Below are 57671 nucleotides of genomic sequence, written 5' to 3'. Positions count from 1 at the left end.
GCCATCCACCCGCGCGGCGGCCTGGTCGAGCACATCCTCGGCACTGATCACGGCCGTGGCACGGGCGCCGCGGGTACGGGGGTTGGCCGCCTCGAAGATGCCGACCATGAAGCCGCTGACCTGTTCGGCCACCTCGGCGGCCTGCTCTGCCCGCTTGCGCTGTTGCTCCAGCTGCCAGACGAAGCCGGCCACCAGTGCCAGGACCGCCAGCAAGGCCAGCAGCCAGGTCCAGTTGCGCTGCAGCCAGCGGTGGGCGCGATACAGCAGGCCGTTGCCGCGCGCCTGCAGCGGGCGCCGCTGCTGGTAGTTGCGCAGGTCCTGGGCCAGCGCGGCCACCGAGGGGTAACGCTGGCTGGGCTCCAGCGCGCAGGCACGCGCGACGATGGCATCCAGATCACCGCGCAAGCGGCCGCGCCAGGCACAGTCCTTGCCGGCCAGCTGGCTGGGCAGGCACATCGTCGTGTTCCAGCTGCCCAGCTCGCGCCCGGCCGGGGCGCAGGCCAGCAGTTCGGCCAGCAACACCCCCAGCGAGAACACGTCACTGCGCGTATCCGGCAGGCTCTGCCCATGCAGCAGCTCCGGCGCGGCATAGGCCGGGGTGCAACAAGCGGGCTTTTCGCCGGCAAGGCTGCTGTCCAGCAGCCGGGCGATGCCGAAATCCACCAGTACCGGCTGGCCATCGTCACGGATCAGGATATTGGCCGGCTTCAGGTCACAGTGCAGCACCAGGCGCGCGTGCGCCTCCTGCACGGCGCGGCAGATCAGCTCCAGCAACTGCAACCGCTGGGTCAGGCTCAAGGCCTGCTGCTGGCACCACCGGTCCAGCGGTTGACCCTGGATGTACTCCATCACCAGGTAGGGCTGCCCTGCCGGGGTCGTGCCGCCGTCGTACAGCCGGGCAATATGCGGATGCTGCAGCGAGGCCAGGATGCGCCGCTCGGCTGCCAGCTGCGCCGCGGCGCGCTCATCGCACAGGCCGGGCAGCAGTTTGATCGCCACCTGCTGGGCGTACAGGCCATCGGCACGCTCGGCCAGGTGGACCACCCCCATGCCACCGCGCGCCAGGCACTGCTGCAGCTGCCAGGGCCCGATCCGGTCGCCCGCGCCCAGCTCGGCCTGGTCGACCTGGCGGATCAGCCGGCCGATCCGTTCGCGCACCGTGCCCAGCTCGACGGTCTGCGCCCGCAACAGCCGCAACGTCTCGGCCACCACCCCGGCATCAGTGCTCAGCTGGTGGAGCCGGGGCTCCCATTGTTCGGCCGGCAGGTCACACACCTGATCAAACAAGTGCCGGACCTGTTGCCAGTTGTCCTGTTCCACCCGCATCCCCCATTGCCGTGACGATTGCGCCCTGGCGGCCGATCCGGACAGCCCCCTGCCGGATCGAGCGCGGTGCTGGCTCAGCTGTCGATCATCGCCAGCCAGTCGGCCTCGGCCTGTTCCAGCCGCTGGGCCATGTGCTCGCGCTGCTGGCTCAGGCTGGCCAGCTTGCCGGCGTCGGCAAACACGGCCGGGTCGGCCATGGCCGCATCCAGCTCGGCCAGCTGCGCCTCCAGTTCACCGACCTTCTTTTCGGCTGCGGCCAGCTTGACCGGGTTGGCCGGCTTCTTGCCGCCGGCCCGCAGCACCACCGGCGCCGGGGCCGGTGCTGCCGCAGGCGCCTTGTGCCGGTTGGCCTCGGCCTCGGCCAGTGCCTCCCGTTCGGCCTTGGCACGCGCGCCCTGGGCCGAAGCCCGGGTGCGCAACCAGGCGGCATATTCGTCCAGGTCGCCGGCAAACGGCTCGACCACCCCGTCGGCCACGCGCCAGAAGGTGTCGCAGACCAGGCCGATCAGGTGGCGGTCATGGGACACCATCACGATGGCCCCTTCGAACACGCTCAGCGCCTCGGCCAGCGCCTCGCGCATTTCCAGGTCCAGGTGGTTGGTCGGTTCGTCCAGCAGCAGCACGTTGGGCTTCTGCCAGGCAATCAGGGCCAGCGCCAGGCGCGCGCGCTCGCCACCGGAGAAACCGTCCACCGATTCAAAGGCGCGGTCGCCGGCAAAGTTCCACTTGCCCAGGAAGTCACGGAAATTCTGGTTGACCCCATCCGGGTCGATGTCGCGGAAGTGGTCCATCGGCGTGGCACCTTCGCGCAGCGATTCCACCGTGTGCTGGGCAAAGTAGCCAATGCGCAGGTCCGGATGCGCACTGCGCTCGCCACACAGCGGCGCCAGCTCGCCGACGATGGTCTTGACCAGGGTGGTCTTGCCGGCGCCGTTGGGGCCGAGCAGGCCCACGCGCTGGCCGGCTTCCAGGCCGAAATCGACATCGGACAGGATCCTTGCATCGGGGCCATAACCGGCATCGACATGATTCAGGCGGATCAACGAAAACGGCAGCTTGGCCGGTTCGGAAAACTCGATGCGGAACTCACGCTCGGCGCGCACCGCCTCGGTACCGGTCATCTTGGCCAGGCGCTTGATCCGGCTCTGGGCCTGGGTGGCCTTGGAGGCCTGCGCCTTGAAACGGTCGATGAAGCTCTGCAGGTGGGCGCGCTCGGCCTGTTCCTTCTCGTGGGCAATCTGCTGCTGGCGCAGGTGCTCGGCGCGCTGGCGCTCGAAATCGGTGTAGCCACCCGGATACAGCCGGGCGGTACCGCCGTGCAGGTGCAGGGTGTGGGTGGCCACGTTGTCCAGAAACTCGCGGTCATGGCTGATCAACAGCAAGGTGCCGGGATATTTGAGCAGCCACTGTTCCAGCCAGTAGACCGCATCCAGGTCCAGGTGGTTGGTCGGCTCGTCCAGCAGCAGCAGGTCGGAGGGCATCATCAGTGCCCGGGCCAGGTTCAGGCGCGCGCGCCAGCCGCCGGAGAATTCAGCCACCGCACGGTGATGGGTGTCGGCCGCAAACCCCAGGCCGTGCAACAACTTGCCGGCACGCGCTTCGGCGTCATAGGCGCCGAGCTCGGCCATTTTCTGGTGCGCATTGGCCACCGCCTCCCAGTCTTCGGCGGCGCTGGCCGCAGCCTCTTCGGCCAGCACCGCGGCCACCACGTCATCACCGCCGAGCACGAAATCAATCGCGCGTTCGGCCAGTGCCGGGGTTTCCTGCGCCACGTCGGCAATCCGGATCTTGCCCGGCAGCGAGACATCGCCCTTGTCCGCCTCCAGCTCGCCACGCACAGCGGCAAACAGACTGGATTTACCAGCGCCATTACGCCCGACCACACCCACCCGGTAACCGGCATGCAGGGTCAGGTCGACATTGGACAGCAGCAGCCGCTCGCCGCGGCGGAGGGCGAAATTACGCAGGGAAATCATGGGAGGGAAAGTTTTCCGAAAGAATGAAACGGAATGAGCAGATAAGCGCCCTTCCTGCGACGCGATTCTACCGTCAACCCATACTGAGCGCGGCTGCCGCTGTGCATCCCCGGCCGGTGGTTGCGGTGGTGACCGGTTTTGACAGCGACTGAATGTTTCCTTAATAGCTGAAAGGTACGCAGCCAGCGCTGCGCCTGCCCAGCGGCCCGCTCCCCCACAGGACGCGCCGCCCCACATGGAGTCGTCTTGGCATGAATCGCAGTATCAATCCGCTTTCCGCCGCTGTTGTCATCGCCCTGGGCCTGCCCGGCCTGGCCTTCCAGGCCCAGGCCCAACAGGGCGAAAGCCCGGCCTCGCGCACCCTGGACACGGTGATCGTCACCGGTACCCGCGTGGCCGACCGCACCGTCGCCGAATCGCAATCGGCCATCGACATCATCACCCCGGAAGCACTGCAGTCCACCGGCACCACCGAGCTGGCCACCGCGCTGTCGCGCGCCCTGCCCTCGCTGAATTTCCCGCGCCCGGCGCTGACCGACGGCACCAGCGGCATCCGACCGGCGCAGCTGCGCGGCCTGTCGCCGGACCAGGTGCTGGTGCTGGTCAACGGCAAGCGCCGCCACACCTCGGCAATGATCAACGTCAACGGCAGCATCGGCCGGGGTTCGGCGGCGGTGGATATCAACGCCATCCCGATCGCCGCGATCGAACGGGTGGAAGTGCTGCGTGACGGCGCCTCGGCGCAGTACGGTTCGGACGCCATCGCCGGCGTGGTCAACATCGTGCTCAAGGGCAGCGGTGAAGGCGGCAGCCTGGCCGCCGACTATGGCCAGTATTCGGCCGGCGACGGTGCCAAGGTCCAGCTCTCCGGCGACACCGGCGTCAGCTTCGCCGACGGGCGCGGCAAGCTGCACCTGGCCGGCCAGCTCAGCCAGCAGGACGAGAGCAACCGCGCCGGCCCCTACCGCGGCACCACGCCCGATACCGGCAACTTCCCGGCGATTGGTCAGACCACCTTCATCGTCGGCGACCCGCGCGTGGACGCCAGCGCCGCTTCGGCCAACCTGGGCTTCGCCTTCAACGACAACGTCAGTGGCTATGCGAATGCACTGCTGAGCAACCGCGACATCACCTCGTTCGCGTTCTACCGTTCGCGCAACCACAGCGGCCAGGGCGCGCTGCTGGCCCAGGTCTACCCGGACGGCTACGTGCCGCAGATCAACCAGTACTCCAAGGACCGCTCGCTGGTGGCCGGTGTCAAGGGCAATACCGGCAGCGGCTGGAGCTGGGACGTCAGCCTCAACCACGGCGAGAACACCCTGGATTTCCACACCCGCAACAGCATCAACTACAGCCTGGGCGTGAACAGCCCCAGCTCGTTCTACGACGGCACGCTGAAGTACCAGCAGGACATCTTCAACGCCGACCTCACCAAGTCGCTGGACTGGGGCCTGGCCTACCCGGCCACCTTGTCCTTCGGTGGTGAGTACCGTCGCGAGAAGTGGGAACAGACCGCCGGCCAGCTGGAGTCGTACACCGGCAGCGGCGCGCAGGGTTTCGGCGGCTTCACCCCGATCAACGCGGTCAACGCCGATCGCCACAACTACGCGGTCTACGCCGGCCTGGAAGCCGACCTGACCGACAAGTTCTCCGCCGGCCTGACCGGTCGCTACGAGGACTACTCGGACTTCGGCGACAAGTTCTCCGGCAAACTGTCAGCGCGCTACGCCTTCACTGACAAGGTGGCGCTGCGTGCCACCGCCTCCAGCGGCTTCCGCGCCCCGTCGCTGGCCCAGCAGAGCTACCAGGCGGTGACCAGCACCATCATCAACGGCGTGTTCGTCGAGCGCGGCACCTTCCCGACCACCAGCACTGCCGCACAGGCACTGGGTGCCAGCCCGCTCAAGGCCGAAAGCTCCACCTCCTACAGCGTCGGCCTGGTGCTGCAGCCGGTGGACCGCCTGTACCTGACCGTCGATGCCTACCAGATCGACATCGACGACCGCATCGTGCTGTCCACCAACATCACCACCAATGCCGCCGCCAATGGATTGCTGGCCGGTCTGGGACTGCCGCAGGTCACCGCGTTCTCCTACTTCACCAATGGCATGGACACCCGTACCCGCGGTGTGGATGCGGTCTCCAGCTACACCCTGCCGTTGGCTGCCAGCAGCCTGGAGCTGACCGCCGCCTACAGCTACAACGAGACCGAGGTGAAGAAGTTCCTCGCCTCGCCGGCGGTATTCGGCAGCCTGGGCATCACCCAGTCGCTGATCGGCCGCGACGAGATCGGCCGCATCCAGGACAGCTACCCGCGTGACAAGGCCATCCTCAGCGGCACCTGGCGCTCGGACCGCTGGGAGCTGGGCCTGTCGGCCACCCGCTATGGCAGCTTCACCGTGCGCAACTCGGCCACCGCCGCCCGCGACCAGAGCTACGACGCCAAATGGGTGCTCGACGCCTCGGCCAGCTTCAAGCCCAGCGAACGGTGGAAGCTGACCGTGGGCGCGGACAACCTGCTGGACACCTACCCCGAGCGCACCGCCGACCTGCAGAACTCGACCTGGGGCATGCTGCCGTACAGCAACTACTCCCCGTTCGGCTTCAATGGCGCCTACGTTTACGCCAGGGCTGCCTATCGCTGGTAACCGCCCCGGCTTTGCCCACCACGCCCCCAGTGGGGCGTGGTCTTTATCGGGGAAGGGCAAAGCCCCTGCACCCGGACCAGGCGAAAAAAGCAGGCGCACCGGCTTGAATTGCACCGGATGGCTGCCGCGGGCAGCCCGATTCACGGCTTTTTCCCCTGTTGTACAGCCTGCACAGGCTAGAATCGGGGATCCCCGCAGCACACCAGGAAGCCCATGCCGCACAACACCGACCTGATCAACATCGTCGCTGTAGGGCTGGGGCTGGCCTTTGTACTGGGTGCCATTGCCAACCGTCTGCGGCTGTCGCCGCTGGTCGGTTATCTGGTGGCGGGCATCTGTGTGGGTCCCTTCACCCCGGGCTTTGTCGCCGATCAGGAACTGGCCAACCAGCTGGCCGAAATCGGCGTGATGCTGTTGATGTTCGGTGTCGGCCTGCACTTCTCGCTGAAGGACCTGATGTCGGTCAAGACGATCGCCATCCCCGGTGCCATTGCCCAGATCAGCGCCGCTACCGTGCTCGGCTGGGGGGTTTCCCAGCTGATGGGCTGGTCACATCTGAACGGGCTGATTTTCGGTTTCTCGCTGGCCACCGCCTCCACCGTGGTGCTGCTGCGCGCGATGGAAGAGCGCCGCCTGCTGGAAACCACGCGCGGCAAGATTGCCGTGGGCTGGCTGATCGTCGAGGACCTGGCCTGCGTGCTGGCCCTGGTGATGATGCCGGTGATTGCCGAGGTGTTCGGGCCCGACGCCGCGGGCCAGAACCACAGCATCGGCAGCGTGCTGACCTCCATCGGCATCACCTTCCTCAAGCTTGGCGCCTTTGTCGCGCTGATGCTGATTGTCGGCCGCCGGGTGATTCCGTGGATCCTCGAACGCATTGCCGGTACCGGCTCGCGCGAACTGTTCACGCTGTCGGTGCTGGCCATTGCGCTGGGCGTGGCCTTCGGTGCGGCGGCGCTGTTCGGCGTGTCCTTCGCGCTGGGCGCCTTCTTTGCCGGGATGATGCTCAACGAGTCCGAACTCAGCCACAAGGCGGCCAATGATTCGCTGCCGCTGCGCGATGCCTTTGCGGTGCTGTTCTTCGTCTCGGTGGGCATGCTGTTCAACCCGGCCATCCTGGTCGAGCATCCGTGGCAGGTACTGGCCACCGCCGCGATCATCATGTTCGGCAAATCGGCCGCTGCGTTTTTCATCGTGCGTGCGTTTGGCCATTCCAAGGCCACCGCGCTGACCATTTCCGCCTCGCTGGCACAGATCGGCGAGTTCGCCTTCATCATCGCCGGCCTCGGTGTCGCGCTGAAGATCCTGTCCGCCGAGGGCCAGGCACTGGTGCTGGCCGGCGCGCTGATCTCGATCCTGCTCAATCCGTTCGTGTTCGGCCTGCTCGACCGCTGGCAGGCCCGCCATCCCGAATCCAACCCGCTCAAGCAGCCGCTGGATACCCCGGCCGGCCCTTCGCGCGAGCTGGAAAACCACGCCATCGTGATCGGCTACGGCCGGGTCGGCAGCGAACTGGCCCAGGTATTGCGCGACCGCGGCGTGCCGGTGCTGGTGATCGATGACAACGAACACCACGTGGCCCGCGCCCACGGCAACGACATCCCGGCCATCCGCGGCAGTGCCGCCGCCGATGCGGTGCTGGCCGAAGCACGCCCGGAAAAGGCCGCCATTGCCATCCTGGCCATTCCGCAGCCACTGGAAGCGGGTGAATCCATTGCCAAGCTACGTGCGATGAACAGCAACCTGACCCTGCTGGCGCGCGCGCACAGCGATGCCGAGGTCAAGCACCTGCTGGCCCACGGCGCCGACGGCGCGATCATGGCCGAGCGCGAGCTGGCCTGGTCGCTGGCCGAGATGGTGATGGCCAGCCCGGCCCTGCGCCCGGCCCGGCCGTTGCCGCCGGCCAATCCCTTGCCGGAAATCAACAACAGCGTTGCTTGAGTGTCCCGCGCAGCAGCGCGGTCAATGCCTGCTGCCGCAGGCCGCCAGCTACCCGATGCCGGCCATCACTGGTGGCCCGCCGCTGGCAGCGCGCTGGCGCATTACCGGACCCGGTATCGGCCAGCCCGGGCTGGCCATCCTGATCGGGCGCCCCAGTGCAGACGTGCACTCCGCTGCACCGGTCCGGTTCTCAGCCGACCGCTGCCAGCGCCTGCTCCAGGTCGGCCAGCAGGTCATCGATATGTTCGATGCCGATGCACAGCCGCACCGTATCCACACTGACCCCGGCACTGGCCAGCTCCTCGGCTGAGAGCTGGCGATGGGTGGTCGAGGCCGGATGGGTGGCCAGTGACTTGGCATCGCCGATGTTCACCAGCCGGGTGAACAGCTGCAGCGCATCGAGGAACTGCGCCCCGGCCTCGCGCCCGCCGGGCAGGCCGAAGGTGAGCAGGCCCGAGGCACCGCCACCGCGCAGAATGCGCTGGGCCAGCGCATGGTCCGGGTGCTCCGGCAGGCCGGCATAGTTCACCCAGGCCACTTTCGGGTGCTGCTGCAGGTAACGGGCCACCGCCAGCGCGTTGGCATTGATCCGGTCCATGCGCAAGGCCAGGGTCTCGATCCCCTGCAGGATCAGGAAGGCATTGAACGGGGAGATCGCCGCACCGGTGTTGCGCAGCGGCACCACCCGCGCCCGGCCGATGAAAGCCGCCGGGCCCAGCGCCTCGGTATAGACCACGCCGTGGTAGCTCGGGTCGGGGGTATTCAGGCGCGGAAAGCGGGCCGCCTGCGCTGCCCACGGGAACCTGCCCGAGTCCACGATCGCCCCACCCAGGCTGGTGCCATGGCCGCCCAGGTACTTGGTCAGCGAGTGCACCACGATGTCGGCGCCATGCTCGAACGGACGCAGCAGGTAGGGCGTGGCCACGGTGTTGTCCACGATCAACGGCACCCCGGCCGCATGCGCCACTGCGGCGATCGCCGCGATGTCGGTGACATTGCCCCGCGGGTTGCCGATCGACTCGACAAACACCGCCTTGGTCTTGTCATCAATCAGCGCGGCAAAGTCGGCCGGATCGTCACTGCCGGCAAAACGCGTGCTGATCCCGAACTGCGGCAGGGTGTGTGCCAGCAGGTTGTAGGTACCGCCGTACAGCGCACTGGCCGCGACGATGTTGTCACCGGCCTCGGCAATGGTCTGGATCGCATAGGTGACTGCCGCCTGGCCCGAGGCCAGGGCCAGCGCGCCGATGCCCCCTTCCAGCGCCGCCACCCGCTGCTCGAGCACGTCGGTGGTCGGGTTCATGATCCGGGTATAGATGTTGCCCGGCACCTTCAGGTCGAACAGGTCCGCACCATGCTGGGTGTCATCGAAGGCATAGGCCACGGTCTGGTAGATCGGCACCGCCACCGCACGGGTGGTCGGGTCCGGGCGGTAGCCGCCATGCACGGCGATTGTTTCGGGCTGCCAGTTCGAATAACTCATCGCTCTATCCGGATGAAGGAATGGAGATCGAGGATACTGCAGCCCCTGGCAACTGCAGGCAACGGTTGCTGATGTGACCGATAGGCCACGCCCAGCCTGGCGTCTGTACCGCACTCACGCCGGTCCCGCGGTTTACCGGCCCTGCCCCGCAGGTCGCGCAATCCTGTCAGCAAGCGCAGGGGCGGCCCTCCCCGGCCCGGTCAGCCGGCTTGCTACCCTGCCCGGCCGACACACCGAGGAGCTGACAAGGATGCCCAAGCCCACCCGTCTGTTGCCCTGCCTGGCTCTGGCCCTGCTACTGAGCGTTGCCGGCTGCCGTCATACCGGCAGCACGCACGCAGCAGATACCCCAGCCAATGCCGTCAGCACAGCAACCACCGCGACCACCAAGGAAAGACTTGTCCGTCTGACCCCGCAGCAACAACACGACGAAGAGATAAAACGTTGGGACGCCTGGCCCATCCGCGAAGGCCACAGCCCCGAGCGTGCGTGGCAGGGCGTGTTGCACCTGCTACGCACGGTGCCACGCTTTGCCGACATCACCCCGGAAATCGCCGGGCCGGCGCTGGGGATGCCTGGGCAAAGCCTGCCCCCGCCCCTGCGCGGCTACAGCGCGCGCATCCACCCGGACTGGGCGCTGGGCTGGGCGCTGGATGAGCGCACATCCTTGCCGATGGTGGACGTATCCCTGGGGCACCGCCCACAAATGGGTGCGCCCTATGTTGACCCGGCCCCGGTCTGTGATGGCCCCACCGACTGGGCGGCCTTGCGCGGGGCGCTGGAGGAAATGGGTTATGAGGTATGGTCCAGCGTATCCGAGCTTGGCCATTACACCTATAACGACCGCTATGCACTGACCATCACTCTGCTGCCCAGCAGTCAACTGCGCAAGACGTGCATTAACAGCATCAAGATCATGCCGCTCTCGCCGATTTCCTCACGGGTGCGTCGATGAGCGTGCTCAGCCCCAAGGCGGATAGCCTGCTCACTGCCCTGGCCAGCCAGCCCGGCGTAACGCAGCAGCATATGGACGGCCTGCGCGATGCCATCACCAGCTCACCGGCCTTGGTTGACCTGTTCAATGACACCCTGGCCTGCACAGCGCCGGTGATGTGACCGGCTTGGACGCTTGTCTGTAACAGCACCGTCACCCTGCACACATCGACAAGGACCCTGATGCCCATGCGTACACACCGGATGCCCTGCCTGGCCATGGCCCTGCTGCTGACCCTTGCCGGCTGCCGTCATAGCGGCGGCACGCACGCAGCAGATACCCCGGCAAGCACCGCCAACGCGACAGCCACAGCAATCACAGCAACCGCCAAGGAAGGAGCTGCCCGTATGATCGTGCAGCAACAACACGACGAAGAGATAAAACGTTGGGACGCCTGGCCCATCCGCGAAGGCCACAGCCCCGAGCGTGCGTGGCAGGGCGTGTTACACCTCCTGCGCACGGTGCCGCGCTTTGCCGACATCACCCCGGAAATCGCCGGACCGGCGCTGGGGATGCCCGGGCAAAGCCTGCCCCCGCCCCTGCGCGGCTACAGCGCACGCATCCATCCGGACTGGGCACTGGGCTGGGTTCTGGATGAGCGCACAGTCGTGCCGATGCTGGAGGTATCAGTGGGCCACCGTCCGGTACCCGGTTCTACCTACATGGACCCGGCCCCGGTCTGCGATGGCCCGACCGACTGGGCCGTCTTGCGCCCCGAGCTGGAAGCGATGGGGTTCACTCTGTGGGCACAGTGGGGCGCTTTGGATTATTCCAGCGCAAATGATCACTATGCGCTGTCCATCGATCTGCTGCCCAGCACCCAGTTGAATGGACGGCTGTGTATCAAAGGCATCACCCTCCAGCCGATGCCACAGCAGGTGCGGCCATGAGCGTGCTCAGCCCAAAGGCCGAGAGTCTGCTCACTACCCTGGCCAGCCAACCCGGCGTAACACAGCAGCACATGGCCGGCCTGCGCGATGCCATCACCCGTTCACCTGCCTTGGTGGAATTGTTCAATGACACCATGGCATGCACAGCGCCAGCAATGTGATCGGCTTCCGGGCTTGCCTGTTGCTGCACTTTTACACTGCACACATCGACAAGGACCTTGATGCCCATGCGCACACACCGGATGGCCTGCCTGGCCATGGCCCTGCTGCTGACGCTTGCCGGCTGCAGCCATGGCGGCGCCACGCACGCAACAGATACCCCGGCCGGCACCGCCAACTCGACGACAGCAGCAACCGCCAAGGAAGGAACTGCCCGCATGACCACGCAACAACAACACGACGACTACATGAAACGCTGGGACGCCTGGCCCATCCGCGAAGGCCACAGCCCCGAGCGTGCCTGGCAGGGCGTGTTGCACCTGCTACGCACAGTGCCACGCTTTGCCGACATCACCCCGGAAATAGCCGGACAGGCGCTGGGGATGCCCAGTGATGGAATGCCCCCACCACGCCATGGTTACAGTGCACGCATCCACTCGGACTGGGCAATGGTCTGGTTTTTGAACGACACCTCCGTCGTGCCGGAGATACGTGTTTTTGTAGACCACCGCCCATTGGCGGATTCGGCGTATATGGACCCGGCCCCGGTCTGCGATGGCCCGACCGACTGGGCGGTCTTGCGCCCCGAGCTGGAAGCGATGGGTTTCACTCTATGGGCGCAGTCCAGTGCGCTGAGCTACTCCAGCGTAAATGAGCGCTATGCGCTGTCCATCGATCTGCTGCCCAGCACCCAGTTGCATGGGCGGCTGTGCATCAAAGGCATCACTCTCCGGCCGATGCCACAGCAGGTGCGACCATGAGCGTGCTCAGCCCCAAGGCCGAGAGCCTGCTCACTGCCCTGGCCAGCCAGCCGGGCGTAACGCAGCAGCATATGGACGGCCTGCGCGATGCCATCACCAGCTCACCGGCCTTGGTTGACCTGTTCAATGACACCCTGGCCAACAGCAGCGGCAGCAAGCCGGCATTGACCACGCTCGGCCTGCTGGCCCCTGGTAGCAATTTGGGCGCGCAATACGACCCCACAACAGGCAGCCTGAACTTGGACTTGAATTCGTTGTTCTTGGCCAGCTTAGATCGCCCGAATTCCGGTGTGTTGACGTTTCTTTTCGCCCACGAACTGGAACACGCGCGCAATGCAAGCCAGATGGCCGACGTCTGGATGGACTACCACCGCGATGCCAGGAAGGTGGCCGATGCCGGCGGTGAGCCGCCACGGGACTACAGCGCCCCGCTCGAGACATATCTGAACCAGACCCGTTGGGACGAAGCCAGTGCACAGGTACGTGGCTTGAACATTCTGGCCGATCGCCTGCAGGCAGAGGGCAAGGCTGTCAATGAAAGTGAACTGCTCACACTTGGCGGTCGCCGGATGGAAGATTTCTTTCTGTACGACTCCGTCTCCAATGCATACACCTGGAAGCCCGGTTACTCCCCCAACCCAGACAACACCCTGACCCTGGATGCCGGCAACCAGGCGGCCATTGACCAGCATTACTACAACAAGCCGCCGGAAATACTCCGGATGGGCGTAAGCGGGCACTCGGACTATCCGCACTTCTACGCAGCGACCGCCCTGCAGGTGATCGCCAATGCCGAACAGGCCGCCCACGGTGTCTGGGACAACCACACCGCCTTACCCATCAGCCTGGACATGGGCAAATTGGGGCTACGCCCGGAGTTGCTGAACTGCAATGGCATCAACCTGGGCGGCAGCGGCCGAACCCTGGCGATCCAGGACACCGGCGACCCGAACCTGCCCTTCTATGCCCTGCCCCACCACGTGCCTGCCCCGAATGTGCCACACGGGCTGCATGGACCCGCCGCACCGGGCAGTGTGACGTTGCCCCCGCCGATGGCGCCAATGGCCACGCCACCTGCATTGGCACCGGCCGGCGCTGGCCCGGCCACCAGCCAGCTGGGGCAATCGGCCACGCTGGCCGGGATGCCCCTGGCCGCCGCTCCTCCCAGCCATCACCAGCGTACCGACCCGCTGCTGGCGCAGATCCAGGGCAAGGTGGCGCAGCTGGATGCCGCCCAGGGCAAGCCCTGGGACCAGCACAGCGCCAACTTGAGTGCCAGCCTGTATGCCAGCGCGCGCGAACACGGCTTTGAACGGGTGGACCATGTGCTGCTCAGCCAGGCCACGGCCACCCAACCGGCCGGGGCCCATGTCTTCCTGGTGCAGGGCTCACCGGACGACCCGGCCCATCGGCGTGCCCAGCTGCCTACCGCCGAGGCAGTGGCCGCGCCAGAAAGCCAGTCGCTGCAGCGGGCGCAAGCGCTGGAGGCACCACAGCACGCCGATCATCCGCTGCAGGCTCAACAGCAGGAACACAGCCAGCAAGCGGCGATGCGGCATCACTGATCCCAGGTCGGCAGCCCGTCTGCTGCACCTCATCGCGGCGCAGGCTGCTGCCAAGCCAGGTTGTCGCGCCCGGAGCCGCTGGTGCGGATTCCGGCAGGCAGCAACGGTTGCGCCTGCTTTTGCAGGAGCGCATCTGAGCGCGATGGGTCTTTCCGATCAAGCCGACCGCATCGCAGCCGTGGCCGCTCCTGCCAAAGCAAGCCCCACGCCACTGCCCCGGCTGCCCGCAAGCCAGGCCAGATGGCGCCTCAAAAAGCAGGCCCCGGGGATACCGGGGCCTGCGGGTATGACGACACTGACGTGGACGTTTACGCCTTGCTGAAAACCAGCTCGCCGCCTTGGGCATCGACCACGATGGTGTCGCCGCTGGTGTACTGCCCGGAGAGGATCTTCTGCGCCAGCGGGTTTTCCAGCTGGGCCTGGATCGCACGCTTGAGCGGGCGTGCGCCATAGACCGGGTCGAAACCGGCGCTACCGAGCAGGTCGAAGGCTGCATCGGAGACCTGCAGGGCGAGCCCGCGCTCGGCCAGGCGCTTTTCCAGGCCATGCATCTGGATGCTGGCGATCGAGCGGATCTGCGCCTTGTCCAGCGGGTGGAACACCACCAGGTCATCCAGGCGGTTGATGAACTCGGGGCGGAAGTGGGCCTGGACCACGCCCATCACCGCGGCCTTCATCTGCAGGTAGGCCTCCGGCGTACCTTCACCGGCCAGCTCCTGGATCTGCGCACTGCCCAGGTTGGAAGTCATCACGATGACAGTGTTGCGGAAGTCCACCGTGCGCCCCTGGCCATCGGTCAGGCGGCCATCATCCAGTACCTGCAGCAGGATGTTGAACACATCCGGGTGCGCCTTCTCGACCTCGTCGAGCAGGATCAGCGAATACGGCCGGCGGCGCACGGCCTCGGTCAGGTAGCCGCCTTCCTCGTAACCGACATAGCCCGGAGGCGCACCGATCAGGCGGCTGACCGCGTGCTTTTCCATGAACTCGCTCATGTCGATTCGCACCATCGCATCGGAAGAGTCGAACAGGAAATCGGCCAGTGCCTTGCACAGCTCGGTCTTGCCCACGCCGGTGGGGCCCAGGAACAGGAACGAACCGCTCGGACGGTTGGGATCACTCAGGCCCGCACGCGAGCGGCGCACGGCATCGGAGACGACCTTGATCGCCTCCTGCTGCCCGACCACGCGCTTGTGCAGTTCGTCTTCCATGCGCAGCAGCTTGTCGCGCTCACCCTCGAGCATCTTGCTCACCGGGATGCCGGTCCAGCGGCTGACCACCTCGGCAATTTCCTCGGCGGTGACCTTTTCCTTGAGCAGCTTGAACTCGCCCTGCTCGGCCGCCTGGGCCGCGGCCAGCTGTTTTTCCAGCTGCGGGATGCGGCCATACTGGATCTCGCTCATCTTCGCGTAATCCTGGGCACGCTGGGCCGCTTCAAGCTCCAGCTTGGCCGCCTCGATCTGTTCCTTGACCTTGGTCGCCCCCTGCAGCGAGGCCTTTTCGGCCTTCCAGACTTCGTCCAGGTCATTGAACTCGCGCTCCTGCGCGGCGATGTCGGCCTCCATCTCGGCAAGGCGCTTGCGCGAGGCCTCGTCCTTTTCCTTCTTCAGCATCTCGCGCTGGATCTTCAGCTGGATCAGCCGGCGCTCGATGCGGTCCAGCTCCTCCGGCTTGGAGTCGATCTCCATGCGGATGCGGCTGGCGGCCTCGTCCATCAGGTCGATGGCCTTGTCCGGCAGCTGACGGTCGGTGATGTAGCGGTTGGACAGGGTCGCGGCGGCAATGATCGCCGGATCGGTGATCTCCACGCCGTGGTGCACCGCGTATTTCTCTTTGAGGCCACGCAGGATGGCGATGGTGTCCTCCACGCTCGGCTCGCCGACAAACACCTTCTGGAAGCGGCGCTCCAGCGCGGCGTCCTTCTCGATGTACTGGCGGTACTCATCCAGCGTGGTGGCGCCGATGCAGTGCAGCTCGCCGCGCGCCAGCGCCGGCTTGAGCATGTTGCCGGCATCCATCGCGCCTTCGGCCTTGCCGGCACCGACCATGGTGTGCAGCTCGTCGATGAACAGGATCACCTGGCCCTCGCTCTTGGCCAGGTCGTTGAGCACCGCCTTCAGGCGCTCCTCGAACTCGCCACGGAACTTGGCCCCGGCAATCAGCGCGCCCATGTCCAGCGACAGCAGGCGCTTGTTCTTCAGGCCCTCGGGCACCTCGCCGTTGATGATGCGCTGGGCCAGCCCCTCGACGATGGCGGTCTTGCCCACGCCGGGCTCACCGATCAGCACCGGGTTGTTCTTGGTCCGTCGCTGCAGCACCTGGATGGCGCGGCGGATTTCCTCGTCACGCCCGATCACCGGATCCAGCTTGCCGCTTTCGGCGCGCTCGGTCATGTCGATGGTGTACTTGGCCAGCGCCTGGCGCTGGTCTTCGGCATTTTCGCTGGTCACGTTCTCGCCTCCACGGATGGCTTCGATGGCCGCAGCCACCTTCTTCTTGTCGGCACCGGCCTGGCGCAGGGCCATGCCCAGGGTGCCGCCGTCCTCCACCGCCGCCTGCACGAACCACTCGCTGGCGATGAAGGCATCGCCAGCCTGCTGGGCCAGCTTGTCGGCCTGATTGAGCAGGCGCGACAGGTCATTGCCCACCGACACCTGGCCGGCCTGACCGGTCACCGTGGGCAGGTTGCCGATCAGCTCGGCCAGGCGCTCGCGCAGCAGCGGCACGTTGACCCCGGCCTGGGCCAGCAGCGGGCGGGTCGAGCCGCCGGCCCGCTCCAGCAACGCGTGCATCAGGTGCACCGGTTCGATGATGGTGTGGTCGCGTCCGACGGCCAGCGACTGCGCATCCTGCAGCGCCTGGGTAAAACGCGTGGTGAGCTTGTCCATCCGCATGGGAGCGTCCTCTCGACTGGATTGAAGGGTCGTACGACCGATGACAACGATGTGCGGACCGTGGCGGCCCAGTTCAAGCCCCGGCATTCACCGCGCAGTGGAACCGGAAGCGCATTAATTTCCTGTTGCACAAGATATGAGAATCATTATCATTGCCATCGAACCTGCTTCCGCAAGCCAGTTACGTTCACCAGTCCGCCCGGCCTCTCTCCCCGGGCGGCGGCCTGCACGCACAGCCAGCGCCTGCACCGCGCATGGCATCGCCCCGATGCCTACTGCCGCCCCACCTGCACAACGGTCCTTGCCTGCTGGCGCTGCATGCCACGCAGCGGCGTACCGCTGGGCGCTGTCATTGGAGAAACCACCGTGATCCGCTACCTGCCTGCTCCCCACCCGTTGACCCTGGCCCTGCTCGGCGCCCTGCTTGCTCCGCTGGGTGCAGCGGCCCAGTCCCCCACCAGTGACCTGGTCCTGCCCACCCTGCAGGTGGAAGACGACACCACCAGCAGCCCATATGCCGGCAAGCAGACCCTGGACGCCAGCTACATTGCCAACCAGCCAGCGGGCAATGGCGATATCGGCAGCCTGCTGAAGATCAACCCGGCCGTTCAGTACGACAACGGCCAGCTCTCCAGCTTCACCCCTGGCGAGATCAGCCCGGCCGAAGTCAGCATCAATGGTGCGGCGTTCTACCAGAACAACTTCAGCATCGATGGCATCGGCATGAACAATGGCATTGACCCGGCCGCAGACCCCTCGCCCTATCGCCTGTACAGCGGCCCTGGCAGCAGTCAGGCCTTCGCTCTGGACACCCGCCTGCTGGGTGAGCTGACCGTTCTGGACAGCAATATTTCTGCGGCCTGGGGTGGCTTCACCGGCGGCGTGATTGATGCCACAACCCGTAAACCCAGCCGTCAGGCACGTAGCGAAATCTCCACCCAGATGAGTCGCTCGTCGTGGACGCGTTACCACGTCAATGAAGCGCAGCGCGAAAGCCATGCCAATGCCTCGTCATGGGGCGATGGCCAGCCGGAATTTGAAAAGACCACCTGGCGGGCGACCACCGAAGGCTGGCTCAGCGATGATCTCGGCGTGCTGGCCAGCTACAGCCGCAAGCGCTCCACCATCCCGACCATGTTCTATTCCTCCCATCTGGTGGAACAGTTCGGCACGGAAAAGCGCGAGCAGACGCGCGCCATCGACAACCTGTTCGTCAAGGCGGTCTGGGAAGCCAATGAGCGCATCGAGCTGCAGGCCAGCCTGATGTATGCACCGCAGGAAGACAGCTACTACCGCTCCAACATCGTCGATTCGCAGATTGATATCAGCAACGGCGGCCTGCAGGCCAACCTGCAACTGGACTGGCGTACCGATTGGGGCCAGATCGACCAGCAGCTGGGCCTGACCGGCAATGAGCAGAGCCGTCATGGCCACAGCGATGACTACTACGCCTGGATCCGCTCCGACTCCAAGGACTGGGGTACCGGCAACAGCAGCCTGCAGGGAGAATATGGCCAGGTCGAGCAGGAGCAACGCAGTGCCCAGTACAAGCTGGATGTGCGCTGGGATCCGATCGCCACCGGAAGCGTGCTGCACCGCCTCAGTGCCGGCGCCCAGCTGGGCCGCGATCATTTTGACTATACCCGCCTGACCGAAAGCAGCATCTACGTCACGCCCAAGCGAACCAGCACCTGCACCAACGCTGCAGGCATCACTGACACCACCACCTGCGCCCTGGGCACCACCCACAGCACCCTGAATGCCAACAATGGCTGGGCCGGCCAGTTCTTCACCGCCCGCACCCGGTATGCCGCAGGCGCGTTTGATTTCACCACCCTGTCCGCTGCGCTGTATGTGGAAGACGACATGCGTATCGGCGATGTCTCGCTGCGCGGCGGCCTGCGCGTGGAGCGCGATGACTACATGTCCCAGACCACGCTGGCGCCGCGTCTTGCCGCTTCGTGGGATGTGGACGGTGATGGCAGCCGCCTGCTCCAGGCCGGCGTGAACCGCTACTACGGCCGCTCGGTGGCACGCTGGCGCCTGCAGGAAAACATCAACCGCCTGCGTTACAACGGCGAGCGCCGCACCACCCTCAATGACGCCTGGACCGTCGGCATCCAGGCACCAGCCGACAATGTCTTCAACCAGCTCGACATCGCCTATGACGACGAGCTGATGCTCGGCTTCAGCCAGCGCTTTGACGCGGCCACGCTCGGCCTGAAGTTCATCAACCGCCTGGGCCGCGACCAGGTCATCCAGGCGGCGGGCCGCGCCATCGGCGAGCCCTCCACCGATACCAGCGACCTGTCTGCCGGGTACACCACCTGGACCAACGATGGCCGTAGCCACAACCAGATCTGGAGCCTGACCGCCGATGGCCGCCAGCCGCTGCGCTGGGCCGGCACCACGACGGTCTGGCAGGCCGCGCTGGACTGGACCGACCAGAAGTACGCCTCGCCCAGCTACGAGGATGATGCCGCCGGCAACCTCTACTACGACAGTGACCATGTGCAGTACCTGGGCCAGCTGCTGCACCGCAGCCAGCTGCCGACCACCAACTACACCCGGCCGTGGACCGCGCGCCTGACCAGCACCACCGCCATCCCGCAGTGGAACCTGTCGCTGACCCATTTCCTGCGCTACCGCGCCGGCTACCGCGACATTGGCAAGACCGGTGAACAGGTGGAAGTCGATGGCGTGATCGCCGATGTCTACGACCGCCGCGACTTCAGCGCCACCTTCAACTGGGATGTGCGCATCAGCTGGGAGAAGGCACTGGCCGGTCAGCAGGCTGCCTTCGTGAACCTGGACATCTTCAACCTGCTCGACCGCGAAAACGTCACCAGCCTGGGGGCGCAGGCCATCCCGCAGTATGAAACCGGCCGCTCGTTCTGGGTCGAACTGGGTTACCGGTTTTAAGCCGTAACGGCGCCGCCCCGGCGGCGCCCTCTCATTGGTATCCGCATGCCAGCCTCCACTCCCGATTCCACCTCGTTCCACACCGCCCAGCGCCGCCGCCTGCGCCGCTACCTGGCTGCCTGCCTGGGCCTGATGGCAGTGGCCGGCATGGTGCTCTCCATTGCCCCGGGCCTGGCCGATGAGCAATCCGGCGCGGCGATGCGCGACTGCCGGCAGCAACTGATTGCCGGCAGCCAGGACATCACCTGCCTGCGCGCGCTGTACCGGCAACCACCGACACAGTGGCCAGCGGCACACTGGTCGACCGGGGTGGTCCAGCGCGAACTGGGCCCGCTGTTGCCGCCGACCGCGCCGGCTGACAACCCCGGCACGCCAGAGAAGGTGGCGCTGGGCCGGCGCCTGTTCGAGGACCCCAAGCTGTCAGCCTCCGGGCAGATCGCCTGCGCCAACTGTCATGACCGCCAGCTCGGCTGGGGTGATGGCAAGCAGGTCTCCTTTGGCCATGACCGCCAGCCCGGGCGGCGCAATGCCATGGATGTGTCGATGGCACCCTACAGCCAGCACCAGTTCTGGGACGGACGTGGCGGCAGCCTGGAAAACCAGGCGCAGTTTCCGATCCATGACCCGCTGGAAATGGCCAATACCATCGCCCGCATGGAGCGCTACCTGCGCCGCGATGCCGGCTACCGCGAGCAATTCGATGCGGCCTTTGGTGATGGCCGCATTGCCATGGACAAGGTGGCCAAGTCCATCGCCGCCTTCCAGCGCACCCTGTACCCGCGCAACCGTGGCTTTGACCGTTACCTGGCCGGCCGTGACACCGCCCTGAGCGACAACCAGCTGCTCGGCCTGCACCTGTTCCGGACCAAGGCGCGTTGCATCAACTGCCACAACGGCCCGGCCATGAGTGATGACCGCTTCCACAACCTGGGCATCCACTTCTTCGGCCGTGAGCGCGAAGACCTCGGCCGCTATGAGGTGACCGGCAACCCGGCCGACAGCGGCGCCTTCCGCACCCCGTCCCTGCGCAATGTGCCGCGCAATGGTCCCTACATGCACAACGGCCTGTTCCCGAGCCTGGAAGGCATCATCAACATGTACAACGCCGGCGCCTTCCGTCCGCGCCCGGTCGGGGACCAGGCCAATGACCCGACCTTCCCCACCACCGACCCGTTGCTGCAGCCACTGGGCCTGACCGCCGCCGAGCGTGATGCCCTGGTGGATTTCCTCTCCACCCTGTAAACCGCGCACAGCGTGGGGCAAGCCAACGCACCAGGCAGCGCGGCGAGCGCCGCTCGCACCGGAACACTCCTGCAGGCAGATGCCCGCGCTGCTCGTCGCGCGCAGGCGCGCTCCCACAAAAACGCACTACTTCATGCCTTTGTGCGAGCCAACGGTGTTGATCTGGCAGGCCTTGGCGTTGCTTTTGTGGGAGTCGACCTTGGTCGCGATGCCTTTGGCTTTTGCGCGGCCATGGCCACGCTGCCTGCACCTTTTTGTACGCCCCCGGTCGCGATGCTTCCATGCGACCGCCAAGCAACGCGGTGATGTTTTCGCGGCGGGCGCCGCTCCCACAGGCGCGCCCAATCCGCGCACGCCTCAGCTGCGCAGACGGAAGGCGACCGGCAGGTCCACCTGCAACGGGCTGGGCAGATGCGCCGGCGGTGCCGGCAGGCGGCGGGCGCGATGGAAAGTGGCCAGCGCCTCGGCATCCAGATCCGGGTTTCCGCACGAGTGTCGCAGACGCGTCGCCAGCACCTGGCCGTCGGCGGCGATGGTGGCATGCACCATCACCACGCCTTCCACGCGCTGCATGCGGGCGGACGCCGGATAGCTGCGGAAACGGGCCAGCTGGCGCATCACCGCCTGGCTCCAATCCGCCACGCCCTGGCTGTGCTGCAACGGTGCGCTGTCCTGTGCAGCCGTACCCGGCCCGTGCATCCCCTGGCCACGACCAACGCCGGCCAGGTGGGTGGCAGGCTGATTGTCCGGGGCAGCAACGGGGACGCTTGCCGCCATGCTGGCAGGTGCGACCATCGCCGGCTCGGTGACTGCCGCCGGGACAGCTGCCCGCGTAGGGGCCGGTTCCACTACCGCAGGTGCAGGATCAGCCGGTGGCACCGGCCTGGACGCTGCGGGCTGCGGCTTGGTAATGGCCAAGGAGGAGCTGGCTGCAGTACGCGCCCCCTGTTCCTGCAGCTGGCTGTGCGCACTGACAAAGCGCAGTTGAACCCGCTCGGTGGCCGTCTGGCTGTTGCCTGGGACCGGCTGACTGGCATCGACCTGCAACAACGCTGCGATCATCAGTCCGTGTGCCGCCAGACTGGTCAGCGCCAGCGGCAGGCGGCGCTTCCAGCCATGACCTGGCAGCGGCCCAGGACGCGGGTCGAAGCGCAGGTCTGCCCAAGCTGGGAGTACCTGCACGATCCCGTCCTTGCCATACTTGACTGCTGCGTCGCCCACGTGGATACCCATGAAACTCTAACGAGAATCATTATCACATAGGAAAGGCCAGCGCGCTTGCTGACACCCCGTTTGCCGAAGCCGCCTGTATCAGGTGCTGCCTGGCACTCAGCCGGGCAACAACCACCCTTGGTAGCGCACGACCGGGCCGATCCACGGCAGGCTGGCTTGGACATCGAAGGTGTACCGGCCCAGGGCATCGGCACTTTCCAGGCAATGCACGCCGGCAAACCATGCCGCCGGCAGCGGCAACAGCCCGAACACCCGCACCCCCAGGGTGTTCCAGACAATGCCGCCATTGCTGACAGACAACCCAAAATCAAACTGGACCAGTCCCAGCCGCTCGCGCAGGCGGCCGTGGTGCGGCCACATCCGCGAACGCATCGCCGCCGCGCCGAATCGGCGCGTCCAGATTTCCTGGTCGCTGCGGCGCTGGAACTGGACCGTGGTCGGCACGCCCTGCCCGGCCGGCGGCAGGCGCGCCGCCCAGGCACACAGGCGGGCCAACGGATGGCTGCCGCGGCTGACCACGCACTGGCCCTGCCAGCACGGTGGGCCACTGCTGGCATGCAGCGCGCGCACCGGCGCGGCGAGGTCGGCAAACGCCTCGCCGAGCAGGCCGGCAAACACCGTGTCCGCCGGGCTCACGCCGGGTCTTCCTCGCCACAGGCCAGGCCATTGGCAGCCGGCCACAGCGTGGCCAGCAGGCCCAGCAGCAGCGCCAGCAGCGCATAGGCAGCGGTCAGCTGCCAGCTGATCGCCGCACGCAGGCCGTCGATGGCCCAGGGCAGGTACACCCCGCCGCGCGGGTCGGTGGAATGGATCACCCCGAAGGCAGTAAGCACGGCAGCCAGCAGCAACACGCCCACCGCCACCGCGGTGCGCCGTTCGATCAGCGCGATCAGGCTGGCGGCCCACAGCATCGCGGTGATGATGAAGCCATTGCCCAGCACCTGCAGCGCGGCCACGTCCGACAGGCCATGGCTGTCCACCGCCGCGTACAGCACGGCGGCGGCCTCCGGCGCGACCCAGCCGCCGAACTTGATGTTGATCAGATAGGCAATGGCCGGCAGGAAGGCCAGCGCCACTGCGATAGCGTGCTCGCGCCGGGTCGACTGAAAGGCCTGCACGGTGATGTCCAGGCCGACGAACACAATGATCGGTGCCAGCACCGCCACAGGCAGCCACTGCACCAGCCCGGCGACCACGCCGAGCATGCCGCCGATGCCGACGAACAGCCCGGTCAGCAGGGTGTAGCCGGAGCGTGCGCCCAGCCGCTTGTAGGCCGGCTGGCCGATGTAGGGCGTGGTCTGCGCCACCCCGCCGCAGACCCCGGCCACCAAGGTGGAGATGGCTTCCACCAGCAGCACGTCACGGGTGCGGTAGTCATCGCCGGCCGCGCGTGCGCTCTCGGCCACATTGATGCCGCCGACTACCATCAGCAGGCCGAACGGCAGCAGCAGCGACAGGTAGGGCACGGTCAGTGGCAGCCCGTCGATGAAGCCCAGCGAGGGCAACGGCAGGGCCGGTGCCAGCGCAAAACCGGCCGGCAGCGCAAACCCGGTCAGCATCCCGGCCGCGCCCAGGCCGTAGTACAGCGCCACCCCGACCAACAGCGCAAACAGCACGCCGGGCAGGCGCAACGGCACCCGGCCGCGGGCCACCAGCACATACAGCAGCACGCCCAGGGTGACCAGGCCGACCAGCGGCTGGCGCAGGCTTTCGATCAACGGCAAAAAGCCCAGCAGCATCAACGCCGCGCCACCAATGGAGCCAAGCAGGGCCGCCCGCGGCACATGCCGGGTCACCGCATCGCCGGCAAAGGACAGCACGGTCTTGAGCAGGCCCATCACCACCAGCGAGGCCATGCCCAGCTGCCAGGTCGCCATTGCCGCGGCGGTTTCGGCCATGCCCGCGGCCTTGAAGCCGGCAAACGCCGGGCCGAGTACCAGCAGGGCCATGCCGATCGAGGTCGGCGCATCCAGGCCCAACGGCATCGCGGTGACATCGTCGCGCCCGCTGCGGGCGGCCAGACGGCGCGCCATCACCGTGTACAGCAGGTTGCCGACCAGCACGCCCAGCGCGGTGCCGGGGAACATCCGGGTGAACACCACCTCGGCCGGGAAACCGAAGATGCCGACCAGGGCCATCGCGATGAAACCAAGGATGGACAGGTTGTCCACCACCAGGCCAAAGAAGCCGTTCAGATCACCGGCAACAAACCAGCGCGTACGTTGTGGGGAGGCTGAAGCCGGCATGGTCAGGCAGGTATCCGGGTGGGAGGGGTAAGCGATGGTAGGGCGATTGCCGGCCAACACCAAGGAGCGAGGAGTGAGGGAAGAGGAGTGAGGAGAGAGAGAAGGAAGAGCGAGGCAGGCGGGGATGGGAGAGTTGCGCGGCGTGCAGCCGGACAAACCCGGGGAGCCCAGGCGGTCGGCTGACCGGGGAGCGGGAAAAGCGGGCAACCGGAAAATCGTGGCAAGCCCGCAGCGCAGGCCTCCCAGCCTGTCGCCCTACCCCGCGCCCTTACCACTCGCTCATACCCTGCGCCTGCCCTGCGGGTTTATTCCTGATCCACGCAAACGCGCCCACGGCCACCACGCTTGGCGCGATACAGGGCGGCGTCGGCGCGCTCGATCCATTGCTCGATCGGCTGGGCCGGATCAGACAGGGCCAGGCCAAAACTGGCGCTGACCGGAATCTGCTGCCCGGCATAGACCACCACCAGGCCGCGCAGTGCCGCGGACAGCCGCTCGACCGTGGCCACGCCTTCGGCCTGGTCGGCATCGACCAGCACCAGCAGCAGCTCTTCGCCACCGTAACGGGCGGCAATATCGATCGCGCGCAGCTGGCTGCGCAGCAGCTCGCCCACCGCACGCAGCACCGCGTCACCGCCGAGGTGGCCGTAGCGGTCGTTGGTCTGTTTGAAGTGGTCCAGGTCCATCAACACCACGCAATCGCGCCCGGGCATGCGCTGGCGCCAGTTGTGCAGTTCGGCCAGGCGTTCGAACCCGCGCCGGCGGTTGCTCAGTCCGGTCAACGCATCCTCGCCCACCAGCTGTGCCAGCCGCGCATTGGCAGCGCGCAGTTCGGCCGTACTCTCCTGCACCCGGCGCTGCAGCCAGCGTTGCCGCCGGTGCGCCACCCGCAACCGCCAGTGCACCCCGGCAGCGACCATGCCGATCAGCAACAGCGCCGTCAGCGCCCATACCCAGCGCTGCTGGTACCACGCCGGTGGCACTTCCAGCGCGATCTTGGCCAGCCACTGCAGGCCGGGGTATTCCACGCTGGTGGTACGCAGCACCAGGGTGTACTTGCCCACCGGCAGACGGCTGTACAGCACCAGCGGCACCTGGCTGTCGCCGGCCAGGTCGATCCAGCGGCTGTCCAGCCCTTCCAGCCGGTAGCTGTAACGGCGCTGCGTCGGTGCCAGGTAATCCAGTGCCGAAAACGCCAGCGCTACCCGTTCCACCGTGCGCGGCAGACGCAGCAACCCGCCATCGGCCGGCAACTGTGACGGCGCCACCGGCTCACCATCCAGATGCAGTGCAACCACCTGCGGCTGCAGATCCGGCGGTGGCGGTTGCCGGCGCTGCAGCAACGCCGGTGGCAGCATCAGCACGCCGCTGTTGGCGGCGATGAACACCGTACCGTCGGCGGTGCGGGCAACGCCGTTGCCATGCACCTGGGTCTGCGGATGCAGCCCGGCATGGGCACCGAACCAGCGCACCTGCCCGCTCCGGTCACGGTGCGCGATCCCTTGATCACGCACCGCCAGCCACGCGCCACCGTGGCCATCGCCGATCACCGCGCGCACATCCTTGCCCTGGGTGGGCAGCAGCAGCGGCAGGCGCGTGCTGCCGACCGGGGCTGCGGACATCCCTTCCAGCGTGCCGACCAGCACCTGCTGCGCGTCGGTAGCCAGGCTGGCGATGAAGCGGTTGCCAGGCAGGTCGCCCTGGGCACTGCCCACGGCCACGTGCTGCGCCTGCCAGCTTGCCAGGTCCAGCCGGTGCAGGCCTTCGGCCGTGCCCACCCAGAGCTGGCCCGGCTGCCAGGCCAGGTTGAGTACCCGGTTGCTGCGCAGGCCGGAGCGGACATCGGCCATCGTGCGCAGCACCTGCCCGTGCAGATCCAGTTCCAGCACGCCCTCGCGGCCGCCCAGCCAGATCCGCTGGCCCGCACCAGCCATCGCCATGTAGCGCTGCACCGGCACCGTCGGCAGCGCGCCACCACCGCGCAGGGCCAGGGTATCCGGGTCAATCACCGCCACGCCGTTGCTGGCCACCCAGACCTGGCCATCACCGCCACTGACGATGGCAACCACATCACTGGCATCCAGCGGTGGCGGCAGGCGCAGCATCTGCCGCTGGCCGGTGGCCGGGTCCAGCACCTGGATCACCCCGGCAAACATGCCCAGCCACAGCCGGCCACGGCCATCGACATGCAGCGCGCGCACCATGTTGGGCTGTTCGTAGGCCGGCTCACCTGGCCGGCTGGCATCCAGTTCAACGATGCCCTGCGGAGCCGGGTCCAGATGGAATACACCGCGGTCACTGGCCGCCCAGACCCGGCCATCCCGGGCAAGGATCAATTCAAATACATGGAAGTTGCGCCCACCCAGGAAGGCACTGAGGGTGACCGGCAGCCGCCGGGCCTGGCCCTGCGCCACCGCCAGCACCCCCTGGCCATCGGTGCCCAGCCACATCTGCCCGTCCACCGCCAGGAAACTGCGGATGGTGGTGCCGGCATGCAGGCCATCGCTGCCATCCAGTCCCACCGGCGCATGGGCGCTGCCATCGGGCTCGATGACCACCACGCCCTGCTGCATCAGCCCCACCCACAGCCGGCCCCGGGCATCGGCGGCCAGTTCCCAGATCAGCTGCGTGCGCAGGCGTTGCTGCAGGCGGGCATCGGCCAGCTGCACCGGCACAAAGTGCTGCTGGCCGGGATCACGCCGGTACAGCCCCGGCGCGGCGGCAATCCACAGCGTGCCATCGGCCATCTGCTGGACATCGAAGATACGGGTGCTGTCCACCGTCACCCCGCCCCCCAGATCCACCGGTCGCAGCACATCACTGCTGCCATCCCAGGAGAACAGGCCCTGTTCGGCGCCGATCCAGGCGCCACCGCCGGCACGCGGTTCGATGGCGTTGATCCGGCTCAGCCGCTGCCCACCGGCCAGCGCCAACACGCTGAACCGGTCCGTCTCACGATGCCAGCGCAGCACGCCCTCACGATCACCACCCAGCAGCACATCGCCATTGGCCAGCGGAAAGAAGGCCCGGGTAAAGCCGGCGGCCATCTCGGGCACATCGGCACCGGGATAGCGTTTGACCAGGTCCCCGTCCAGCCGCCAGGCACCGGTGTTTTCGCCGATCCAGATGCGTCCGCGCCGGTCCTGCGCCACCGTGGTGGCCTGGCGCAGCGCCGGGCCGTTTTCACCGTCAAGCACACTGTGTGCACGCAACGCGGCAAACGCCTGCCAGCGCGAAGACGGCGGCGCGGCCAGCGCATCAAGGCACAGCAGCCACACCGCCAACAGCAGCACACACCAACGCCGGTTGGCGGCACGGCGCGGGCCTAGCGCAAGGTCACTCAAACGCCCTTTCCTTTCCAGCGGCCAGCATTGGCGATCACCATCAAAACAACGCCGGATTCTACCCTTTGCCGCCGGCCGGGATCAGCCCGTAGCCAGCGGCAGGCGCATGGCCCGGCCCTCACCCCATCGCAGTGTCGGCACACACCTGGTTACGGCCCTGGCGCTTGGCACGGTACAAGGCCAGATCCGCGCGCTCGATCCATTGCTCGGCACTCTGCCCCGGCTGCAGCTGGGCAACACCGAAACTGGCGGTCACCGACAGCTGCACCGGATCACAGCGCACGCGCATCGTGGCGATGGCCTGGCGCAGGCGCTCGGCCAGCTCCAGCGCGGCCGCCTGCGTGGTATCGGGCAGCAGCAGCAACAATTCCTCGCCGCCGTAACGGGCGGCCATGTCCTGCGCGCGCAGTGCCTGCTGCAGCCGTGCCGCCACCTGGCGCAGCACCGCATCACCGACGACATGGCCGTAGCTGTCGTTGATCTGCTTGAAATGATCCAGGTCCAGCAGTACCAGGCTGTGCGGACGCCAGTGCTGCTGGCCCTGGGCAATCAGCTCGTTGAGGTGCTGGAACAGCCGGCGGCGGTTGTACAGGCCGGTCAGCGCATCCTCGCCGGCCAGCGCGGCCAGCTGGGTATTGGCCTGCTGCAGTTCGTTGGTGCGCCGGGTGACCAGCTGTTCGAGCTGGCGTTGCCGCCGCAGCGCAATCCGGTCGCGCGCACGCAACAGCAATGCCACTGCCAGGATCAGGCCGGCGATCACCGCCACATGCACCCAGCGGCGCTGGTACCACGCCGGCAATACCTCCAGCGGATAACGGCTGGTCCAGTGCCGGCCCGGCGTTTCATCACTGCCCACGCGCAGCGCCAGCGTGTAGCGGCCCGGCGGCAACTTGCCGTACAGGGCCATCGGCGCGACGCCGGGCTCCAGCGTGATCCAGTCCGGGTCATGCCCTTCGAGCATGAAGGCATGCTGGCGACGTTCCGGCTCCATCGCCGGCAGCGCCGAAAACGCCACCAGCAGCCGCTGCTGCTCCGGCTGCAGGCTCAGGCCCTGGCCGCGCTGCGGCAGGCGGCCTTCGGGCCAGCGCTGCGCGTCGATCTGCAGCCCGGTGATCACCGGGGTCAGGTCCGGCACCGGCAACGGGCTGGCCGGCAGCCGGGCCGGGTCCACCGCCAGTACGCCGATACCGGTACCGAACAGCAGCTGGCCACCCGGCAGGCGCTGGACCGCACCGCGGTGGAAGCCGCGGCCATCGTTGACGCCGTCGCGCGCGCGGTACAGCTGTACCTGGCCGGCGCTGTCGATGACACCGATGGTGGCCGGGCTGGCACTGAACCAGAGCCGGCGGTCGGCGCCGACCTGCAGCGAATGCACCCGCAGGCCCTGGGTGGACGCCACTGCCTGCACCGCCCCGGTAGCCACATCGACCTGGAACACCCCCACCGCGGTGCCGACCCACAGCCGCTGGCCGTCCACCGCCAGTCCGGTGATCTGGTCCACCCGTTCGCGCTGCTCGGCGCTGGGGTTGGCCAGCAGCGCCAGCGGCTCGGCGCGCCATTGCTGCAGATCGATCCGGTGCAGGCCTTCGGGGGTGCCGGCCCACAGCCAACGCCCCTGTTCGGCCAGGGCCACGATATGGGTGGTGCGCAGGCCGGTATCCGCGGTGGAAAGCATCTGCCGCAGGATCCGGCCCTGCGCGTCGACCTCGACCAACCCGTCGTGATAGCCCAGCCAGGCCCGCTCATCGCCGACGGCCATGTGGTTGACCTGCGAGCGGGCCTGCTGCCCCAGCTCGCCGGCTGGGCGCACCTGCAGGCTGTCCGGGTCGACCCAGGCCACGCCACTGCCGGCCACCCACAGCTTGCCGCTGCCATCGGTGCCCAGCGCGTTGACCGCACTGGCATCCAACGGCGGCGGCAGATACACGATTGAACGCTGGCCACTGGCCAGGTCCCAGCGCATCAGCTCGCCGGCCTCGCGGCCCAGCCACAGCCGTTGCTGGCCGTCATGCAGCAGCGAGCGGACAGCGTTGAAGCGCTGGTGCGGGTCCATGCCCGGCGGGGTGACATCCAGCTCGTAGATGCCGCGGGCATCGGGATCAAAGTGGAAGACACCGCGGTCACTGGCCGCCCAGATCCGGCCATCGGCCGCCCGCGCCAGCTCGCGCACATGGAAATTGCGCTGGCCCTCGTAGGCGGCCAGGTTGACGGTGACCACGGCAGCCTGGCGGCAGTCCCGCTCACAGGCCAACAGGCCGCGGCCATCGGTGCCCAGCCACATCCGCTGCCGGTCCCAGAGCAGGCTGCGGATCGTGCGTCCCTGGTGCAGACCCTGCGTGCCATCGAGCCCGGCCGGGGCAAACGCCTGGTCGCCATCGATCACCACCACACCCGAACGCACCAGCCCGGCCCAGACCCGGCCGCGGCCGTCCTCGGCCAGCACCCAGACACTTTCCTCGGCCAGGCGTCGATCCAGCACCGGTTGCCCACTGCGTACAGGCAGCAAGGCCTTGCCACCGGGCCGACGTCGATACAGGCCGTTGTGGGCCGCCACCCACAGGCTGCCGTCACTGGCATCAAGTACGGAAAACACCCGTGGCGACAGGCTGGGCAGCCCGGCCAGCGCGTTGACCGGCTGCAGGGTGCGGCTGGCGCCGCCGGGCCAGTAGAACAGCCCCTGCTCGGCGGCAATCCAGGCCCCGCCCGCGCGTCCGGCGACCAGGTCATTGATCCGGGTCAGGCGTTGCCCGCCCTGCACCGTCAGCGGCACCAGCTGGCCACTGGCCAGCTCCCAGTGCAGCACCCCCTCGCGGTTGGCACCGATCAGCATGTCGCCATTGCCCAGCGGCAGCAGGGAGCGGATATAGCCTTCCGGCAGCTGGGGAGTGCGCTGTCCGGGATAGCTGTGCACCTGCATCCCATCCAGGCGCAGCAGGCGCCGGTAGCCACCGATCCAGACCCTGCCACGGCTGTCGATGGCCACGCTGGTGGTGGAGCGCATCGCATGCTCGCCGCCGTCGGCCAGCACCGAAATGCCGCTGAGTGCGCGGTAAGGACGCAGCGAATCGGCCGAGGACCACGCCAGGCCCGGCACCAGCAGCAGGCACACCAGGGCGGTGCACAGCAGCGGCCAGCGCCACCCGCACGACCACCGATGCCACGGCCGTAACAGCAGCCGCTGCCCGCCCCCGCCGCCGGTCATCTCAGTCAGCCATCCAGATCAGGCTGGCCATGCGGCCGCTGCGGCGGTCACGGCGGTGGGAGAAGAACTGCGCCGGCTGGCTGATCGTGCACTGGTCGCCGCCATGGATCGCTGCCGCGGACAGACCGGCGGCGACCAGCCGCTGGCGCGCCAGCGCGTACAGATCCACCGTCCAGTGGCCAGGCCGGGTTGGCACGAAGGCCGTGGCCGCGCGCGCATCGCCAGCCAGGAACGCATCGCGCACATCGCTGCCGATTTCATAGTGCTGCGGCCCTGCTGCCGGGCCCAGCCAGGCCAGCAGCTGGTCGGGACGGGTCTGCATCGCGGCCACCGTGGCCTGGAGCATGCCATCGGCCAGGCCCCGCCAGCCGGCATGGGCAGCGGCCACCTCGCTGCCATCGCGCGCAGCCAGCAGCACCGGCAGGCAGTCGGCCGTGAGGATGGCCAGCACCACGCCGGGAACGGCAGTCACCGCGGCATCGGCCACCGGCTCCTCGGCGGCGGCCAGCGGCTGGGCCGGCGCCCGGGCATGGAACACCCCGGTGCCATGCACCTGGCGCAGCCAGTGCGGCCAGGAAGGCAGCCCGGCCAGCTGCGCCAGCTGCAGCCGGTTGGCTTCCACCACCGCCGGGTCATCGCCCTCGGCAGCGCTGCGGTTGCCGAGGTTGAAATGGTCAAACGGCGGCAACGAGCTGCCGGCACCATGCCGCAGCGTGGTCAATGCATGCACACCGCGCGGCGCCGGCCAGCCGGCCTGCAGCCACGGGGCGTTGTCCCGGGCAGGCTCGGCCATGGCGTCAGTAGCGCTCACGCTCGTTGGCTTTTTGCGTATCCACGCGCAGGGCGTTGATCAGGGCCTGCATGTCGGCCGGTACCGGCGCGGTGCAGCGCACCGGCTCGCCAGTGACCGGATGGGTGAATTCCAGCACCTCGGCATGCAGCGCCTGGCGGCGGAAACCACGCAGCGCGGCAGTCAGCTCATCGGTCGCCCCGCGCGGCAGCTTCAGTGCACCGCCATACAGCGGGTCACCGATGATCGGCTGCTTCAGGTGCGCCATGTGCACGCGGATCTGGTGGGTACGCCCGGTTTCCAGCCGGCACTCCAGCAGGGTGTGGGCACGGAAACGCTCACGCAGGCGGTAATGGGTGATGGCTTCCTTGCCATCCTCGCGCACGCCCATCTTCAGGCGGTCGCGCGGGTGGCGGTCAATCGGGAAATCGGCGGTACCGCCGGCCACCAGCGCACCGGAGACCACCGCCAGGTACTGGCGGTGCACATCACGCGCGGACAGCTGCTCGACCAGGGCGGTCTGCGCCTGCACCGTGCGTGCCACCACCATCACCCCGGAAGTGTCCTTGTCCAGCCGGTGGACAATGCCGGCACGCACCAGCTGCGCCGCTTCCGGGTAACGGAACATCAGCGCATTGACCAGGGTGCCGCTGTGGTTGCCCGCGCCCGGATGCACCACCAGCCCGGCCGGCTTGTTGATCACCAGCAGGTGCTCATCCTCGTAGAGCACGTCCAGCGGGATGTCTTCCGGCTCGGCCACGGTCTGGGTTTCCAGCTCGACCTCCAGGCGCAGCTGCTGGCCACCAAAGACGGTGTCGCGGGGCCGGACCTGGGCCCCATCGAGCAGCAGGTGGCCGGACTTGATCCACTCGCTCAGGCGCGAGCGGGAGAATTCCGGGAACAATTCGGCAGCCACCACATCAAGGCGGTGGCCGGTGGAGGTATCGGGCACGACGGCCTGGCGCGGGGAATGTGCGGTGGTCTGGGACATGGGCGAGGGCTTTGAAAAGGAGCTGGGCAGCAAAATCCGCTGCCGGGAGGTACATAGGCTATCATCGACCCTCCGTATTCCCTCGCGTCCAGCCTGAACCATGATCCGACGCTCCAGCCTGCTGTCCTCATCTGCCCGTCTGGCCACCCTGCTGCTGGTTGGCGCCCTGGCCCTGTCCGGCTGCTCCCGCGGCACCAAGGAAGACGCCCCGGAAGGCACCCCGGTACAGACCCTGTACCAGGACAGCCTGAAGCTGCTGGAAGCCGGCAACTGGTCCGGCGCCGAGAACGGTTACCGCCGCCTGCTGGCGCAGTTCCCGTACGGCCCGTATACCGAACAGGCACTGATCGAAACCGCCTACGCCCAGTACAAGGCCGGCAAGCACGATGACGCGGTGTCCACCATCGACCGCTTCATCCGCACCTACCCGACCCACCGCAACATCGCCTACCTGTACTACCTGCGCGGCCTGGCCAATGCCAACCGTGACACGGTGTTCCTGCGCCGGGTGTGGTCGCTGGATTCCAGCCGCCGCGACCTGTCCGCCCCGCGCCAGGCGTTTGCCGATTTCGGCATTGTGGTCGACCGCTACCCGAACAGCCGCTACGCCGCCGATGCGCGTGAGCGGATGGGTGCACTGCGCAATACCTTTGCCCTGGGCGAGCTGAACAGCGGGCTGTATTACCTGCGCCGCGGCGCCTGGACCTCCGCCGCCGGGCGTGCCAACTTCGTGCTGGAAACCTACCCGGATACCGCCTACCAGGCCGATGCGATCGCCCTGCTCGCCGCCTCCTACGAAGGCATGGGCAACCAGGCCCTGGCCAGCAGCGCCCGCAGCCAGCTGGCATCCGTCAATGCACAGCATCCCTACCTGTCCGGTGACTGGCCCAACTATTCCTGGATGATCCGCAAGCTCAACCCGTTTGCCGGCGAAAAGTCGCCGTTGACCGGCGAAAGCAACGCCACCATCAACCGGGACTGACCGCACCGCCGGTGCAGGTCAAGACAAAGGGGCCGCAAGGCCCCTTTTGCTTAGCCATTACCATCGGCACCCCGCCGGGCCTGCAGCACGCAGCCTGCCTCCATTCGCACCCACCGGCACCGACGCGCTGCGTCGGTACCAGGCGGTGCGGCGCAATCAGCCGCGGTAGCCGTTGGTGATCGGGTAGCGCCGCTCGCGCCCGAATGCGCGCCGGCTCACCTTCGGCCCGGGCGCGGCCTGCTGCCGCTTCCATTCGGAAATCCGCACCAGGTTGAGCACGCGGTCGACCATCGCTTCGGCATAACCGGCGGCAATGATCTCCTCGCGCGACTGCTCATTGTCGATATGCCGGTACAAGATCCCGTCCAGCACGTCGTAGGCCGGCAGCGAGTCCTGGTCCAGCTGGTTCTCGCGCAGCTCGGCCGACGGCGGACGCGCTATCACGGCCGGTGGAATTACCGGCGCCCCGCCGACCGTGTTGCGCCATTTGGCCAGGCCGAAGACCTCGGTCTTGTACAGGTCCTTCAGCGGGGCATACCCGCCACACATATCGCCGTAGATGGTCGCGTAGCCCACCGCGTATTCGCTCTTGTTGCCGGTGGTCAGCAGCAGGCCGCCAAACTTGTTGGCCAGCGCCATCATCAGCACACCACGCGCGCGTGACTGCAGGTTTTCCTCGGTGGTATCGGCATCGGTGCCGGCAAACACCGGCCCAAGTGCGCTCATCAGGCCTTCAAACACCGGCTCGATGGAGATGGTTTCCAGCTTGACCCCGAGCGTTGCGCATTGCTGGGCGGCCAGGTCATTGGACAGGTCGGCGGTATAGCGCGAGGGCAGGCGTACCGCGGTAACGTTCTCAGCCCCCAGCGCATCGACCGCTATCGCCAGCACCAGGGCCGAATCAATACCCCCGGAAAGCCCCAGCCAGACCCTGGAAAAGCCATTCTTGGCGCAGTAATCCTTGATCCCCCGGGTGACCGCGCGCCAGGCCAGGGCATCCATGCTTTCATCACCGTCATCCATCCAGTGACAGGCGGTGAAACGCCGGCTCTGCACCGCGTAATCCACCACCAGCCATTGTTCGGTGAAGGCCGCCGCGGCCGGATGCACCACACCGTCGCCATCGGCAGCCAGCGAGGCACCATCAAACACCACGCTGTCCTGGCCGCCAATGCAGTTGAGGTAGACAATGCCCACGCCGCTGTCGCGGGCGCGCTCGGCCAGCAATGCATCGCGCTGGGCGTGCTTGCCACGCTCGAACGGGCTGGCATTGGCCGCCACCACCAGCTGGGCACCGGCGGCGATGGTGTCAGCCAGCGGCTCGGCGTGCCACAGGTCCTCACAGATCAGCAGGCCAACCGCAATGCCGTTGACCTCGAACACGCAGCTGCCACCGTCCGGGTCGACGGTGAAATAGCGGCGCTCGTCAAATACCGCGTAATTGGGCAGTTCGCGCTTGCGGTAGGTCTGCTCCAGCTTGCCATCGCGCAGCACACTGGCGGCGTTGTAGACCACGCTGCCGTGGCTTTGCGGCCAGCCAACCACCGCGGTGATGCCCTCCACCGTGGCGGCAATGCGCTGGATCGCCGCCTCGCAATCGGCCAGGAAGCGCGGCCGCAGCAGCAGGTCTTCGGGCGGGTAACCGCACAGGGCCAGCTCCGGGAACAGCACCAGGTCGGCACCGAATTCCTCGCGTGCGGTGGCAATCATCTCGATGATGCGCGCGCTGTTGCTGGCAATATCGCCTACCGGGAAATCGAACTGCGCCAGGGCAATACGCAGGGAATCGGACATGGCTGAAGATCCACACTCAAGACAGGCGCCCATCATACGACTGCCCACGCCATCGCATGCACCATCGGCTGCCCACCAATCGCGACCAAGGTCGCTCACACAAAAACCACAAGGCTTTGCGCTCCTGTGGCAACGCGCTTGCGCGCCATGCTGGATATCTTGAAAACCTTGGTCGCGGCGAGCGCCACTCCTACAGGAGTACAGCCTGCAGGCCCCTGGCTGCCGGTGCAGAAGAACCACAGGCCTCGATGCTCTTGCTGTTGCAGGAGGGGCCCCGGCCGCGATGCCGTTGTTTTTGTGGGAGCGCGCTTGCGCGCGAATCACGATCAAGTAGGCTCCTGCATAGGCATCGCGACCAAGGTCGCTCCCACAAAAGCAACGTCAGGGCTTGCCTGATCAGGGCAGTGGGCTCCCACAAAAGCATCATGATCGAGGCGGGCCTGTTGCTCCTGTGGGACTACGCTGGCACGCGATGGGGGCCACAAAAAAGCCGCCCGGAAAGGGCGGCTTTTGCTGTGGGGTTGCGCAGAAGACGGGTGATCTTCGGCGCAACCTCCAAGCGGTTTACTTCTTCATCATCTCGGCAATCGCCGCGCCCAGGTCGCCCGGCGAGCGGACGGTCTTCACGCCAGCAGCTTCCATCGCAGCGAACTTGCCTTCGGCCGTGCCCTTGCCGCCCGAAGCGATGGCGCCAGCGTGGCCCATGCGCTTGCCGGCCGGGGCCGAGGCGCCGGCGATGAAACCAACCACCGGCTTCTTGACGTACTTGGCGATGTACTCGGCGCCGGCTTCCTCGGCGTCACCGCCGATTTCGCCGACCATGATGATGCCTTCGGTCTGCGGGTCTTCGTTGAACAGCTTCAGGCAGTCAACGAAGTTCAGGCCGTTGATCGGGTCGCCGCCGATGCCGATGCAGGTCGACTGGCCCAGGCCCACTTCGGTGGTCTGCTTGACCGCTTCATAGGTCAGCGTGCCCGAGCGCGAGACGATGCCGATCTTGCCCGGCATGTGGATGTGGCCCGGCATGATGCCGATCTTGCACTCGCCCGGGGTGATCACGCCGGGGCAGTTCGGCCCGATCAGCACGGTCTCCGGGTAGGTGCGGGTCAGCACGTTCTTCACGCGCAGCATGTCCAGCACCGGGATGCCCTCGGTGATGCAGACGATGACCTTGATGCCGGCAGCAGCCGCTTCCAGGATCGCGTCGGCAGCAAATGCCGGCGGTACGTAGATCACCGAGGCGTCGGCGCCGGTCTCACGCACGGCATCGGCGACGGTGTTGAACACCGGCAGTTCCAGATGGGTGGTGCCGCCCTTGCCCGGGGTCACGCCGCCGACCACCTGGGTGCCGTATTCCAGCATCTGGGTGGCGTGGAAGGTGCCCTGCTGGCCGGTGAAGCCCTGCACGATCACCTTGGTGTTCTTGTTGATCAAAACGCTCATGGAAAAATCCTTGGGTCTTGTGGGAGCGACCGGGATCGCGATCCTTTTCACCAACCTCATGAAAAGGATCGCGCGCAGGCGCGTACCCACACAGGAAAGTGATTAGGCAGCAGCCTTGACGGCTTCAACGATCTTCTTGGCGCCGTCGTTGATGTTGTCGGCCGGGATGATGGCCATGCCGCTGTCACGCAGCAGCTGCTTGCCTTCTTCCACGTTGGTGCCTTCCAGACGGACGACGACCGGAACCTTGACACCCACTTCCTTGACCGCAGCAATGATGCCTTCGGCAATCATGTCGCAGCGGACGATGCCGCCGAAGATGTTGACGAAGATGCCTTCGACCTTGTCCGAGGACAGGATCAGCTTGAAGGCCTCGATCACGCGCTGCTTGTTGGCACCGCCGCCGACGTCCAGGAAGTTGGCCGGCTCGCCGCCGTTGAGCTTGATCACGTCCATCGTGGCCATGGCCAGGCCGGCGCCGTTGACCATGCAGCCGATGTTGCCATCCATGGTGACGTAGTTGATGTCCAGCTCCGAAGCGATCACTTCGGTCGGGTCTTCCTGGGACTTGTCGCGCATGGCGACCAGTTCCTTGTGGCGGTAGCTGGCGTTGTCGTCGCTGTTGAACTTGCCGTCCAGCGCGTACAGGTTGCCGTCGTCCAGGATCGCCAGCGGGTTGATTTCAACCAGCGCCAGGTCCTTTTCGTTGAAGATGCGGTACAGGTTGACCATGATGTTGGCGAACTGGCCGGCCTGCTTGGCGGTCAGGCCCATCTTGAAGCCGATGTCACGGCCATGGTACGGCTGCACGCCTTCAACGAAATCCACGTTCAGGGTGTGGATCTTGTCCGGGGTCTCGGCGGCGACCTGCTCGATCTCCATGCCGCCTTCGGAGGAGGCGATGAAGGAGATGGTGCGGGTGCCACGGTCCACCAGGACCGACAGGTACAGTTCCTTGACGATTTCGCCGGCGGTGGTCACCAGCACCAGGTTGACCGGCAGTTCGACGCCGGCAGTCTGGTAGGTAGCCATCTTGGTGCCGAGCATCTTGGCTGCTGCAGCCTTCACATCGTCGACAGTCTTGCAGAACTTGACGCCGCCGGCCTTGCCGCGGCCGCCCGCATGGATCTGCGCCTTGACCATCCAGGGGCCTGCGCCGAGCGATTGGGCGGCGGCAACGGCCTCCTCAGCAGTGGCAGCGACCTTGCCGGCCGGCACCGGGATGCCATATTCGGCAAGCAGCTGTTTTGACTGGTATTCGTGGAAATTCATGCGTCACCGTGGGAATGGGATATCAACCGACCACAAGCCTGGACACGACGGAGCACGCAGGCCGGGTAGTTGCCCATTGTCACCCGCACCCGGCGCAATGCCAACAGGTCTGTACAAATTGACCGGACCTGCGCGCCTGGAACACCGGAAATTGCCGAATTCGGCACAGCGGCGCGGCACGGCGATACACTGCCGCTGCCGACCGATCGCGCCGTTCCGGGAACCCTGCGCTTGAGCCACCGCCAACTGCCGCCACACCACCTGCATTCGCTGCCGCAGCGTGAGGTCCTGGCCTATTCACTGTACCGGCTGCTGATCGCCCTGCTGATCAACGCGCTGCTCTTCAACCCGTGGGGAGAGATCGTCGGTGAGCCGCACCAGCCGGAACTGGCCCGCCCGGTGGCCCTGTTCTACCTGTTCTCCTCGCTGTGGCTGGCGGTGCGTGGCCAACGCCGCCAAAGCGTCGAGCTCGGCGTGTTCTGGGGCGGGCTGATCGATATCACCGCCGTCACCATCACCCTGCATGCCCTGCCCGGTGCCAGTACCGGGCTGGCGATGTCGCTGCTGGTCAACCTCACCGTCGCCGCGCTGCTGCTGCGGCTGCAGCCGGCCATGCTGCTGGCCGTACTGGCCAGCATGGGCCTGCTGATCGAGCACGGTCTACGCCTGGCCGAAGGCCGCGACACCAGCACCGCGGTGGAGCTGGGGCTGTTCGTCACCTGCTACCTGGCCCTGGCCTGGTTTGGCTACCAGCAGGGCGCGCGCAGCCGGCAGAGCCGGGTACTGGCCGAACAGCGCGGCGCCGAAGTGGCCAACCTGTACGAGATCAACGAGCTGATCATCCGCCGCCTGCGCACCGGGGTGCTGGTGGTCGACGCCCAGGACACCATCACCCTGGCCAACGAGGCGGCGATCGTGCTGCTCGGCGAAGCCGCGCCGGCCGATGACGGCAAGCTGCCGGCGCTGCCGCCGGTGCTGGCCAAGCGCCTGCACCGCTGGCGCCAGGGTTTTGACCACGAGCTGGGGCCGATCCGCATTGCCAAGGGCCAGATCGAGGTCCAGCCGCGCTTTGCCCGCCTGCTCGCCGACAGCGAGCTGGCGCTGGTGTTCCTGGATGACACCACGGTGATCTCGCGCCGGGCCGAATCACTGACGCTGTCGGCAATGGGCCGCTTTTCGGCCAGCCTGGCCCATGAGATCCGCAACCCGCTGGCCGCGATCAACTATGCCACCCAGCTGCTGGAGGAATCGCCCAGCATCAGTGATGCCGACCGTCGCCTGCTGCAGATCATCCATCAGCAGTGCCAGCGCACCAACGGCATCATTGAAAGCGTGCTCGGGCTGGCCCGGCGCGAACGCGCCATCCCGGAAAACATCGACCTCAATGCCTTTGTCCGCCGCTTCGTCCAGGAATACGCCAGCACCATGGCGCTGGAGGCCAATACCCTGGAGCCGGTGCTGACCTGTCCGCAGGTCACCGCGCTGGCCGACCCGCGCCACCTGCACCAGGTGCTCACCACGCTGGTGCACAACGCGCTCAACCATGGCCGCAGTGGCAACGAACCGGCCCGGGTCAGGCTGCGCGTGGGCCTGCATCAGCGCCATGCGGTGATTGATTGCCTGGACCGCGGCCCCGGGCTGCCACCGGCCACCGCCGAGCAGCTGTTCCGGCCGTTTTTCACCACCTCCGAGCATGGCACCGGGCTGGGCCTGTATATCGCCCGCGAACTGTGCCGTGCCAACCAGGGGCAGCTGGAATATGTCGCGGTGCCCGGCGGCGGGGCCTGCTTCCGGGTCAGCCTGCCCGGTGCGGCAAGCATCGCCCCCCATTGATGGCCTTGGCCGTTTGGCGTGAGCACGGTGCTTGGGCTATCTTTGTGCGATGACTGAAGCACGCACTGCCCTGATTGTCGATGACGAGCGCGATATCCGTGAGCTGCTCGTTCTCACCCTGGGCCGCATGGGGTTACGTATCAGTACCGCCGCCAACCTGGCCGAAGCCCGGGAACAGCTGGCGGTGCACCGCTATGACCTGTGCATCACCGACATGCGCCTGCCCGATGGCAATGGCATCGAGCTGGTGCATGAAATCGCCCGCAACCACCCCAGCACCCCGGTGGCGATGATCACCGCCTTCGGCTCGATGGACCTGGCGGTGGAAGCACTCAAGGCCGGTGCGTTCGACTTTGTTTCCAAACCGGTGGACCTGGGCGTGCTGCGCGGCCTGGTCCGCCACGCGCTGGAGCTGGGCAACCCTGCCGATACCCCCGGCACCGCGCCGGCCAGCGCCGACAACGGCCCCCGCCTGCTGGGTGATTCCTTGCCGATGCAGGAACTGCGCAGCACCATCGCCAAGGTTTCCCGCAGCCAGGCCCCGGTCTACATCGTCGGTGAATCCGGTGTCGGCAAGGAGCTGGTCGCACGCACCATCCACGAGCAGGGCGCGCGCGCCAAAGGCCCGTTCGTGCCAGTCAACTGCGGCGCCATCCCGGCCGAGCTGATGGAAAGCGAGTTCTTCGGCCACCGCAAGGGCAGCTTCACCGGCGCCCATGCCGACAAGCCCGGCCTGTTCCAGGCCGCCAGCGGTGGCACCCTGTTCCTGGATGAAGTGGCCGAGCTGCCGTTGCAGATGCAGGTCAAGCTGCTGCGGGCGATCCAGGAAAAATCCGTGCGCCCGGTCGGCGCAGCCACTGAAGTACCGGTGGACGTGCGCCTACTCTCGGCCACCCACAAGGACCTGGCCCAGCTGGTGGCCGAGGGCCGTTTCCGCCACGACCTGTACTACCGCATCAATGTGATCGAGCTGCGCGTACCGCCACTGCGTGAACGCCGCGCCGACCTGCCGCAACTGGCCAGCACCATCCTCAAGCGGCTGGCCATCAACCATGGCCGGCCTGCCCCGCAGCTGGCCAGCAGCGCCCTGGAGGCGCTGGCCGGCTATGCCTTCCCCGGCAATGTGCGCGAACTGGAAAACATCCTCGAGCGTGCCTTGGCCCTGGCAGAAGGCGACAGCATCACCGCCACCGACCTGCGCCTGCCGGCCGCCTCGCCGGCCCGCACCAACGGCCAGCCCGCGGTCGAAGCCGTACAGGACCTGGACAACAGCTCGGCCGCCCTGCCCTCGTACATCGAGCAGCTTGAACGCGCCGCCATCCAGAAAGCCCTGGACGAAAACCGCTGGAACAAGACCCGCGCCGCCGCCCAACTCGGCATCACCTTCCGCGCCCTGCGTTACAAGCTGAAAAAACTCGGCATGGAATGAACCGCGCACGGGTGCGCCCCCACAGGAGCGCATTGCCAGGCGCTCTTATGGGAATCAGCTGCCTTCATCAGCCTGCCATGGACATGGCTTTTGTGGGAGCGACCTTGGTCGCGATGCTTTACGCCTTGCCGACCTGTCTGCTTCGCGCACAAGTGCGTTGCCACAAGGACTGCCTTGGCAGCAACCTTGGACGCAATACTGCCCAATAGCACTGATGCTGGACAATGAAAGGGATTTCCATGCTTCATCACCGTCATGAAATCGAAGCTCTGCGCGGCTGGGCGGTTCTTCTGGTTGTCGCGGCACATGCCGGTGTCAGCGGCCTTGCGGGAGGCTTCATCGGTGTCGATGTCTTCTTCGTCATCTCCGGCTACCTGATTACCCAGCTGCTGCTCAAAGAGTTGAACTCCACAGGCAAGATCGATTTCCTGGCCTTCTATGCACGCCGGGTCAGGCGCCTGCTCCCGGCCTTGGTCTTCCTTATTACGGGTGTGGCCGCACTGCTGTACTGGCTGCCCATCCCCATTGACCAAGAACCACAGCGCAAGGCGGCCATCGCCTCGATGCTGTGGATGGCCAACATCCATTTCTCCCTCATGGACATGGATTACTTCGGGCCACAGGCAAGTGACAACCTGTTCCTGCACCTGTGGTCGCTGGGCGTTGAAGAACAGTTCTACCTTGTCTGGCCCCTCCTGCTGCTGGTCATCCACCGTCTTGCACGCTCTGCTTCCCCAGCGATTACCGTGATCCTGGTCGCCAGCCTGCTCGCCGGCATGCTCGCCTTCGTGCTTTGGCCGGTGCACGCCTACTACCAGATGCCTTTCAGGCTCTGGCAGCTGGCTGCCGGTGGCCTGCTGGCCGCAACCCCATGGTTCGCACAGTCCAGCGTACTGAACCGCCACAACACCACACAGGCAGCGCTGGGCACAGGCCTGCTGGTCCTGGCTTGTGTACTGCTGTCATCAGAAGGCCTGCCATATCCCGGTCCACTGGCCCTGCTGCCAACACTGGCCGCGATGCTACTGATCAATGCTGGTGGCGAACACGGCCTGGCCCGGTTCATCAGCAATCCGCTGAGCCGCAGCCTGGGCGCCATTTCCTACAGCCTTTATCTGTGGCACTGGCCGCTGCTTCTCATGGCCAAGGCGCTGGCACCTGGAAGCACGACCATGACCTTGGCTGCCGTCCTGCTGGCTATTCTCCTGGCGTGGCTCTCCTGGCGGCTGATCGAAGGACCCACCCGACGTCTGGAAACGCGGCGCCCGCTACGCTGGCTGACGGCATCGGCCTTGGTCACAGGTTCAGTCATCGCCGTAACCGTGAACCTACCGCCAATCAATTCCATGGCTGAGCAAGAGCAGGTCAGCACACAGCTCTACAGCAACATCAGCATGCCCCGGATTTACCGGACCCCGAACTGTGACGACTGGTACAACAGCGATGCTGTGGTTGAATGTGTGGTCACCACTGCGGGAAAGAACGCTCCCCGGCTGCTGCTGGTCGGCGACAGCATCGGTGCCCAGTGGACGCCAGCACTGGAAGCCATCGCCCTTGCCCATGGCTGGCAATTCAGCGTCTACACCAAGTCTGCCTGCCCGATGCTGGATGTGGAGTTCCACTACCCGCGCATCAACCGCCGCTATACCGAATGCGAAACCTGGCGCGAGAAAGTGCTGGAGGTGATTGCCAAGTCACCACCAGACGTCCTCCTGCTCGGCAGCACCTCAGGCTACCCTTTTGGTGCAGAGGAATGGGAAAACGGCGCCCGGCGCCTGCTGGAACAAAAACTGCCTGCACAGTTACAGATCCGCTACCTGGCCCCTTCACCCGTGCTGCCCGTTGATCCTCGGGCTTGCCTGCTGAGAAGTGCGTCGACAAGTGGCAACCAACTGACCACCACCGGCTGCACGGTTGACTTGGCCGAGGTACAACGGACTGACCTGCTTACCGCCCTGCGCCGCGCCAGCGCGCAGCTCCCACACGTGCGCATCATCGACACCGCGCCAATTGTCTGCCCCGACGGCATCTGCCCTGCTCTGGTCGACGGTATACCCGCCTGGCGCGACAACCAGCACCTGAACGCGGCATACGTCGAAACCCTCGCCGCACCGCTTGAGCAGGCCCTGGATCTGAAGCACTGACAGATCCGTCGCAATGGGGCGGGATATCACGCGCAAGCGCGCTCCCAAATAAGCGGGCAAGCCACTGGTTTGCCTTGTGGAAACGGTCTTGGCCGCGATACCGCGTGCATGGCTCGCTTCTACAGCGATACGGTAGCCCACACCAAAAACGCCCGCAATGCGGGCGTTTTTGTTGATTTTTCTGGAAGCGCGCTTGCACACGAGCTTGCTTCCTGTGGGAGCGCGCTTGCGCGCGAGGCGGTTGCCTTGCCTCCCCTGTCAGTCGGTGGTCACTCGGTTGACTTCGGCCAGCGTGGTAATACCACTGGCAGCCTTGCGCAGGGCGGACTGGCGCAGGTCACTGACACCTATTTTCTGTGCTGCCTCGGCAATATCCATGGCATTGCCGCCGTCCAGCACGATGGCGGCGATTTCATCGGTCATCGGCATCACCTGGTAGATACCCACGCGGCCCTTGTAGCCCTCGGTGCACTCATCGCAGCCAACGGCCTCGTACAGGGTGATCCCGGCATCGATCTGGACCTGGGTGAAGCCTTCGGCCAGCAGCGCATTGACCGGCAGCTCCACCGGTCGCTTGCAGTTGTTGCACAGCCGCCGGCCCAGGCGCTGGGCAATGACGAGTGTCACCGAGGAGGTGATGTTGTACGGGGCAATGCCCATGTTCATCAGGCGCGCGATGGTCTGCGGCGCATCGTTGGTGTGCAGGGTGGAGAGCACCATATGGCCGGTCTGCGCGGCCTTGATGGCGATTTCCGCCGTCTCCAGGTCGCGGATTTCGCCGACCATGATGATGTCCGGGTCCTGGCGCAGGAACGAACGCAGCGCCGCGGCGAAGGTCATGCCGCGCTTGTTGTTCTGCTGCACCTGGTTCACGCCCGGCAGACGGATTTCCACCGGGTCTTCGGCGGTGGAAATGTTGCGGGTGTCATCGTTGAGGATGCCCAGCGCGGTATACAACGACACGGTCTTGCCCGAGCCGGTCGGGCCGGTCACCAGCACCATGCCATAGGGCTTGTGGATCGCCTCCAGGAACAGCTTCTGCTGCTCCGGCTCGTAGCCGAGCTTGTCGATACCCAGCTTGGCCGCGCTGCCATCCAGGATACGCAGCACGATCTTCTCGCCGAACAGGGTCGGCAGCGTGCTGACACGGAAGTCGATCTGCTTGGTCTTGGACAGGTTCAGCTTGATGCGGCCGTCCTGCGGCACGCGCTTTTCGGCGATATCCAGCTGCGACATCACCTTCAGGCGCGCGGCAATGCGCTGGTTGAGCTTGACCGGGGCCTTGGCCACCGTCTTGAGCAGGCCGTCGATGCGCAGGCGCACGCGATAATCTTCTTCATAGGGCTCAAAGTGGATGTCCGAGGCGCCCTTGCGGATGGCATCGACCAGCACCTTGTTGACGAATTTCACTACCGGGGTGTCATCGCCCTTGGCATCGATGCCGGTATCGCCGCCAGCGGCGTCGTCATCGCTGCTGGTGTCGATATCCAGGCTGTCCATGCCGTCGTCGTCACCCAGGCTGTTGCCCATGGTGTCATTGGCGGCCAGCCACAGCTCCAGCGTGCGCTTGAGCTGGTCTTCGTCAACCAGGATCGGGTCCACCACCAGGTTGGTATGGAACTTGATCTCATCCAGGTTCTGGGTCGGGTTGGCGGTGCCGACAAACAGCCGGTTGCCGCGCTTGTACAGCGGCAGCACCTGGTGCTTGCGCAGCAGCTCCTCGCTCACCAGCTTGACCGCGTTCTGGCTGGCATCAAACACCGACACATCCAGCAACGGCATGCCGAATTCCAGCGCATTGGCCGCCGCCATCTGTGCGCCAGTGACCAGCTTTTTGTCGGTCAGCCACTTGTTGATGGCGACCTTGGCATCGGCGGCCTGGGCCTGTGCGCTGCGCGCCGTGGCCTCATCCAGCGCGCCATCCTGGACCAGGCGACGCGCAATCCCGGTGATGCCGACCAGGTTGACATTGGCAATACTCATCGCTGCAACTCCCCCGCAAGACGCACAGGTTACCGCAAGCGGCCCGTGCTGGCAGCCCCAAAGCCTGCTTTGGCGACCGCGCGCACGCCCACGGCCGGCCCGGCGCAGGTAACATGGCGGCGGGGAATTTGAAGGTAACCAGCGTGCACCACCTGAGCATCATCCTGCCGGCCAAGAACGAGGCCGAGGGCCTGCAGCGCACCCTGCCCGGGCTGCGCAGCGCCTATCCGCAGGCGCAGATCATCGTCGTCAACGATGGTTCAACCGACGCCACCGCGCAGATCGCCCACGACCATGGCGCCACGGTGATCAGCAACCCGTATTCGATGGGCAACGGTGCGGCCATCAAACGCGGCGCGCGGGCGGCCAGCGGCCAGGTGCTGGTGTTCATGGATGCCGACGGCCAGCACAACGCCGCGCATATCCAGGCGCTGCTGGACAAGCTGGACCAGGGCTACGACATGGTCGTGGGCGCACGCGATGCCAGCGGCCAGGCCAACTTCCACCGCGGCCTGGCCAATGCCTTCTACAACCGGCTGGCCAGCCACATGACCGGCCACCGCATCGACGACCTGACCTCCGGCTTCCGCGCCGTGCGTGCCGAGCGCTTCCGGGAATTCCTGCACCTGCTGCCCAACGGTTTCAGCTACCCCACCACCAGCACCATGGCGTTTTTCCGCAGCGCCTACCCGGTGGCCTATGTACCCATCCCGGTGGCCAAGCGGGTCGGCAACGGCAGCCACATCCGCCCGCTCAAGGACGGCCTGCGCTTTTTGCTGATCATTTTCAAGATCGCCACCCTGTATGCGCCGATGAAACTGTTTGCCCCGGTCGCCGCCCTGTTTTTCCTCACCGGTCTGGGCTATTACGGCTACACCTTTGCCACCCAGCATCGGCTCACCAACATGAGCACCCTGCTGTTCAGCGCGGCAGTAATCATTTTTCTGATCGGGCTGATTTCCGAGCAGATCACCAATTTGACGTATCGGCGTGACTCCTGAACCCCATGAAGACCATCCGCAGCCCGCAGGACCTGGCAATCAATGGCGCCGCGCCGGCCTTCGACGCTCCCCTGCACGTCGGCCGCCCGAACATCTGCAACCGGCAGGGCTTCCTCGACCGGGTCGAAACCGTCCTGGACAACCAATGGCTCACCAACAACGGGCCGATGGTGCAGGAGTTCGAGCGCCGGATCGCCAAGCAGCTCGACGTCAGGCACTGCATCGCGATGTGCAACGGCACCATCGCGCTGGAAATCGCCATTCGTGCGCTGGGGCTGAGCGGCGAGGTCATCGTGCCCTCCTGGACCTTCGTTGCCACCGCCCATGCACTCTATTGGCAGGGCATCACGCCGGTGTTCGCCGACATCGACCCGGACACCCACAACCTGGACCCGGCTGCAGTACGGCGCATGATCACCCCTCGCACCAGCGGGATCATCGGCGTCCACCTGTGGGGCCGCGCAGCCCCCGTCAACGAGCTGCAGGCCATCGCCGACGAACACGGGCTCAAGCTGATGTTCGACGCCGCCCACGCTTTCGGCAGCACCCACCAGGGACGCAGCATCGGCAACTTCGGCGCCTGCGAGGTCTTCAGCTTCCACGCCACCAAGGCCTTCAACACCATGGAAGGCGGTGCGGTCACCACCAACGACGATGAACTGGCCGAAGCCATGCGGCTGATGCGCAACTTTGGCTTCAAGGGCTATGACAACGTCGTCCACCCCGGCACCAATGGCAAGATGATCGAGGTCTGCGCGGCCATGGGGCTGAGCAATCTGGAGTCACTGGAAGCCATTTTCGAGGCCAACCGCCGCACCCATGCCGCTTACCGGCATGCGCTTGATGGCATACCCGGCGTCACCCTTCTCGAATACGACCCTACCGAGCACAACAGCCATCACTACGTGGTGCTGGAAATCGATGACACCTTCCCGACATCCCGCGACGACACCATCGACGCACTGCATGCCGAGAATGTGCTGGCACGTCGGTACTTCTGGCCCGGCTGCCATCGAATGCAACCCTATCGCGACCTGTTTCCTCATGCTGGTCTGTTGTTGCCGAATACCGAGGCAGCTGCCGAGCGGCTTGTCGTGCTTCCCAGTGGACTGGGCGAAGACGCCATCGACGTGATCGCCGATCTGCTGCGCATTCTGGCAGGCAAGCCTTGCGCATCCAGCAGCAGTACCATGCAGGTACCGGCATGAGCAAACTGAAATTCACGGTAGTGGGCCCTGGTCTGATCGGCAAACAACACATCCGCCTGATCAGGGAAAACCCGGATTGCGAGCTGGTCGCCATCGTCGCCCCCGACCATGCCCCGAACCATCAGTTGGCACTAGACAACAGCGTTCCGATATTCCACGAGCTGGCAACCTGCCTCGATCGGATGGCAGTGGATGGAGTGATCATTTCCTCGCCAAATGCCTTCCATGCCGAACAGGCAAGGCTCTGCATTGAGGCTGGGATCCCCGTCCTGATCGAGAAGCCGATCACCGCATCGGTGCACGAAGGCACGATGCTGGCGGATATGGCAGAGCGTCGCGGAGCCAAGGTTCTGGTGGGACACCATCGCACCTACAGCCCCGTGCTTGCCCAAGCTCGTTCGATCATCCAGTCAGGGCGTCTGGGCCGTTTGGTCTCGGTGATTGGCAGCGCTCAGTTCTACAAACCGTCCAGCTACTTTGCCGCCGGCCCCTGGCGTACCCAGCCGGGAGGCGGCCCCATCCTGATCAACCTGATCCACGAAGTCGGCAACCTGCGCAGCCTGTGCGGCGAAATCACTGCCGTACAGGCACTGGCCTCCTCGGCGGTTCGCGGCTATGCGGTGGAAGACACCGTAGCCATCAACCTGATGTTCGCCAATGGCGTACTCGGCACCTTCCTGCTCTCGGATACCGCCGCTGCTGCCCGGAGCTGGGAGCAGACCTCTCGGGAAAACCCTGCCTATCCCAGTTATCCCGACGAAGACTGCTACTTCATCGCAGGCACCCGCGGGTCACTGGCCGTACCCACCTTCCGCCTGAAGCACTACGGCGAGGGTGTCGAATCCTCGTGGTGGGAGCCCTTCGAGGAGGAACAGCTCGACATTGAGCGGCAGGAACCCCTGGCCTGCCAGTTGCAGCATTTTGTAGAGGTGATCCGGGGCAATGCCACACCGCTGGTTTCCGCTGCCGACGGTCTCCGGAACCTGGAAATCACCGAAGCCATTGCGCGCTCGGCGGCAACGCATACTCTCGTCTACACCTGAGGCATATGACGTGGCGAAGGTACTGCTCGTCGACACCAACTTTTCCGCGACCCCAATCTACCAGGCGCTGCAGAGCGCCGGCCACGAGGTGCATGTGGTCGGCGGCAATCCCCGGGATTGCCTGGCCAAGGCCGCCTCCAGATACTGGCAGCTGGACTACTCGGACACCACCGCTCTAGCCGCGCTGATCGACGCTCAGGGCTTTGACTTCATTGTCCCCGGCTGCACCGACCGCTCTTACGCATCGTGCGTGGCGGCTGGCCGCGACCGCTTTCCCGGCATCGATGCGCCGCATGCCATGGAGGCAATCAACCACAAGGCCCGCTTTCGCGAGGTCGCCGCACGCCTCGACCTGCCAGTGCCGCAGGTGTTCACGGATCCAGAAGCGGTGCGGGGCAGTCCACTGATCGTCAAACCGGTCGATGCCTTCAGCGGCAAGGGGATAACCGTGATCCGCGAATCCTCCGGCGCGGAGATGGCCAAGGCCATCGAGCATGCCCGCAGCATTTCACCCAGCGGCGAGTTCCTGCTCGAGGAATACGTGGAAGGGCAGCTCTACAGCCACTCGGCCTTCATCTGCGGGCAACGGGTCATCCAAGACTTCATGGTGCGGGAAGACGGCTCAGCGAATCCGTTCGTGGTGGACACCAGCCATGTATTGCAGGACGAATCCATCCTCCTGCAGACCCTGCGGCAGCACATCGAAACACTCGCCGCCGAGCTCGACCTAGTCGATGGTCTGGTGCACACGCAGTTCATCGCCGGCAAGGATGGGGTCCGGTTGATTGAGGCGACCCGGCGCTGCCCGGGCGACCTCTACAGCCAGTTGATCGAGCTGTCCACGGGATTCCCATATGCCGAGGCCTATGCACAACCGTTCCTCGGCCAGCAGATCAGCGCCAGAGCAATGGGACCGTCGCGGCCGGTCTTGCGCCACACGATCACCGTACCGACAGCGCAAAACCTGGCCCACGTCAGCTTCAGGCGACCGCTGGCAATCGAGCGCTGGGTTTCACTTGGCTTGATCGGTGACCGGCTCCATCCCAGCCCGGCTGGCAGGATTGCCGTGATCTTCTGCATCGAACCCAATCCGGAGGCGCTGGCGGACCTCTACCAGTGCGCACTGCGGCGTGAGCTGTACACGGTGGTCGACTGTTACGCCAGCCCGGCCTGATCATCCGACCGGGCCGTCCTTCAACAGAAGAACAGCACGGTCTCTGACCAGCCCTGTGTGTAGTGCCTCAGGTAGGTGCGGTAGCCATGGCCGAAGGCGGTGACGAACTCGTAGACCAGCCGCAGGTCTTCGGCATTGTGATAGACGGCAATCGCCAGCTTCGGCCGGCCCTTGGCTATGTGCCCGCCCGCACCGCGCAGGGCAGGCATTTCCCAGCCCTCCAGATCCATTTTGACGAAGGAAACGGGCTCTTCCACCACCGCATCGAGAGTGTCGCAGCAGATCTGTGTAACGACCCACTGAATTCCTGCTCAGGTGTTACAACCTCCGAAGGAGACACCGATGAGCGTAGTGATGGAAGAAGAGATCAAGCGTTGGACCGCCCGGCGCAAGTCGGCGCTGGTCCTTGAAATCATCCAGGGCAAGACGACCGTTGCAGCAGCCAGCAGGCAGTTCGATCTGACACCCGCCGAGATCGAAAGCTGGGTCGAGGATGGCAAGCGGGGCATGGAGAACGCGCTGCGGGCCAAGCCAGAGGACGTGCGCGAGCAGTACGAGCGCCAGCTCAAGGAGCTGCAGGAGGCCTACGGTGAGGCGATGCTGGAGATCCGCGCCCGAAAAAAGCTGGCCTCCCTGCTGGGGAAGGACGAGAGCTGATGCTCTCGATCCAGCAGGGGTTGCAGGAAGAAGGCGTGGTGGTGCCGATGACCAAGTTGTGCCGGTGGTTCGGCGTGGCAAGACGCACGGTGTATTACCACCAGACCAAGCAGCCGGCGCGGGTTCGCCCGGAGCTTGCCGAGCCGATCAAGCAGCTGATCGAGCAGGAGCCCTCGTTTGGCTACCGCACCGTGGCCGCGTTGCTTGGGATGAACAAGAACACCGTGCAGCGAATCTTCCAACTCAAGGGCTGGCAGGTGCGCAAGCGTCCCATTGGCCGGCGTCCACGGATACAGGCATTGCCCTCGGTGGCCGCAGCGCCGAACCAGCGCTGGGCAACCGATCTGTGCCGTGTCTGGGGCGGCAAGGACGGCTGGTTGAGTCTGGCCCTGGTAATCGACTGCCACACCCGGCAGCTGCTGGGTTGGCACCTGTCGCGCACCGGCAAGGCCAGTACGGCCTCAGCGGCACTGGAGCAGGCGCTGATCACCCGCTTTGGCACATTGGGCCGGGTGAGTGAGCCCTTCCTGCTGCGCTCGGACAATGGCCTGGTCTTTACCAGCCGCGACTACACGCGGCTGGTACGCAGTTATGGCCTGCAGCAGGAGTTCATCACCCCGCACTGCCCGCAGCAGAACGGAATGGTGGAACGCGTGATCCGCACGCTGAAGGAGCAGTGCGTGCACCGGCATCGTTTCGAGAGCCAAGTGCACGCTCTGCGCGTGATCGGCGACTGGATTGCGTTTTACAACCGCCAGAGACCGCACCAGGCGCTGAAGATGATGACCCCAGACGCGGCCTACGCCGCTACATTAACCGCATGACCTGAGCAGAAACCGGTGGGTCATTACATCTGCTCGCTGCCGGATTCCGAAACAGCGGACGCCGACCCGCTTGCCGGGTTGAAGCGCAGCTGTTCCCTCGCATCGGACAGGCCGAGGGGGAAGAACTCCACGTCGCGCAGTTGCGCCAGCCTGGCTCGCGCCGCCGCCATGTTGCGTGCGGAAGGCTCGAAGAACAACACCTTGCGGTAGTCAGGATAGCGTGCCGCGAACGCTTCGGTGGTATCGCCGTCATAACCACCGGCATCGACGAAGACCTCGCCTGTGTAATGCATGAAATCCTCGAAGTACTGCTCAGCAAGGCGCACGGAGTACCCCCGCATGCACTCCGGGTCGGCGCTGAGACGGAAACCAAGCAGATCGCGCAGGGTCTGCCGGGATTCCTCATCGGCCAGCCCATCATGGATCGCCTGCCATTCCGGCAAATGCGCGGCCAGCTCCGCACGCTGGGAGCTGACGAAACCTGGCCACTGCAGTGCTCCGCCCGCAGCCCGCACAACGCCGGCAAAGCTTGCGGCATACTTGAAGCCCGCAGCCCGCAGGTGGTCGATTGCGGCCACCGGCTGGATCGAGGTCGAGCAACTGACTACCCCAGCAGCCTTGTCGGCTTCAGCCGTTCGTAATACGGGAATTCCGTGCCAGCTCTCCCCTTCGCCACAGTGGTCGTCGATTACTCCATCCAACGGGGCCAGCATATGCAGTGCAAGGGTTTCCGGATTCTTGCCCAAGGCATAACGCCGCACACACTTCCCACCCAGGATCGCTGCCGCTGCCGCTGCAGCTGCCGGCAAGCCGTCCTTGCGCAACGCCAGTTCCACAATGCGCTCGAGTTTCATGCGGTTTCCACTTGTAGTCTTCGGGGTACGATCTGTCATCGTGAAGGGATGGTGTTGAGATGAAGCGCCAGGCCCTGCGTGCGTCATTGTGGAGCGCTGGCGATGCCCTTTCCCGCCAAGGCTTCCAGTTCGCCGCCACGCTGGTGCTCGCCCGCCTGCTGTCCCCGGCCGATTTTGGCGTGGCGGCCATGCTCGCGGTCTTCGTGGCGCTGGCCGGAGTGCTGGCCGATGGTGGGTTCTCGACTGCCCTTACCCAGCGCCAGGACACCGATCATGCCGATGAGTCTACCGTGTTCTGGTGCAATCTCGCCCTCGGTATCGCGCTCGCAGTTGCGCTGGCCTGCCTTGGCCCAGCACTGGCGATGTTCTTCAACGAACCTCGGCTGACGATGTTCGCCGTTCTCGTTGCCGTTGCGGTGCTGGCCGGTGCCTGCGGCTCGATCCACTTCGCACTGCTCACCAAGAAGCTCGACTTCCGGACCCAGGCAATTGCCGGAGGGATCGGTGCCATCGCATCGGGCGCCATAGCCATCACCTTGGCATTGCAGGGTGCGGGCATCTGGGCCCTTGCCACACAGATTGTCAGCATGGCCGCAATAACGACCCTACTGCTCTGGTGCCTTCACCCCTGGCGCCCCACGCGGGTATTCCGCTGGTCATCCGTACGCAAGCTCGGCAGCTTCGGCGGCTACCATCTGGCATCGCAGTTGATGGAGACGGTTTACATCCGCCTGTACACCCTGCTGATCGGCAAGGGGCTGGGGTCGGTGCCGCTGGGGCACTACGCTTTCGCAGAGAACACCCGGCAGTTGCCAGCCTCGCTGATGAACAGCTTGGTCGCACGCGTGGCCCTGCCCCTGTTTTCGCGGGCACAAAACAACCAGCAGCTACTGCGCCGTGGCATGCAGTTCTCGATCAGGGTGATGATGCTCGGCTACGCTCCGGCAATGCTGGCACTGGCAGCCTTGGCCGAGCCGATCGTTGCCCTGCTCTACGGCCCGCAATGGGGACCGGCGGTTCCGTTGCTGCAGGTACTGGCCTTGGCCGGCTTGCTCCATCCACTGCACATGATCAACCTGCACACGCTGATGGCCCAGGGCCATGCACGGCTGATGTTCCGTCTCGAGCTGGTCAAGAAGGCCACCGGCATCATCTTCATGCTGGTCGGCCTGCAGTACGGCGTACTTGGCCTGGCCTGTTCCCAACTGACCCATTCCCTGCTGGGGCTGTGGATTAATGTGTACTACTCCAGGCAACTACTTGGCTATGGCATGCTGGCCCAGTTGCGTGATGCCTACCCACCGATTCTCTGCTCCACCATCATCATCGGCGCGGTTGCGGTCCTGTCTCAGGGCTGGGAAGCCGCCCCTCTGCCCAGACTCATGGTCCTCGGCGGGCTTGGCGGACTGGCCTACCTGGCCCTGATGGCCGGCATGCGAACCAATGCCTGGCGTGATGCCAAGGGCCTGGTCTTTCCTACCAGCGGGAGCAAGTGAGTGACGACGCCTGAAACCTCCACCATCGCTCGGACGATCGAACACTCCGACGCCACGAAGCTGGTGGCCAAGCCAGTGGTGAGCGTGCTGATACTGGCCTACAACCATGCCCCCTTTCTAGCCAGGACCATCGAGAGCGCGGTTTCCCAGCAGGTGGATTTCGAGTTCGAGGTCCTGGTGGGAGAAGACTGTTCGAATGATGACAGTCTGCAGGTCGCCCTTGCCATGCAGCAACGATTTCCATCTCTGGTCCGCATCATCACCGCCGACAACAACGTCGGCGCCTACCAAAACTATCTGCGTCTGCTACGCGTCGCACGCGGCAGCTTATTCGCCCAGCTCGACGGCGATGACTACTGGCTGCCGGGAAAGCTGGCGCGCCAGGTCGCACTGATGCGCCAGCATCCGGACCATGCCGCGGTGTACAGCAATGCCTGCACGATCAGCGCGGATGACCAGCCAACCGGGTTGTTCAATGACTTGGGCGATGCGGTACTCGACCTTGCCGCCCTGCTGCGGCACGGCAACTGCCTCAACACCAGCACGATGCTGTACCGCGCTGAGCTGGCCACGCACCTGCTGGCCATCAAACACGAATACATCGATTACCAGATCCATTTGGTACTGGCCCGGCATGGCCCGCTGATCCACATCGGCGAGCCACTGGCTGCCTACCGTACTGGCAACAGCGGTTCGATGGTGGCCGCCAGCAATGAAAAGGTACGCGAGCTCTACTGGCAAGCAATCGAAAGCGTTCAACGCAAGGCCATCAGTGATGGCGACTACGCTCGTGGACTGGCTGATTTCCTGCGCCGGGTGTTTTTCCGCGCAGTGCGCATACATGACATGACCCTTCTGCGTTCATGGGCAACGCGGGTCTACTCTGCCTCGCCCTATGGCACCCTTCACACCAGCTGCTTGGTGGCATGGAACATCGCCCGGATGTCGGCGAAAATGCTGGCCGCGCGACTGCCATTTGCCGGGTACCGGCGTAACGTCCTCTATCGTCACTGATCCGGAAAGCACATGGCCCTGCAACTTCGCAAGATCCTGTCCTACGCCATTGCCGGCTGGATTCCCGGCGGCCGGCGCCATTGCGCGCTGTGCGACCACCGTATATGGCGCTTCATGCCCTACCGCAACGGTTCGCGCGGAGTGGCGCCACTGATGCATGCGCTGGAGGTCGTCGGTAGCGACGTGGACCACTTCGAATGCCCGCGCTGCGGAGCCCATGACCGCGAACGCCACCTGCTCCTCTACCTGCGCGCCAGCGGCCTGCTGGAGTGGATCAAGGGTAAGTCCATCCTCCACTTTGCGCCCGAGAAGCGGTTGCCGCGCTGGCTGCAGGAGGCCGGTCCGGCCAGTTACACCGCCTGCGATCTCTACCCACAGTCACCGCAGGTGCGACGGACGGACATGCTGAACATGGACATCGCCTCCGGTTCGATCGACTTGGTCATCGCCAACCACGTGCTGGAGCACGTGGCCGACGACGGCAAGGCACTGTCCGAGCTGTTCCGCATCCTCGCCCCGGGCGGCTACGCAGTCCTGCAGACCCCCTACAGCCGCAAGCTGCACAAAACCTGGTCCGATCCCGGCATCGACAGCGACCAGGCAAGGCTGCACGCACACGGCCAGGAAGACCACGTACGCCTGTACGGCCGCGACATCTTCCAGCGCATCATCGATGCGGGGTTCAAGTCGCAGGTGCGCCGACACGAAGAATTGCTGCCGGATGCAAACCCACGCGAAGTAGGCGTCAACCCGGCCGAGCCGTTCTTCCTGTTCCGCAAGCCAGACTGAGTCTCAGCGCAGCGTGGGCATGCCGTAACGCCACAGCAGCGTGAGCTTGCGAGGCGTCAAGATGAAGACACGCCACCAGCGACGCTGGGTCGTGCGCCTGCTCGCCTGCAGGCGTATCCGCAACCCCTTCCACTGCGCATTTGGGACAAGCAAGCTCGGAACGATCGGGCGGTACACCTCCTGCCAGAGGCGCGCATCCATCTGCACCAGAGAGACGATTGCGCCTTCCGCAAGCAACAGTGTCAGATGCAGCACTAGCAGCGGCCAGACTACCCATCCCGGGGTGCAAGCCAACATCGCCCACGTCTTGTTGCGTTCGCTCAAGGCGCGCCGTCGATATGTGGTCCGCAAGCCACCATCGGCACGATTGCCGCCAAAGCTTGCCCCTTGGCGGTGACGGTAGCCACTGGCATCGACGCAGCGCACTGCTTGGCCGCGCAGGCGCGCCGCAGCGCAGAGGTAGAGGTCCTCGGCAATCGAGCCGAACGCTGCAGGGAAGCCTCCCAGTTCCTGCCACACGGTCCGCGGGATCCACAGACAGGCACCGATCACATAGGCAACGTCGTGACGGTCCAGCGACAGATTGGGCACCGGGTTGTAGAACGGATCGAGCAGGCAGCCACGGTCGACCAGTACACCACTTTCCCAGTCGTACTGGGGCAAAGTGAGGATGCACGCTGCGGCGATCCGCTGCTGCTCGGCCAGCAGTGCCGCCAGCGCCCCCGGTTGCAGCGCGGCATCATTGTTGAGCAGCAGCAGGTAGTCACCCGTGGCCGCTTCGGCCATGCGGTTGTTGGAAATGCAGAAGCCGACGTTGCTGTCCGAGGCGATCAGCCGTACCGACGGATATTCGCTGCGCAACAACTGCAGCGAGGTATCGGTGGAGGCATCGTCATGCACGATGATCTCTACCTCGGCCGCCACCTGCTGGGAAAACACCGAGTCCAGGCAGTCGCGCAGCAGGCCGGCACCATTGTAGTTGGCGATGCAAACGCAGATCCGGGTGCTCATGCCTGCGTCTGGTGCCACTGCCATGTCTGGGCCAGGCCGGTGTCGAGGTCGGTCCGTGCTTCCCAGCCGAAGGCCTGCCGGGCCGCCTGCGGGTTGATCAACACCTTGCCGACATCGGCGATGCGTGGCTGGACATAACGCCGCTGGATGGCCCGGCCACTGACCCGTTCGATCCTTTCCAGCAGCGTCTTGAGGGTGACTGCCTGGCCGCTGGCCGCGTTGAAGACATGGCAACCGGACGGCAATGGCGCCTGCAGTGCATGCAGGCACATCGCAACCAGATCGGCAACATGCAGGTAGTCGCGCAGCTGGGTGCCATCTCCCCAGATCTCCAGCGTCCGCCCGGTGGCTGCGCAATCCATCGCGGTCGGCACGATCGCAAAACCCTGCCGCGCAGTCTGCCCGGGGCCGTACACGTTGGAGGGCCGCAGCACGACCGCGGTCCCGTCGTACTGGGCCGCCCAGGCGTGCAGGAACTGTTCGGCCGCTGCCTTGCCGGCGCCATGGTAGGAGCGCGGCCGCAACGGATCGGTTTCCTGTGCGGGCGTATCGCGGTCGCCATACAAGGTGCCCGCAGAGGAAAGGTAGAGCAGGCGCCGCCCGGGCGCAGCCTGCAGGGCCTCGAGCAGGGCCAGCGTGGTCCGCAGGTTGCCGTCCAGCTGCGGCGTGGCCGTACTACTGCCCGGCGTCGTCGACGAGGCAGCGTGGACGACCGCCCCGCAGCGCTCAAGCAATGCCGAGAACGTGGCCGCCTCGACGAACGGGGCAACAACGTTCTCGACCTGGTCGCTGTCGAAGCCACAGGACTGGCGGGTCGCTGCCAGTACCGGAAAACCCTCGCCGGCCAGGCGTTCGACCAGCTGGCGGCCGATGAAGCCAGACGCGCCCAGCACCAGTACTGGCCGGCTCATTGGCGCCGCTCCTGCAGCAGCCGTGCGTACTGCGCGGCGTAGCGACAGGCGCAGTCATCCCAGTCGCCGAAGCGCGCCCGCGCGACCTGACGCGCATGCGTCCCGATGTCGTGGTTGTGCTGCATGTCTTCGATCCAGCGGATGCCGTCGGCCAACCCGGCCGCATCATCGCAGATCCAGCCGGTGCCACCGTGCGCAATCA

The 57671-nt window shown here is 65.9% G+C and carries 43 protein-coding genes (2 of these 43 cut by a window edge); 23 read left to right on the top strand and 20 right to left on the bottom strand.

Translation table 11 applies throughout. The features are described from left to right. Both ABB25_RS00745 and ABB25_RS00740 read right to left on the bottom strand, forming a co-directional pair. Positions 1–1287, bottom strand: the start of a protein-coding gene (locus tag ABB25_RS00745) for a serine/threonine-protein kinase (RefSeq protein ID WP_160319384.1). It extends 1317 nt beyond the left edge of the window; the window shows 1287 of its 2604 coding nt (coding positions 1–1287); its start codon is at positions 1285–1287; its stop codon lies off the left edge, out of view. Between the two features lie 113 nt (positions 1288–1400). Next, positions 1401–3302 (bottom strand): ABC-F family ATP-binding cassette domain-containing protein, encoded by a 1902-nt coding sequence (locus tag ABB25_RS00740; RefSeq protein ID WP_057662262.1) that lies wholly within the window; start codon positions 3300–3302, stop codon positions 1401–1403. A gap of 251 nt (positions 3303–3553) precedes the next feature. Between ABB25_RS00740 and ABB25_RS00735 the strand changes: the two genes are divergently transcribed. After that, positions 3554–5950, top strand: coding sequence for a TonB-dependent receptor plug domain-containing protein (locus tag ABB25_RS00735; protein ID WP_057662259.1), 2397 nt, complete (start codon positions 3554–3556; stop codon positions 5948–5950). A 213-nt stretch (positions 5951–6163) separates the two neighbouring features. Then, positions 6164–7891 (top strand): YbaL family putative K(+) efflux transporter, encoded by a 1728-nt coding sequence (gene ybaL, locus ABB25_RS00730; protein WP_057662257.1) that lies wholly within the window; start codon positions 6164–6166, stop codon positions 7889–7891. 190 nt (positions 7892–8081) lie between these two features. Here the strand turns inward: ybaL and ABB25_RS00725 are convergent, their stop codons facing one another. Next, positions 8082–9374 carry an O-acetylhomoserine aminocarboxypropyltransferase/cysteine synthase family protein gene (locus ABB25_RS00725; protein ID WP_057662254.1) on the bottom strand — a complete coding sequence of 431 codons (1293 nt, stop codon included), beginning with the start codon at positions 9372–9374 and terminating at the stop codon, positions 8082–8084. Between the two features lie 250 nt (positions 9375–9624). On the opposite strand from ABB25_RS00725, the gene ABB25_RS14440 reads away from it, so the two are divergent. The 6 genes from ABB25_RS14440 to ABB25_RS00705 all read left to right on the top strand — a co-directional run bounded on the left by ABB25_RS14440 (position 9625) and on the right by ABB25_RS00705 (position 13743). Further along, the gene (locus ABB25_RS14440; protein WP_152980868.1) at positions 9625–10329 is read left to right on the top strand and encodes a hypothetical protein; all 705 of its coding nucleotides are present in this window, start codon (positions 9625–9627) and stop codon (positions 10327–10329) included. After that, positions 10326–10490 (top strand): hypothetical protein, encoded by a 165-nt coding sequence (locus tag ABB25_RS14700; RefSeq protein ID WP_160319383.1) that lies wholly within the window; start codon positions 10326–10328, stop codon positions 10488–10490. The genes ABB25_RS14440 and ABB25_RS14700 overlap by 4 nt, the downstream gene beginning before the upstream one ends. Before the next feature lie 96 nt (positions 10491–10586). Continuing rightward, positions 10587–11258 (top strand): hypothetical protein, encoded by a 672-nt coding sequence (locus tag ABB25_RS00715; RefSeq protein WP_160319382.1) that lies wholly within the window; start codon positions 10587–10589, stop codon positions 11256–11258. Further along, entirely contained in the window at positions 11255–11419 is a 165-nt protein-coding gene (locus tag ABB25_RS14695; RefSeq protein WP_160319381.1) for a hypothetical protein, read from the top strand. The genes ABB25_RS00715 and ABB25_RS14695 overlap by 4 nt, the downstream gene beginning before the upstream one ends. 96 nt (positions 11420–11515) lie before the next feature. Then, positions 11516–12178: a hypothetical protein gene (locus ABB25_RS00710; RefSeq protein ID WP_152980866.1), complete on the top strand. Its 663-nt coding sequence runs from the start codon at positions 11516–11518 to the stop codon at positions 12176–12178. Continuing rightward, the gene (locus ABB25_RS00705; RefSeq protein ID WP_057662241.1) at positions 12175–13743 is read left to right on the top strand and encodes an XVIPCD domain-containing protein; all 1569 of its coding nucleotides are present in this window, start codon (positions 12175–12177) and stop codon (positions 13741–13743) included. The genes ABB25_RS00710 and ABB25_RS00705 overlap by 4 nt, the downstream gene beginning before the upstream one ends. 308 nt (positions 13744–14051) lie before the next feature. Here the strand turns inward: ABB25_RS00705 and clpB are convergent, their stop codons facing one another. After that, positions 14052–16637, bottom strand: coding sequence for an ATP-dependent chaperone ClpB (gene clpB / locus ABB25_RS00700; protein WP_057662239.1), 2586 nt, complete (start codon positions 16635–16637; stop codon positions 14052–14054). Positions 16638–16955: 318 nt separating this feature from the next. Here clpB and ABB25_RS00695 point away from each other — a divergent pair, with 318 nt between their 5' ends. Both ABB25_RS00695 and ABB25_RS00690 read left to right on the top strand, forming a co-directional pair. After that, entirely contained in the window at positions 16956–19559 is a 2604-nt protein-coding gene (locus ABB25_RS00695; protein WP_057662235.1) for a TonB-dependent receptor, read from the top strand. 45 nt (positions 19560–19604) lie between these two features. After that, complete coding sequence (locus ABB25_RS00690; protein ID WP_211259269.1) at positions 19605–20801, top strand: cytochrome-c peroxidase; 1197 nt, start codon at positions 19605–19607, stop codon at positions 20799–20801. 357 nt (positions 20802–21158) lie between these two features. On the opposite strand, the gene ABB25_RS00685 is transcribed toward ABB25_RS00690, so the two are convergent. The 7 genes from ABB25_RS00685 to rluD form a co-directional block, all read right to left on the bottom strand. After that, positions 21159–21983 (bottom strand): energy transducer TonB family protein, encoded by an 825-nt coding sequence (locus ABB25_RS00685; RefSeq protein ID WP_152980864.1) that lies wholly within the window; start codon positions 21981–21983, stop codon positions 21159–21161. 147 nt (positions 21984–22130) lie between these two features. Further along, on the bottom strand, positions 22131–22670 hold the full coding sequence (locus ABB25_RS00680; protein WP_244477719.1) for a DUF4166 domain-containing protein: 540 nt from the start codon (positions 22668–22670) through the stop codon (positions 22131–22133). After that, positions 22667–24280 (bottom strand): SulP family inorganic anion transporter, encoded by a 1614-nt coding sequence (locus ABB25_RS00675; protein WP_152980862.1) that lies wholly within the window; start codon positions 24278–24280, stop codon positions 22667–22669. Before ABB25_RS00675 ends, ABB25_RS00680 begins: the two co-directional genes overlap by 4 nt. A 305-nt stretch (positions 24281–24585) precedes the next feature. Then, on the bottom strand, positions 24586–27624 hold the full coding sequence (locus ABB25_RS00670) for a ligand-binding sensor domain-containing diguanylate cyclase (protein WP_152980860.1): 3039 nt from the start codon (positions 27622–27624) through the stop codon (positions 24586–24588). Positions 27625–27742: 118 nt separating this feature from the next. Further along, positions 27743–30733, bottom strand: coding sequence for a diguanylate cyclase (locus tag ABB25_RS00665; protein WP_152980858.1), 2991 nt, complete (start codon positions 30731–30733; stop codon positions 27743–27745). Positions 30734–30827: 94 nt separating this feature from the next. Continuing rightward, on the bottom strand, positions 30828–31619 hold the full coding sequence (pgeF, locus tag ABB25_RS00660; RefSeq protein WP_057662224.1) for a peptidoglycan editing factor PgeF: 792 nt from the start codon (positions 31617–31619) through the stop codon (positions 30828–30830). Positions 31620–31623: 4 nt separating this feature from the next. Next, a complete protein-coding gene (gene rluD / locus ABB25_RS00655; protein WP_057662221.1) occupies positions 31624–32607 on the bottom strand; it encodes a 23S rRNA pseudouridine(1911/1915/1917) synthase RluD in 984 nt (327 codons plus the stop codon). Between the two features lie 100 nt (positions 32608–32707). Between rluD and ABB25_RS00650 the strand changes: the two genes are divergently transcribed. Continuing rightward, complete coding sequence (locus ABB25_RS00650) at positions 32708–33589, top strand: outer membrane protein assembly factor BamD (protein ID WP_057662217.1); 882 nt, start codon at positions 32708–32710, stop codon at positions 33587–33589. Between the two features lie 156 nt (positions 33590–33745). On the opposite strand, the gene ABB25_RS00645 is transcribed toward ABB25_RS00650, so the two are convergent. The 3 genes from ABB25_RS00645 to sucC form a co-directional block, all read right to left on the bottom strand. After that, positions 33746–35383: an NAD+ synthase gene (locus ABB25_RS00645; protein ID WP_057662214.1), complete on the bottom strand. Its 1638-nt coding sequence runs from the start codon at positions 35381–35383 to the stop codon at positions 33746–33748. A gap of 564 nt (positions 35384–35947) precedes the next feature. After that, positions 35948–36826, bottom strand: a complete 879-nt coding sequence (gene sucD, locus ABB25_RS00640; protein WP_057662212.1) for a succinate--CoA ligase subunit alpha — start codon at positions 36824–36826, stop codon at positions 35948–35950. A 102-nt stretch (positions 36827–36928) separates the two neighbouring features. Beyond that, positions 36929–38098 (bottom strand): ADP-forming succinate--CoA ligase subunit beta, encoded by a 1170-nt coding sequence (gene sucC, locus ABB25_RS00635; RefSeq protein ID WP_057662208.1) that lies wholly within the window; start codon positions 38096–38098, stop codon positions 36929–36931. Positions 38099–38329: 231 nt separating this feature from the next. Between sucC and ABB25_RS00630 the strand changes: the two genes are divergently transcribed. The 3 genes from ABB25_RS00630 (at position 38330) to ABB25_RS00620 (ending at position 43504) form a co-directional block, all read left to right on the top strand. Further along, the gene (locus ABB25_RS00630) at positions 38330–39931 is read left to right on the top strand and encodes a sensor histidine kinase (protein WP_057662206.1); all 1602 of its coding nucleotides are present in this window, start codon (positions 38330–38332) and stop codon (positions 39929–39931) included. A gap of 49 nt (positions 39932–39980) precedes the next feature. Beyond that, positions 39981–41360, top strand: a complete 1380-nt coding sequence (locus tag ABB25_RS00625; RefSeq protein WP_057662203.1) for a sigma-54-dependent transcriptional regulator — start codon at positions 39981–39983, stop codon at positions 41358–41360. A gap of 224 nt (positions 41361–41584) precedes the next feature. Then, entirely contained in the window at positions 41585–43504 is a 1920-nt protein-coding gene (locus tag ABB25_RS00620; RefSeq protein ID WP_083488028.1) for an acyltransferase family protein, read from the top strand. 258 nt (positions 43505–43762) lie between these two features. On the opposite strand, the gene pilB is transcribed toward ABB25_RS00620, so the two are convergent. Next, positions 43763–45487 (bottom strand): type IV-A pilus assembly ATPase PilB, encoded by a 1725-nt coding sequence (gene pilB, locus ABB25_RS00615; protein WP_057662198.1) that lies wholly within the window; start codon positions 45485–45487, stop codon positions 43763–43765. Positions 45488–45630: 143 nt separating this feature from the next. Here pilB and ABB25_RS00610 point away from each other — a divergent pair, with 143 nt between their 5' ends. From ABB25_RS00610 to ABB25_RS00595, 4 genes are read left to right on the top strand one after another with little or no spacing between them, the layout of a single operon-like run. After that, positions 45631–46488: a glycosyltransferase family 2 protein gene (locus tag ABB25_RS00610; RefSeq protein WP_057662540.1), complete on the top strand. Its 858-nt coding sequence runs from the start codon at positions 45631–45633 to the stop codon at positions 46486–46488. 5 nt (positions 46489–46493) lie between these two features. Continuing rightward, the gene (locus ABB25_RS00605; RefSeq protein ID WP_057662195.1) at positions 46494–47696 is read left to right on the top strand and encodes an aminotransferase class I/II-fold pyridoxal phosphate-dependent enzyme; all 1203 of its coding nucleotides are present in this window, start codon (positions 46494–46496) and stop codon (positions 47694–47696) included. Continuing rightward, positions 47693–48739 (top strand): Gfo/Idh/MocA family protein, encoded by a 1047-nt coding sequence (locus tag ABB25_RS00600; protein ID WP_057662537.1) that lies wholly within the window; start codon positions 47693–47695, stop codon positions 48737–48739. The genes ABB25_RS00605 and ABB25_RS00600 overlap by 4 nt, the downstream gene beginning before the upstream one ends. 10 nt (positions 48740–48749) lie before the next feature. After that, positions 48750–49913: an ATP-grasp domain-containing protein gene (locus ABB25_RS00595; protein ID WP_057662192.1), complete on the top strand. Its 1164-nt coding sequence runs from the start codon at positions 48750–48752 to the stop codon at positions 49911–49913. Between the two features lie 20 nt (positions 49914–49933). On the opposite strand, the gene ABB25_RS00590 is transcribed toward ABB25_RS00595, so the two are convergent. Continuing rightward, entirely contained in the window at positions 49934–50197 is a 264-nt protein-coding gene (locus ABB25_RS00590; RefSeq protein ID WP_338062024.1) for an FkbM family methyltransferase, read from the bottom strand. Between the two features lie 58 nt (positions 50198–50255). On the opposite strand from ABB25_RS00590, the gene ABB25_RS00585 reads away from it, so the two are divergent. Both ABB25_RS00585 and ABB25_RS00580 read left to right on the top strand, forming a co-directional pair. Beyond that, the gene (locus ABB25_RS00585; RefSeq protein WP_057662187.1) at positions 50256–50570 is read left to right on the top strand and encodes a DUF1153 domain-containing protein; all 315 of its coding nucleotides are present in this window, start codon (positions 50256–50258) and stop codon (positions 50568–50570) included. Then, positions 50570–51394, top strand: coding sequence for an IS3 family transposase (locus ABB25_RS00580; RefSeq protein WP_160319380.1), 825 nt, complete (start codon positions 50570–50572; stop codon positions 51392–51394). The genes ABB25_RS00585 and ABB25_RS00580 overlap by 1 nt, the downstream gene beginning before the upstream one ends. A 23-nt stretch (positions 51395–51417) precedes the next feature. Here the strand turns inward: ABB25_RS00580 and ABB25_RS00575 are convergent, their stop codons facing one another. Next, positions 51418–52248: a hypothetical protein gene (locus ABB25_RS00575; protein WP_057662180.1), complete on the bottom strand. Its 831-nt coding sequence runs from the start codon at positions 52246–52248 to the stop codon at positions 51418–51420. A gap of 59 nt (positions 52249–52307) precedes the next feature. On the opposite strand from ABB25_RS00575, the gene ABB25_RS00570 reads away from it, so the two are divergent. From ABB25_RS00570 to ABB25_RS00560, 3 genes are read left to right on the top strand one after another with little or no spacing between them, the layout of a single operon-like run. Next, the gene (locus ABB25_RS00570) at positions 52308–53744 is read left to right on the top strand and encodes a lipopolysaccharide biosynthesis protein (RefSeq protein ID WP_057662176.1); all 1437 of its coding nucleotides are present in this window, start codon (positions 52308–52310) and stop codon (positions 53742–53744) included. Next, positions 53745–54758, top strand: a complete 1014-nt coding sequence (locus ABB25_RS00565) for a glycosyltransferase (protein WP_057662173.1) — start codon at positions 53745–53747, stop codon at positions 54756–54758. 12 nt (positions 54759–54770) lie between these two features. After that, positions 54771–55547, top strand: coding sequence for a class I SAM-dependent methyltransferase (locus ABB25_RS00560; protein WP_057662170.1), 777 nt, complete (start codon positions 54771–54773; stop codon positions 55545–55547). A 3-nt stretch (positions 55548–55550) separates the two neighbouring features. Here ABB25_RS00560 and ABB25_RS00555 read toward each other — a convergent pair whose 3' ends face one another. The 3 genes in view from ABB25_RS00555 to ABB25_RS00545 are tightly spaced (each overlapping or abutting the next) and all read right to left on the bottom strand, a layout consistent with a single transcriptional unit that may run on beyond the window. Next, complete coding sequence (locus ABB25_RS00555) at positions 55551–56558, bottom strand: glycosyltransferase family 2 protein (protein WP_244477718.1); 1008 nt, start codon at positions 56556–56558, stop codon at positions 55551–55553. After that, positions 56555–57469, bottom strand: coding sequence for an NAD-dependent epimerase/dehydratase family protein (locus ABB25_RS00550; protein WP_057662165.1), 915 nt, complete (start codon positions 57467–57469; stop codon positions 56555–56557). The genes ABB25_RS00555 and ABB25_RS00550 overlap by 4 nt, the downstream gene beginning before the upstream one ends. Continuing rightward, positions 57466–57671: the end of a glycosyltransferase family 4 protein gene (locus ABB25_RS00545; protein WP_057662163.1), read on the bottom strand. It continues 907 nt past the right edge of the window; only the last 206 of its 1113 coding nucleotides appear in the window; its start codon lies beyond the right edge, outside the window; its stop codon occupies positions 57466–57468. Before ABB25_RS00545 ends, ABB25_RS00550 begins: the two co-directional genes overlap by 4 nt.

The organism is Stenotrophomonas koreensis (assembly GCF_001431525.1).
In the GTDB taxonomy this organism is placed as follows: domain Bacteria; phylum Pseudomonadota; class Gammaproteobacteria; order Xanthomonadales; family Xanthomonadaceae; genus Stenotrophomonas; species Stenotrophomonas koreensis.
Note: the sequence above shows the minus strand (reverse complement) of the source record. Positions and strands in the feature narration are given on the sequence as shown.

Bases quoted from the DNA above. Each gene is read 5' to 3' on its own strand.
- ABB25_RS00740 (WP_057662262.1), bottom strand. From the start codon at position 3,302: ATGATTTCCCTGCGTAATTTCGCCCTCCGCCGCGGCGAGCGGCTGCTG.
- ABB25_RS00735 (WP_057662259.1), top strand. From the start codon at position 3,554: ATGAATCGCAGTATCAATCCGCTTTCCGCCGCTGTTGTCATCGCCCTG.
- ybaL (WP_057662257.1), top strand. From the start codon at position 6,164: ATGCCGCACAACACCGACCTGATCAACATCGTCGCTGTAGGGCTGGGG.
- ABB25_RS00725 (WP_057662254.1), bottom strand. From the start codon at position 9,374: ATGAGTTATTCGAACTGGCAGCCCGAAACAATCGCCGTGCATGGCGGC.
- ABB25_RS14440 (WP_152980868.1), top strand. From the start codon at position 9,625: ATGCCCAAGCCCACCCGTCTGTTGCCCTGCCTGGCTCTGGCCCTGCTA.
- ABB25_RS14700 (WP_160319383.1), top strand. From the start codon at position 10,326: ATGAGCGTGCTCAGCCCCAAGGCGGATAGCCTGCTCACTGCCCTGGCC.
- ABB25_RS00715 (WP_160319382.1), top strand. From the start codon at position 10,587: ATGGCCCTGCTGCTGACCCTTGCCGGCTGCCGTCATAGCGGCGGCACG.
- ABB25_RS14695 (WP_160319381.1), top strand. From the start codon at position 11,255: ATGAGCGTGCTCAGCCCAAAGGCCGAGAGTCTGCTCACTACCCTGGCC.
- ABB25_RS00710 (WP_152980866.1), top strand. From the start codon at position 11,516: ATGGCCCTGCTGCTGACGCTTGCCGGCTGCAGCCATGGCGGCGCCACG.
- ABB25_RS00705 (WP_057662241.1), top strand. From the start codon at position 12,175: ATGAGCGTGCTCAGCCCCAAGGCCGAGAGCCTGCTCACTGCCCTGGCC.
- clpB (WP_057662239.1), bottom strand. From the start codon at position 16,637: ATGCGGATGGACAAGCTCACCACGCGTTTTACCCAGGCGCTGCAGGAT.
- ABB25_RS00695 (WP_057662235.1), top strand. From the start codon at position 16,956: ATGCCACGCAGCGGCGTACCGCTGGGCGCTGTCATTGGAGAAACCACC.
- ABB25_RS00690 (WP_211259269.1), top strand. From the start codon at position 19,605: ATGCCAGCCTCCACTCCCGATTCCACCTCGTTCCACACCGCCCAGCGC.
- ABB25_RS00675 (WP_152980862.1), bottom strand. From the start codon at position 24,280: ATGCCGGCTTCAGCCTCCCCACAACGTACGCGCTGGTTTGTTGCCGGT.
- pgeF (WP_057662224.1), bottom strand. From the start codon at position 31,619: ATGGCCGAGCCTGCCCGGGACAACGCCCCGTGGCTGCAGGCCGGCTGG.
- rluD (WP_057662221.1), bottom strand. From the start codon at position 32,607: ATGTCCCAGACCACCGCACATTCCCCGCGCCAGGCCGTCGTGCCCGAT.
- ABB25_RS00650 (WP_057662217.1), top strand. From the start codon at position 32,708: ATGATCCGACGCTCCAGCCTGCTGTCCTCATCTGCCCGTCTGGCCACC.
- ABB25_RS00645 (WP_057662214.1), bottom strand. From the start codon at position 35,383: ATGTCCGATTCCCTGCGTATTGCCCTGGCGCAGTTCGATTTCCCGGTA.
- sucD (WP_057662212.1), bottom strand. From the start codon at position 36,826: ATGAGCGTTTTGATCAACAAGAACACCAAGGTGATCGTGCAGGGCTTC.
- sucC (WP_057662208.1), bottom strand. From the start codon at position 38,098: ATGAATTTCCACGAATACCAGTCAAAACAGCTGCTTGCCGAATATGGC.
- ABB25_RS00625 (WP_057662203.1), top strand. From the start codon at position 39,981: ATGACTGAAGCACGCACTGCCCTGATTGTCGATGACGAGCGCGATATC.
- ABB25_RS00620 (WP_083488028.1), top strand. From the start codon at position 41,585: ATGAAAGGGATTTCCATGCTTCATCACCGTCATGAAATCGAAGCTCTG.
- pilB (WP_057662198.1), bottom strand. From the start codon at position 45,487: ATGAGTATTGCCAATGTCAACCTGGTCGGCATCACCGGGATTGCGCGT.
- ABB25_RS00605 (WP_057662195.1), top strand. From the start codon at position 46,494: ATGAAGACCATCCGCAGCCCGCAGGACCTGGCAATCAATGGCGCCGCG.
- ABB25_RS00600 (WP_057662537.1), top strand. From the start codon at position 47,693: ATGAGCAAACTGAAATTCACGGTAGTGGGCCCTGGTCTGATCGGCAAA.
- ABB25_RS00585 (WP_057662187.1), top strand. From the start codon at position 50,256: ATGAGCGTAGTGATGGAAGAAGAGATCAAGCGTTGGACCGCCCGGCGC.
- ABB25_RS00580 (WP_160319380.1), top strand. From the start codon at position 50,570: ATGCTCTCGATCCAGCAGGGGTTGCAGGAAGAAGGCGTGGTGGTGCCG.
- ABB25_RS00575 (WP_057662180.1), bottom strand. From the start codon at position 52,248: ATGAAACTCGAGCGCATTGTGGAACTGGCGTTGCGCAAGGACGGCTTG.
- ABB25_RS00570 (WP_057662176.1), top strand. From the start codon at position 52,308: ATGAAGCGCCAGGCCCTGCGTGCGTCATTGTGGAGCGCTGGCGATGCC.
- ABB25_RS00560 (WP_057662170.1), top strand. From the start codon at position 54,771: ATGGCCCTGCAACTTCGCAAGATCCTGTCCTACGCCATTGCCGGCTGG.
- ABB25_RS00555 (WP_244477718.1), bottom strand. From the start codon at position 56,558: ATGAGCACCCGGATCTGCGTTTGCATCGCCAACTACAATGGTGCCGGC.
- ABB25_RS00550 (WP_057662165.1), bottom strand. From the start codon at position 57,469: ATGAGCCGGCCAGTACTGGTGCTGGGCGCGTCTGGCTTCATCGGCCGC.